The organism is Bacillus sp. Bvel1, from assembly GCF_014872755.1.
GTDB classification, from domain to species: Bacteria; Bacillota; Bacilli; order Bacillales; family Bacillaceae; genus Bacillus; species Bacillus velezensis.
This window is the reverse complement of sequence record NZ_JAAOBZ010000006.1, coordinates 568,903-626,573: the sequence shown is the minus strand read 5'-3', so window position 1 is coordinate 626,573 and position 57,671 is coordinate 568,903. Positions and strand designations below refer to the sequence as shown.

Genomic DNA, 57,671 nt, shown 5'->3' with positions numbered 1-57,671 from the left:
TTGCTGCCCTCTCCCACCCTTGTCAAAAGCGTTTTGACCTCATGCCTCGTCAGATTCTGAGCCTCATCAATAATAATAAACTGATCCGGAATGCTTCTTCCCCGAATGTATGTCAGCGCCTCCACCTGAATCGATCCGATTCCTGCCAAAATCGCTTCAAGTTCACCCGGCTTTTTCGCATTGAATAAAAATTCAAGATTATCAAAGATCGGCTGCATCCACGGCTTGAGCTTTTCCTCCTTTTCGCCCGGCAAATATCCGATATCCTTTCCCACCGGGACGATGGGACGCGCGACGATCAGCTTTTTATAAATACCGAGATCCTCCGTCTGCAGAAGCCCTGCCGCGAGAGCAAGCAAGGTTTTTCCCGTTCCCGCTTTTCCGATCAGGGTGACAAGCGGGATATCTTCCCTCAGCAGGAGTTCGAGCGCCATTGTCTGCTGGACGTTCTTCGGCCTGATCCCCCATACGTGCTCATCATCGAAAACGAGTCTTTTTACGGTCTCTCCTTTCTTATCCGCCATGCCGACCGCAGACGAAGATCCTCCTAATTCATCTTTCATCAGCACAAATTGATTCGGATAAACCTGATGCTGCTGAAGCTCCTTGACTGGAATTTGTTTGTTTTTATAAAACGAGGCAAACCGCTCTTTATTCATAAATATATCTTTGTACCCGCTATATATTTCATCATGATCAACGACTCTGTCGTTTAAAAAATCCTCCGCCAAAAGCCCGATGGCATCCGCCTTTACCCTGACAAGCACATCTTTGCTGACCAGGATGACGAGGCGGCCGTTTTCTTTCGTTTCCTCCTCAAGGCTTAAATTTTTTGCCACCGCCAAAATGCGGTTATCATTCGTTTTTTCGATAAATATTTCTTGGAGCTGATGAAATGACCGGTGGTTCAGTTCAATTCTGAGCGTTCCTCCGCTTTCAAGCGGAACTTTCTCGTGCAGCCTTCCTTTCTCCCTGAGCCCGTCTATCAGCTTAGATACGTGCCTCGCATTTCTCCCGACCTCGTCCATATACCGCTTTTTTGAATCGACCTCTTCCAGCACGACGGCGGGGATGACAACTTCGTTTTCTTCAAAGGAAAAAATGGCGTTAGGATCCTGCAAAAGTACATTCGTATCTAACACATAAATTTTACTCAAGTCTCAGCCTCCTGAAATAAGGATCAAAGCCCATCGTGTGCTTCTCTTTCCGCGAAAAACGGGGATGCCTGCTAAAATATATGATTTGGTGAATAAAGATAGAAGGTTAATTCAACAATAAAATAAATGAAAGCATTCAAGGAGGGAATCTGACGTGCGAATTCTTTTCATTATCATACAAGCCTTGTTTATCCTGACCGGCTGCACTGCTGTACAGGACGGCCGCGGCCGCAATATCCAGAACGAATCAACCGATCAGCGTGATGCAAAACCGATTCATGTGAAAAATACGGCTCCTGAGACAGCTGAAAATCCCGGCCGGACAGACATCGCTAAGCATCTCGTCGAGGTAACCGAAAAAATCCCCGGCATTTCAGATGCCACCGCGGTTGTACTCGGAAGATACTCCGTTGTCGGAATCGATGTGGATGACAATTTAGAAAGAAGCAAAGTGGAGAGCATTAAATACACGGTTGCCCAGGCGTTAAAAAACGATCCTTACGGCGCCAATGCCGTTGTCGTGGCTGATCCTGATACGGTTTCCCGTCTGAGAGGCATGGGCAGCGACATTAAAGCCGGCCGCCCCGTTTCAGGCATTTTGGACGAACTTGCCGCCATCGTCGGTCGTGTCATGCCGGAAGTCCCGAATGATGTGACCGACAATGAAAAAGAATCACCGACTCAATCGAATGATGATCAGCTGAACCAAAGAGACCAGAACAAGCTGCAGAACGAACAGAACGATCAATCGGATCATCATATGAAAAACCGCCAGTAAAAAGCAGCGCCCGCTCCAAAAGAAGGGCGCTGCTTTCTTTCCCTTTGGCAGGAGGGGCATCCATGATATAATGCTTGTCATAGTGAAAGAGGTGAAAATCAATGAGAGTAAAATGTTCCATTTGCGACAAAATCGAACAAATTGATGATGAAACACTGACAGCCAAACGCCTCCGCAATCGTCCGATTCATACATATATGTGCCGGGAATGCCATGACCGAATCAAAATCAAAACGGAGGCGCGGCTGAATACCGGACACTTTTCCTTTCATCCTGGACAAAAAGCGAAAAAAGATAAACTGAAAAAATAAACCGAATAAAAAATGACCCGCCGGAAGGCAAGGTCATTTTTTTATTGCGGTTTAGCTGACTGGCTTTTTTTGGACTGGTGCAGACGGATTTTGTAAATGATCAAAATCAAGGCGGCAACAACAAGCCCTTCTCCGACCGGCAGAAACACACCGAAAAAAGTCAGCACGGTGCAGCCGAGCACGAGAAAGAGATAAACTGCCGCAGCCTTCAAAACCGGCAGCCGTTTGGCAAAGCCGAGTTTAAATACAATCACCGAAAGCACGACGATCGTTCCGTATAACAGCCACATTCCCGCCAGCGGATGCTCATCCACTTGGTAAAGAGCCGCAAAGAACGACAGCCGTTCACTTACTTCATTCAAAAAGATCCCCCTCCCCTTTTCCGTTCGGGTTCTACCTTTTCAAATTCTGCAAGTGATTAAGACATTCCTGCTGTTTTTTTCTTTTTCGCCGCTTTTTCACGTTCGTTTTTATTCAGGATTTTCTTTCTTAAACGGATGGATTCCGGCGTTACTTCGCAGTATTCATCCTCGTTTAAGTACTCGAGTGATTCTTCAAGCGACATAATGCGCGCTTTCTTAATCGTAGTCGTTTGATCCTTCGTAGCGGAACGTACGTTTGTCTGCTGTTTCATTTTGCTGACATTGACAACAAGGTCATTGTCACGGTTATGTTCGCCGACAATCATGCCTTCATACACTTCTGTTCCGGGCTCAACGAAGATGACGCCGCGGTCTTCAATACCTTGAATTCCGTAAGATGTCGCTTTTCCGTTTTCCATGGAAACGAGCACACCCTGACGTCGGCCTCCGACTTGGCCTTTTTGCATCGGCTGATAGCTGTCAAACGTGTGGTTCAGGATACCGAAACCGCGTGTCAGTGACAGAAACTCAGTAGAATAGCCGATGAGTCCGCGTGAAGGTACGGTAAAGATCAGGCGGACCTGGCCGTTTCCGTTATTAATCATATCAAGCATTTCGCCTTTTCTCGCACCCATTGATTCCATAACAGAACCGGTATGCTCTTCAGGCACGTCAATCTGCACGCGCTCAACAGGCTCGCAGCTGACGCCGTCAATTTCCTTAATGATAACTTCAGGTTTAGACACTTGAAGCTCATAGCCTTCACGGCGCATGTTTTCAATTAAAATGGACAGGTGAAGCTCACCGCGTCCTGAAACAACCCATGCGTCTGGTGATGCAGTCGGTTCGACACGAAGACTGACGTCAGTTTGAAGCTGCGCGTTCAGACGCTCTTCAATTTTGCGGGCTGTGACATATTTGCCTTCACGGCCTGCAAACGGGCTGTTGTTTACGACAAATGTCATTTGAAGCGTAGGCTCATCAATGCGCAGAACCGGCAGCGGCTCATGGTGGTCAGCCGGACAAACCGTTTCACCGACGTTGATGTCTTCCATGCCCGAAACGGCAACAAGGTCTCCCGCTCTCGCTTCTTCAATTTCCACGCGTTTCAATCCTTGGAAACCGAAGATTTTCGTTACGCGGAATGATTTAACCGTTCCGTCAAGTTTCATCAATGAAACCTGCTGACCCACTTTCATCGTGCCGCGGAAAACGCGTCCGATACCGATACGGCCGACATAATCATTGTAATCAAGCAGCGCCACTTGGAATTGAAGAGGCTCTTCGGCGTTATCTACCGGGGCAGGGACATGTTCAAGAATCGTTTCATACAGTGATTCCATGTTTTCGTCCTGCTTTTTCGGATCCAGACTTGCCGTTCCGTTAATCGCAGAAGCGTAGACGACAGGGAACTCAAGCTGTTCTTCGTTTGCGTCAAGCTCGATGAACAAATCAAGCACTTCATCAATGACTTCTTCCGGGCGGGCGAAATCACGGTCGATTTTGTTTACGACGACAACCGGATTTAAGTTCTGCTCAAGGGCTTTTTTCAGTACGAAACGGGTTTGCGGCATGCAGCCTTCATAAGCGTCAACGACTAACAGAACGCCGTCAACCATTTTCATAATCCGTTCTACCTCTCCGCCGAAGTCGGCGTGTCCCGGAGTGTCCAAAATATTAATGCGTGTATCTTTATAGTTAATCGCAGTATTTTTCGCAAGAATTGTAATACCGCGTTCACGTTCAAGATCGTTTGAATCCATTGCGCGTTCGGCAATATTTTCGTTGGCACGGAATGTTCCGGCTTGGTGAAGCAATTGGTCTACCAAAGTCGTTTTCCCATGGTCAACGTGGGCAATAATCGCGATGTTGCGAAGATCGTTTCGAAGTTTCACATTTTCATCTCCTAAAAAAATTAGATAACTTTCATATTATACCACACATCCTCTTTAAAAGCGTTACGTTTTTCTGTAAACTGAAAGTATGACGTTAAAGGGGATGGAAATATGAAAAAATTGAATTGGCTCTTATTATTATTTGCATTCGCAGCAGTCTTCAGCATGATGCTGATCGGCGTATCAATCGCTGAGAAAAGCGCATGGGGTATCATCGGAAGCATTGTTCTCGTTATCGCCATGATGGGAAGCGGTTTCACCGTAAAGAAAAAAATGCGCGAACAGGGACTGCTTGATTAAAAGCATGACCCTTTGCAAAATTCCGTAAACATGGAAAGACAATATCTTATGAAGCCTGAATCAAAGATTCAGGCTTTTTTACCTCCTCAAAAACAGACTCCAGATGTAAGGCTTATCTCCCCCGCCGTCTAGTCAGGAAGCCGGGAATGACGGCCCCCATTCTAGTTACATCAGCAGATTCCCTCAGAATATACAGTCTGAAATAGTCCGGCATCGTTATGCAGAAAATACCATACCTCCTATATCAATTCCATCATTGTCTTTTTATACTTGTGACTGTAAGCAAATACACATGACAAGGAGAGAATGAAATGAAAACATCTTTTTTGAAGAAAACCGCTGTAACTGCCGCCGCAACCGCCTCAGCCGCCTTGCTTGCATTCAGTCCGCTTGATTCTGCCGGCGCAAAAACGATTCAGGCAAATGAACCGCATGCCCTGCAGGCTTCCGCAGAGAAAACACCGGAAGACACGGCAAAACTCATTGACATCATCAGCCAATCGATTTACGAAAAAGACGGCGTCTATTATTTTGACGGTGAAAAAGCGGTTGAATTGGGATTAGATAAAGAAGCCGCACAGACCATTCAAAAGCTGTGGGACAGTTCAACCGAATTTTTAACCGTTCTTTCTCAATGTATTGAGAAAACGGACGGCGAATATACATTTAATAAAGAAAAAGCGGTGGAGCTCGGATTTACGGAAAAAGAGGCCCTTATCGCTGATCAGCTGTTCACCGCTTTTTCCCAAAGTCTTCATATCCTTCAATCTGCGCTGATTGAAGAAGACGGTGTGTATACGTTTGATCAGGACCTTGCTGAAAAAGCAGGAGCAGGAAAAAAAGAAGCAAAGCTGTGTGCCGGATTCTTTAATTCACTGCCTCAGGACTTGCTTGAAGGCATTTATACAGCCTTTCATCCGGCTGAGTAAACGGATAAAACGCCCGGTCATGTCATGCAGCCGGGCGTTTTTTTAAATCAGCAGTTTAAAGATCAGCATGATAAAGAAAACAGCGCCGAACAAACAGGCTGCTTTTATCAGCAGCTTCCCGTAATACCGTTCCTTAAACCGCCTTTCTTCTTCTGCATAACAGGCGGGCTCCTTCATCTCGGGGCTGCCGAGGTCAAGCGGCTCCTTCATCATATGATATAAACTTTCGCACTTACCGCATGATTCAAAGTGGCGGGAAATAAACCGCTCCGTTTCTGTTTCACAATCGCCTTCAATATATAAAGGGAGTAAATCTCTCACTAAACAGCAAGTCATATCTGTCCGTCCTTCCTTTTTTCCGCCAAGTGCTGTTTCAGCTGCATTCTCGCCCTGTACAGAGTGCTCTTCACCTTCGAAAGACTCCAGTCCAAAACATCAGCAATCTCTTCGTAAGACAGCTCTTGAAATTCCCTCAAAATTAAAACGGTCTGCTGATCGCTTTTCAGACGCTGAATCTGCCCGGTCAGCGCATTCTGAGTGTCTGTCCGGGCGACGTAATTCTCCGGCAGTTCATATGTTGTTTGCTGAAGCCCTTCATTCAGAGTGATATCTGAAAATTGATATTTTCTATCACGTCTGTACCAATTGATGAAGGTATGATGGGCAATTGCATAGAGCCACGTTCTGATAGACGAGTGGCCCTTAAATGAATCAAGCCCGTTAAATGCTTTCATAAATGTATCCTGAGCGAGGTCTTTAGCGGTTTCAGCATGTTGTGTGCGTCTGTAAAGGTAATACATAATATCTTGATAATGTTCACGATACAGCTGTTCAATTGACATCTTGTTTTTCATTTAAAAGTAAAACCACACTGTCATCCAGATTGAGAGCACAATAAAGAATCCGTACAATCCATACGTCAGGCATTTCATGTATTTAATCTGGCGGATATCGCCGGACGGCGCATTCAAGCCATGTTCATTCTGCCGTTTTCTGTTTTCCGCCTCTGCTCCGAATAAATGCTCATGTTCTTTCATCCACTGGAGCGTGCCGCCTTCAAGTTCTCCTTCTTTATAAAGGTCGTATAAATCGAAGAAGACAGCCTTTTTTTCTTTATTGTTCATAAAGGTTCACCGCCTCGTAAGTATCCGCGTTCACTACATATACGTCATGACGGTTTGAACCGAACGGCTGAATAATGACGAGCCATGCGTTATATGTTACGCCGGCTTTCACCGCTATGACAGGCTTCACCCGCTTTTTGTAAATGATGCCGTTATATGCCCCCGCCACTCTTTTGAAGGCTGTTTCCCCGTCTCTGTATGTATGCGGGAATGTTTTGGCGCTTACCTGTCCGTAGAATGAGACCTCTTTCATGCCTTCTTCATTCCGGAGCGTAACGAATGTGCCTTCAGAGTTTTCAAAAACGAGAGTGCCTTCCGATTTGTCAATTTGTCTAAGTTTTGAAGTATCCGCGCCCAGCAGCAATGAAAAGAGCTTCTTCTGAAGTTCTGTTTTTGTTAAAACGGTGCTGTCAGGTGAGACTCTGATTTTCATAAGACGTCCGGATGCTGCATCAAATATCAGCTCTGTTCCGTTAGTCGCAGTTACGGTCAAACTGCTGCCGATCAGGCTGTTTATATCTGTATTTGTGATTTCAAATGTCTGATCAGGCATTTGCAGCGTACGAAAGGCGGCTTTTGATGCTTTCACTATGTCTTTTTCCGTCATATGCACCTGCGGCAGTGACTCAAGCTGATAAATAGACGGATCTTCTGAAAAACCCATAATGGTGTCTTTTTCCCAGTAAAATACTGTGCCTGAATTTTCGTGTTTCGTCCCTTGTCTTTTCGGCGCAATCTCCACGACAAACTGTCCGTCTTCTTTTTTCACTGTTGTCTGAATGCCTTGTGTTTTTATTTTTCGGCCGTGCGCCGACAAGAAATCCAGCGACTTTTTCCGGTATTCCTCTTCTGTAAAAGTGCGGCCTTCCGGTTTTTTAAGATATTGATAATTTGTAATCAATCGGGAAACCTCGTCCACTTCCGCTTCATAATCTTCCGTTTTAAAACGGTAAAAGTAATGGAGGTCCTGATTGGTCTCTGTTAAATAAATCGGATTCTCAGCCGGAAAAAATGACGTAAGGATCCGTTCCGCTTGGTCTGAAGTGATATGTTCACCCACATTATCAACAGAATCTTCAGCTATCGGCTTTGAAACCGCAAAAGCTGCATCGCCCGCATTGTATACCGGGTTCAAAAAGACAATAAAACCAGCGGCCGTTGCCGCCGCAAGAAAGCTTCTCGTCCGCTGTCTGATCCTGTCTGACCGATGAAATAAATGATGGGTCATCAGAAAACCGACCATCGTTAAATACACCGTAAATGGGAGAAGTCTGCCGTAATCTTTTGTTACACCTGCCGAGGGCGCAGCGAGCACCCACACCAACAGCCCGATGACCCCGGCATAAAACACGCCGATAAAAACGGGTCTCGGTTTCCAATACATTTTAAAGAATAAAACATTCATAGAAATCAGAAGTAGTAAAACAACCGTAATAAAACATAGCATCGAAACTATATCCTCCCCCGCCATCGCATCGGGACTGTTATTCCAGAAAGCGAAAAAACTGAAGATCAGCTGAATGACGGGCAGTGTCACCACAGTGAGATCAAAGGTATAAAATATGCCCTTTCCCCTCTGCTTCTGCGGCATGAGCATATAGTGAAACGCGGTGAGCAGCACATACCCATATATTAAGAGATGAACGATCGGAAGAAGCTCTCTTTCTTCCGATATCAAATAGTGCGCGCTAAAGCGAGTACTCTGCACCTGATGAACCAATTCAACTGTTATGCCCGCCAATAATACGGCCCTGAGCAGAATTCCTGAATAAAACCAAACTCTCTCACGACTGATTTTCGAATGAAAAGTCAGCGCGTATAAAACAGCAAGGCAGACGGCTGACCACTGAATGATCAACACGCTCTGTCTGCTTAAAATGAAATATCTGTCGAAATGCTGAATAAAATGACTGAAAATCTCTGACATCTGAAACAATCCTTTTCGTTTATTAAGGCCTCACCTGTTTAGACAAACGGCTATAAAAAAAGTTTTACAGATCGGAACATTTTTCCTCTATCATTTCTCCCGACTTCATTTGTCATTTTTTTCAGAATAAATCGCATCATTCGACTCATGTTTGATTCAACACGTGCCTCTCGGCTTATCCCCTGACGCTGCCCGCCTGAAGCCTTTACGGGACGATTCTATCAATTCATCAGCGAAGTCTAGTTTTATATTGCAGAATGAGAGAATGCTGGTTTATTATAACAATATAAGTTTTCATTATTTTCAAAAAGGGGGATTTATTGTGGGTTTAGGTAAGAAATTGTCTGTTGCTGTCGCCGCTTCCTTTATGAGTTTAACCATCAGTCTTCCGGGTGTTCAGGCAGCTGAGAATCCTCAGCTTAAAGAAAACCTGACGAACTTTGTGCCGAAGCATTCTTTGGTGCAATCTGAATTGCCTTCAGTCAGTGACAAAGCAATCAAGCAATACTTGAAACAAAACGGCAAAGTCTTCAAAGGCAACCCTTCTGAGAGACTGAAGCTGATTGACCACACGACCGATGATCTCGGCTACAAGCACTTCCGTTATGTGCCTGTCGTTAACGGTGTGCCTGTGAAAGACTCGCAAGTCATTATTCACGTCGATAAATCCAACAATGTCTATGCGATTAACGGTGAATTAAACAACGATGCTTCTGCCAAAACGGCAAACAGCAAAAAATTATCTGCAAATCAGGCGCTGGATCATGCTTTTAAAGCAATCGGCAAATCACCTGAAGCCGTCTCTAACGGCAACGTTGCAAACAAAAACAAAGCCGAGCTGAAAGCAGCGGCCACAAAAGACGGTAAATACCGACTCGCCTATGATGTAACCATCCGCTACATCGAACCGGAACCAGCTAACTGGGAAGTAACCGTTGATGCGGAAACAGGGAAAGTCCTGAAAAAGCAAAACAAAGTGGAGCATGCCGCTGCAACCGGAACAGGTACGACTCTTAAAGGAAAAACGGTCTCATTAAATATTTCTTCTGAAAACGGCAAATATGTAATGCGTGATCTTTCGAAGCCTACCGGAACACAAATTATTACGTACGATCTGCAAAACCGACAATATAACCTGCCGGGCACGCTCGTATCAAGCACTACAAACCAGTTCACAACTTCTTCTCAGCGCGCTGCGGTTGATGCGCATTACAATCTCGGCAAAGTGTATGATTATTTCTATCAGACGTTTAAACGCAACAGCTACGACAATAGAGGCGGCAAAATCGTATCTTCCGTTCATTACGGCAGCAGATACAATAACGCGGCCTGGATCGGCGACCAAATGATTTACGGTGACGGTGATGGCTCATTCTTCTCGCCTCTTTCCGGTTCAATGGACGTAACGGCCCATGAAATGACACACGGCGTTACACAGGAAACAGCCAACCTGAACTATGAAAATCAGCCGGGCGCTTTAAACGAATCCTTCTCCGATGTATTCGGGTACTTCACCGATACTGAGGACTGGGATATCGGTGAGGATATTACGGTCAGCCAGCCGGCTCTCCGCAGCTTATCCAATCCGACAAAATACGGACAGCCCGACCATTACAAAAATTATCAAAACCTTCCGAACACTGATGCCGGCGACTACGGCGGCGTGCATACAAACAGCGGAATTCCGAACAAAGCCGCTTACAACACGATTACAAAAATCGGAGTGAAAAAAGCGGAGCAGATTTACTATCGCGCACTGACGGTATATCTCACTCCGTCATCAAGCTTTAAAGATGCAAAAGCAGCTTTGATTCAATCAGCGCGGGACCTTTACGGCTCTCAAGACGCTGCAAGCGTAGAAGCGGCCTGGAATGCGGTCGGCTTGTAAACAAGAAAAGAGACCGGAGAAATCCGGTCTCTTTTTTATATCTGAACATTTCACAATGGCTTCACCATGATCATATATGTCTTTTCCCGATCGTCTTTTTCAAGCTTAAGCTGTTCAAAGCCGCATTGGCTTAAAAACAAAACCCATTCCTGCCTGTCCAGGGGAACGGCTGAAAACATCGCTTTATGCTCTCCTCTCAGCCGGCCCGCAATCTCTTCAATGACCGCGCGACCGATTCCTTTCTCTTTTGCCTCCGGAGCGACGGCCACGGTTCCGAGCCACGGTTTTCCGTTTGAAGGCGCCCATTCCAAATGAAAACTGACGGCGGCAGGAGCGCCGTCAATCTCCCATACGAGCCACGTTCCATTGTACATGGAGTATGCAAGCATAAACTCCGCCGCATTTTTTGTTCCGAACTCTTCGTTTTTCCACACCGGGTGTGATGCCGCCAGCTGCTCCAGAAACCCGAGATCTTCTTCTTCAAAATCTCTACCTGTCAGCATGTAAATAGTCGTCAAAGATAATTTTATGTATAGCCGGATTGCCCGCAAGCACGCTGTGGTTGTCTAAAAACGTGAACGGTTCGCCGTCTGTGGTCGTGTAAATGCCCCCGACTTCGTTCAGCAGCACGCAGCCGGCAGCGTAATCCCACGGCGCGAGCCTCATCGTAATGTATGCGTCAATGCGGCCGGCCGCAACACCGGCCAGCTCAAGTGCCGCCGAACCGTAGGAACGCGTTCCTCTGACCCGTTTTACAAGCGGCGCCAAAATACTCGGGTCAATCCTTCTGTTTTCCGTCACCCATGTGGCATTGATTGCAATAATGGCTTCTTCAATGGAAGCTTCTTTTAAAGGAGCAAGCGGCGTATCATTCAGATAAGCCCCTTTTCCGCTGAATGCGTGATACAGTTCGTCCTGCATCACATCATAAATTAAGCCGATTTTGCCTTTTCCGTCTTCAAAGATGCCGATGGAGATCGCGAAATGCCGCTTTTGATGGACAAAATTCATCGTCCCGTCAATCGGATCAATGATCCAGACGATTCCGTCAAGGGAGCGGAGTTTATCCCCCTGCCCTTCTTCTCCGAGAATCCGGTGTCCGGGAAAAGTTCCTTGTATACGGTCAATGAAAAAGCGCTCCGTCTCTTTATCAATATTTGTGACTAAATCATTCGGATTTGATTTTGTTTCAATCGTCAAGCTTTCCTGCATGGATTGTCTGATTCTCGTTCCGGCTTCTTTTACCCATTGTTTTGCGATATCATCAATTTCCGTCCAATTTGTCATACCGTGTACCTCTTTTCTATGTATAGCTTATTCTATAGCATACTGATAAAGGCGATGAAAAAGCAAGGAAAATGAAAAAAATGCCTTCTCACGTAAAAACGAACCATTTCCTGCGGTTCGTTTTTACTATTCTTTATCCGTTAAGCCGAATCCATTCTTTTCTGAGACGTTCCAGTTTTCTTTTGCTGAGATCGATTTGATCTTCATTCTCTTTTTGCATGGCCTCATACAGGGTTGCCAATTCATAATCAACCTCTAGTCTCCAGACAGCTACACGGTTATTTTTTTCCTCCCTGAATCCTTCCTTCACCACTTGCCTCATTGTCTTTCGCCCCTTCCAGAGATCATTTGTTAAAAAAGCATCCCATTTTTCCAATTCATTATTGATACTTCTTATATCGTATGGAAACTTATATTCGGCTGTAACAACATTCTTAAAATTGTGTGTTTACCTATTCGTTTTTTACCACCATTCCTCTCGGCTCAAACGTTCTCAATGTTTTTGCGGCCGGCGGCGGCTGTGGTAAAATATGAATACTTACGTTAAGGAGGAAAAAGATGACTCAGATGCGTTTTACAAAAGAAGACTTCGATACATTTACAATAGAAGGTTTAGATCCGCGCATGGAGGTGTTAAAAGAACAAGTCCGTCCGAAGCTGACCTTGTTAGGAGAGCATTTCGCACCGACATTGTCAGCATTGACAGGAGATGAAATGTTCCCGCATGTCGCCAAGCACGCGAGAAGATCTGTCAACCCGCCGGCTGACAGCTGGGTTGCCTTTGCCAACAGCAAACGCGGCTATAAGAAACTCCCTCACTTTCAGATCGGTTTATGGGACACCCATATGTTTGTATGGTTTGCCATCATTTATGAATCTCCGATAAAAGAGGAATACGGCAGATTGCTGGAAGCGAAGCAGGAGGAAATCACAAAACAGATTCCCGGTCATTTTGTATGGTCGCCGGATCATACGAAGCCAGGTGCGTACAAGCAGTCCGACATGGATCAGGAGCAGCTGAAAACATTATTTGAACGCCTGCAGACAGTGAAAAAAGCAGAGCTTTTATGCGGCATTCAGCTGCAAAAAGAAGACGTGATCAACATGAACAACAATGAATTCCTGCAAACCATTGAAGATGCTTTTAGGAAGCTTTCCTTTTTATACACACTGACTCAGAAAGTCTCATAACATAAAAAGCGGGCCGATTGCCGGCTCGCTTTTGTCTACATTTTGATAATCGCTTGATCTGATTGTTTCGCCTGTTTCACAGTCCGATACGGGGAATAGGTGCTGTCAGCTTCAAATCGGCTGCAGATTTTCTTTTCTTCCGCTTTCCCGGGAACGATTTCTTTAAAGCGGCGGTACGCATTCAGAAGTCTGTCTCGGTCAGCTCCTTTTTCATAGGCGTTTTCCACCTGCTGAAAAAAAGCAATGACATCCACGGCCTCCTCTGTCGTCCAGTCCTCATTCATCGGATATTGATATTCCAAATGTCTTCACTCCTTTATGATCATGCTCAAAAATAAGCATCTTCCATAGATCATAAATTGTTCTTTACTTTCTTTCAAGTTCATAATATAATTCATTTGTTTTACGTTTAAAAAACGGGTAATAAAACTGAATGTAATACAAACTAATCCGTAGGTATTATGATAAAGGTGGGAAAACAATTGCCGCAACATGAAACACCCCTGTACAGCGGACTGAAAAAGCACGCGGACAGACAGCCTGTCCAATTCCACATTCCGGGCCATAAAAAAGGCGCGGGAATGGATCCGGAATTCAGACAATTTATCGGAGAAAACGCGTTAAGTATAGATTTAATTAATATTGAACCCCTGGATGATTTACATGCGCCAAAGGGCATCATTAAAGAAGCCCAGGATCTGGCCGCGGAAGCATTCGGCGCAGACCATACCTTCTTTTCCGTACAAGGGACGAGCGGCGCCATTATGACGATGGTCATGGCCGTATGCGGACCCGGAGATAAAATCATCATTCCGAGAAATGTTCATAAATCCATTATGTCGGCCATTGTATTTTCCGGAGCGGTGCCGATTTTTATACACCCGGAAATTGACGATGAGCTCGGAATTTCTCACGGCATTACGCTTGAGTCCGCCGAGCGGGCTTTGACGGAACACCCTGACGCAAAAGGCCTGCTTGTCATCAATCCGACATACTTCGGTGTGGCAGCTGACTTGAGCAGCATTGTAAAGCTCGCGCATTCTTTCGATGTGCCTGTTCTTGTCGATGAAGCGCACGGCGTGCATATTCATTTTCATGATAAGCTTCCTCTGTCCGCCATGCAGGCGGGCGCTGATATGGCAGCCACAAGCGTGCACAAATTGGGAGGCTCCCTGACGCAGAGCTCCATTTTAAATGTGAGAGAAGGCCTTGTTTCCAAAGAAAGAGTACAGTCGATTTTAAGCATGCTGACGACAACGTCAACATCCTATCTGCTTCTCGCTTCACTGGATGTCGCAAGAAAACGCCTCGCTACAGAAGGCCGCGATCTTCTTGAAGATACGATTCTGCTGGCGGATCAGACACGGGAACGTCTCAATCAAATTGAAGGCATCCGCTGTGTCGGCGAAGAAATCACAGGGTCTAAAGCTGCCTTCAGTTATGATCCGACTAAATTAATCATTTCGGTCAAAAACCTCGGCCTGACGGGTCATGACGTTGAAAAATGGCTCCGCGAATCATTTAATATCGAAGTCGAGCTGTCCGATTTGTATAATATTTTATGTATTTTTACACCCGGAGACAGAGCAGGAGATGCCGACCGTCTTGTAAGCGCGCTTACAGACATTTCAAAGCAGGCTTCCGCAAATGACTATGCTCATCAGCAAGCGGAAGTTCTGCTTCCTGAGATTCCTCTGTTAGCGATGACGCCAAGAGACGCGTTTTACGCAAATACGGAAGTCATTCCGATAACAGAATCCGCGGGACGGATCATTGCAGAGTTTGTCATGGTGTACCCGCCGGGAATTCCGATCTTTATTCCGGGTGAGATCATTACTGAAGAAAATATCAGCTACATTTTTAAAAACTTGGACGCCGGCCTTCCTGTGCAGGGTCCCGAAGATGCCACGCTTGAAATGATCAGAGTCATCAAAGAGCAAAAAGCCATCCAATAAACATAAAGAAGCCCGAAACGAAATCGTTTCGGGCCTTTTTTACGCTTTTTACTCTTCTTCAAGATGACACTGGCATTGTCCGCAGCATGTTCCGTATAACGTCGTGACCTTCTCATCCTCAAAGTAATGAATCGCTTCGTTACAGTCTTGGCAAACAATTGTACCCATCTGTCATTCCCCATTTCTCAGAATTTGAAAACGCTTAATTTTCACTTGTTGTTATTATATTATTATGTCACATTTAATATGTCAACCGATAAATTGTATAACACATTTATTTTTTACGGTCTTTTTATAGCTCGAGGGTCAATCACGGTATATCCTTTATGACGCAATCCTTTTACAATGTCCGGCATGGCTTCAGCCGTCCATTTCCGGTCATGCATCAATATGTTGGCGCCGTCCCGCAGGTAAGGACTGCTCAGTGTGATATCGGTAAGCGCTTTTTTGGATTGATATTTCTGATCCCAATCATACCCGAAGGTCCAGTTCATTTTCACCATACCTTCTTTTTTTATAAGTCTGTCACTGTAGTCCGTATTGCTTCCGAAAGGCGCCCTGAAAAATGCGGGTTTCTCTCCTATTACCTTTTCAACCGCTTTATTGACGCCAATGATTTCTTCCCGTTGTTTTTGTTCGGAAAGATCTTTTAAGTTTTGATGAGTCATTGTATGATTTCCGATCATAAAGCCTAACTCATGAATATGCTTAAGCGCTTTCTTATTTTCATCTTTTTTCAAAAAATGTCCGTTTACAAAAAAGATCGCTGACGCATTGAGATCATGCAGTTTGTCCGCAATCTCAGCGGCATGCTGATCAGGCGCGTCATCGATCGTTACCAATGCGATCGGTTTTTTCTCTTTCTGTTCATCCATTTTTTCCACAGAAAAGGTTTTCGAATTGATATAGTAACGGGGCTCCGCCTTCTGTTTTTTCTCTTTTGTATGATGGTTTTCCCGTTTGGCATGATTGGCCGCGGCTTGAGAATGGGGTTTGTTTGTTTGCAGCTTTTCATTTGATTGGCAGCCGGCGAGTAAGCACATACATATGACGGCTGCAATGGCTTTATACATGCAATCCCTCCTGATATGGTTTTGCCCCCAGTATAACGAAAAAACAGCGCTCTCACGAAAAACAATGTGCCTTTTTTACACATCGGCTGTGCAAGTTGTCACACGTATTATTTCTTCATTAAAAACGGTTTCAATTATATAACAATTCAGTAACAAGCCTTAGGTTTTTCACCTCTCGTGATACACTTGATATAGTCCTTATAAATGGATGAACCAATATATTATATAAAACAGAGGAGTAAGATAGATGCGCTACCGTACGGTGATTCCCTTTTTTTTGATGCTGTTCGTTCTGTCAAGCTGTTCGGTTTCTACTGTCAGTCCATTCAAAAATAACCGGATCGACAGCATTCATCACACTCAAATCTTGTTTTTTTCCGATGAAAATCATATAGATAAAGAAGTTCCTTATTACGATGCGATTCTTGATTTAGAAAAGAAATATCCCCATCATGTCGATCAAATGAAGGTTTATGACAACAGAAAGGGATGGGAAGAGGAAATCAACACGTTCCCTGCGCTGATGGTGATCAATCATCGGCATGTGGTCATGAAGATTGAGGGATCCGTAAAGAAAAAAGAGGATATCATCAAACCTATGCAGCATGTGCTTGCACAATAAAAACAGCCCCCGCTTTTATAAACGGGGGCTGTTTCTTTGTTACATCATTATTTTACGATGTGGATCGGGCTTCCGATTGCTACTTCGGCAGCTTCCATAGTGATTTCGCCCAATGTCGGGTGAGCGTGAATTGTCATTGCGATATCTTCAGCAGTCATTCCGCCTTCGATCGCCAGGCTCAATTCAGAAATCATGTCAGAAGCGCTTGCGCCGGCAATTTGCGCACCGATTACAAGACCGTCTTCTTTACGGGTGATCAGCTTCATGAAGCCGTCAGTTTCGTTAAGAGACAGCGCACGTCCGTTTGCTGCAAACGGGAACTTAGCTGCAACGACTTCAATGCCTTCTTCTTTCGCCTGTGCTTCAGTGTAACCGACAGAAGCCAGTTCAGGCTCAGAGAATACAACCGCCGGAATACCGAGGTAATCGATTTCAGCCGGCTCTCCTGAAATAGCTTCCGCAGCGATTTTACCTTCGTAAGACGCTTTGTGAGCCAAAGGAGGTCCGTCAATGATGTCACCGATTGCGTAAATGTTCGGTACGTTTGTGCGGCACTGCTTGTCTGTTTTAATGACACCGCGGTCAGTCATTTCGATACCAACTTGCTCAAGGCCGAGCTCATCAGTGTTCGGACGGCGTCCGACAGTGATTAATACGTAATCAGCATCAACCGTTTTTTCTTCGCCTTTTACTTCGAATGTAACTGTTACGCCGTCAGGTCTTTCCTCAACGCCTTTAGCCATGGCGCCTGTATGGATTTCAACGTTGCCTTTTTTCTTCAGTCTGCGGGTAACGAGAGAACTCATTTGTTTTTCGAAGCCAGGAAGAATTTCATCTCCGCCTTCTAAAATAACCAATTCAGTTCCGAAGTTCGCATACGCTGTTCCAAGCTCAGTACCGATATACCCGCCGCCGATAACAACGAGCTTTTTCGGAATTTCTTTAAGCGCCAGTGCGCCTGTAGAGTTCAGAACGCGTTCGCTATATTTGAAGTTTGGCAATTCGATAGGACGAGAACCGGTAGCAATGATCGCGTTTTTAAATGTGTATGTTTGCGCAGAGTTCTCATCCATTACGCGGACAGAGTTGCTGTCTACGAAATAAGCTTCCCCGTTTACAACGTCCACTTTATTTCCTTTTAAAAGACCTGCAACACCGCCGGTAAGCTTATTTACAACAGAAGCTTTCCATTCTTGGACTTTTGTAAAGTCAACCGTTACGTTCTCAGCAGTGATTCCCATGTCATCTGAATGTTTTGCATTCTCGTAACGATGGCCTGCATTGATGAGCGCTTTTGAAGGAATACAGCCGACGTTCAGACAAACGCCTCCAAGAGTTGCTTTTTCAACGACTGTTACTTTTTGTCCAAGCTGAGCAGCGCGGATGGCAGCTACATAGCCGCCGGGTCCCGCACCAATCACAAGAGTATCTGTTTCAATAGGGAAATCTCCTACTACCATAACATTACGCCTCCATTAAAATAAGTTGTGGATCGTTCAGTAAACGCTTGATGTGGTTTAACGCATTTTGTGCAGTTGCTCCGTCAATCATACGGTGGTCAAAGCTGAGAGAAAGAGCTAAGACAGGAGCAGCTACAATTTCACCGTCACGGACGATCGCTTTTTCAGCAATACGGCCGATACCGAGAATCGCAACCTCTGGGTGGTTGATAACCGGTGTGAACCATTGGCCTCCGGCAGAACCGATATTTGTGATCGTGCAAGAAGCGCCTTTCATTTCCGCAGGTGCAAGCTTGCCTTCACGCGCTTTTGTAGCAAGGCTGTTGATTTCATCAGAGATTTCGAAAACGGCTTTACGGTCGGCATTTTTCACTACCGGCACAAGCAGGCCTTTTTCGGTATCCGCTGCAATTCCGATGTTGAAGTAATGTTTTTGGATCACTTCATCTGTTTTATCATCAATCGATGTGTTTAAAACAGGGAATTTTTTCAAAGCGGATGTTAATGCTTTGACGACGTAAGGCAGATAAGTCAGCTTGATGCCTTGATCAGCAGCAACTTGTTTGAACTGTTTGCGGTGAGCAACAAGATTTGTTACGTCAACTTCATCCATAAGAGTTACGTGCGGTGCAGTATGCTTAGAGTTCACCATTGCTTTCGCGATCGCTTTACGGATACCGCTCATTTTTTCGCGTGTTTCAGGGAATTCGCCTTCAGGAGCCTGAGCTGCTGCAGGTTTAGCTGTTTCCTGAGGTGCAGCTGTTTCTTGCGGTGCCGCTTCTTGAGCCGCTCCTCCATTTGCAAAGCTGTCGATATCTTCTTTTACAACACGTCCGTTATTGCCTGAACCTGTTACTTTACGGATATCCACGCCTTTTTCACGGGCATATTTGCGTACGGAAGGCATCGCGATCACGCGTTTGTTCGGATCAGCTTCCGCTTGGTCCTGCTGTCCTGCGCCGGTTTCTTTTGCAGGCTCTTTAGGAGTCTCTTCTTTAGAGATATCCTGCCCTGCTTCAGCAGACGACTGAACTTGAGCCTCAGTTTTCGCCTCTCCTGAATCATGGCTTCCTTTAAATTGAAGATCTTCGTAACCAGGTGCGTCAAACGTAATAATCGTTTGTCCAACAGTTGCAACTGTTCCCTCTTCAACTTTTAATTCTAATACTTTTCCTTTAACAGGTGAAGGAATTTCTACCACTGCTTTATCATTTTGCACTTCAGCCAGAACATCGTCTTCTTCTACCTCGTCGTTCGGCTTCACAAACCATTTTACGATTTCGCCTTCGTGGATACCTTCCCCGATATCCGGAAGTTTAAATTCAAATGCCACAGTTTTCGACCTCCTAGTTGATTAAGCAAATTTTAGTTATGCATACGCAAGCATTGAACCTAGTAAACAGACTCCTTCATCATAAGAGAAAAGGACTCTCTTTACCGTCTTTTAAGATGCCTGATTAAAATTCAAGAACTTTTTTCGCAGTTTCAAGAACGTCTTTATGGTTTGGAAGCCATACGCTCTCAGCAAGCGAGAAAGGAAATACTGTATCAGGCGCCGCAACACGCAGAACCGGAGCTTCCAGGCTCAGAATCGCGCGGTCATTGATTTCAGCTACAACGTTGGCAGCGATGCCGGCTTGTTTTTGAGCTTCCTGCACGACAATTGCGCGGCCTGTTTTTTCAACAGAAGCAATAATCGTATCAATATCAAGCGGACTTACAGTGCGAAGGTCGATAACTTCAGCAGAAACGCCTTCTTTTTCAAGCTCTTCAGCAGCCTTAAGCGACTCATGAACCATCGCGCCGTATGTGATGATAGAAAGGTCAGTACCTTCGCGTTTCACATCAGCTTTGCCAAGCTCGATTGTGTATTCCTCTTCAGGAACTTCCTGACGGAAAGAACGGTAAAGTTTCATATGCTCTAAGAAAACAACCGGATCATTGTCTCTGATAGAGGCAATCAGCAGTCCTTTTGCATCGTAAGGAGTGGAAGGGATAACAACTTTAATACCCGGCTGCTGAGCGATAAGGCCTTCCAAACTGTCAGCGTGAAGTTCAGGTGTATGAACCCCTCCGCCGAATGGAGAACGGATTGTCACCGGAGAAGTCCAGCGTCCGCCGGAACGGTAGCGGAGACGAGCCATTTGTCCTGAGATTGAATCCATTACTTCATATACGAATCCGAAGAACTGGATTTCCATAACAGGACGGTAATCTTGCAGGCCTAAACCGAGAGCGAGACCGCCGATACCGGATTCAGCAAGCGGCGTGTCAAATACGCGGTCCTCACCGAATTCTTTTTGAAGGCCTTCAGTTGCACGGAATACGCCTCCGGCAACGCCTACATCTTCCCCGAAAAGCAGAACGTTTTCATTGTTTTTCAGTTCTGTGCGTAACGCATCAGTGATCGCTTGAATCATTGTCATTTGCGCCATGGCTTACTTCGACTCCTTCGCTTTGTAAATTTCAAGTTGTTCTTTCAAGTTGAACGTCGGCTCTTCAAACATATTCTCAATCAGCTCTGTTACTTTCGGTTTTGATTCGCCGTCAGCCTTTTTGATAGCTTGTTTGATTTCTTCTTTGGCCTGTTCAATCACTTTGTTCTCTTCTTCTTCAGACCATAGTCCTTTGTTTTCCAAGAACTTGCGGAAACGTACGAGCGGGTCTTTTTGCTCCCATTCATTTTCTATTTCTTTCGTACGGTATTTAGTCGGATCGTCACCGGACATTGTATGAGGTCCGTAACGGAATGTAAGAGTTTCAATCAGAGTCGGACCTTCACCGTTAATTGCGCGCTGGCGTGCTTCTGCGGTTGCAGCGTAAACGGCTAGTGCGTCCATTCCGTCTACTTGAACACCTGTAATACCGACGGCAACTGCTTTTTGGGCAATTGTCTGTGCGGATGATTGCTTTTCTACAGGAGTTGAAATCGCATAGCGGTTATTCTGAACAACGAAGATCGCCGGCGCTTTAAATGCTCCGGCAAAGTTCATTCCTTCATAGAAGTCACCTTGAGAAGCTCCGCCGTCACCAGTGTAAGTAATAGCAACCGCTTTTTTACCGCGCTTTTTAAGACCTAAAGCTACACCTGCGGTTTGAATAATTTGAGCACCAATAATAATTTGAGGTGATAAAGCGTTTACTCCCTCAGGCATCTGATTACCTTTAAAATGGCCTCTTGAGAACAGGAATGCCTGATGTAAAGGAAGCCCGTGCCAAATCAGCTGAGGAACGTCACGATAACCCGGAAGGATAAAGTCGTCCTGTTCAAGCGCGAAGTGTGATGCAATTTGAGAAGCTTCCTGGCCCGCTGTCGGTGCATAGAAACCTAAACGTCCTTGACGGGAAAGAGAAATTGAACGCTGGTCTAAAATGCGGATATACACCATTCTTCTCATTAATTCCTTTAACTGATCATCTGAAAGATCAGGCATTGCGTCTTTATTTACGACTTCTCCTTCAGCATTTAAAATTTGGAACGTTTCAAACTGCTTATTAATAGCATCAAATTGTTTTTTGCTATCAACAATTGAAGTTTTTGTCTTTGCAGCCATTTTTTAAACCACCTCTTCTTTTGATTTAACAGGGTTAGGATACCGTTTAGCCATCCGTATTAAAAACAGTCTTATCATGCTCTGCAATTCTAAAATTAATCATTCAGAAATTCACATAGCGCTTAAGCAAAGATAATGACGTTTAAACTGTACTAATAAAAAAAGATTTTTTATTAGTACAATATGATCAACAACCATAGTTTACAGTAATTAAACAAAGCCGTCAATTATTTATAACCTTATTTTGAAACCGCTTATAAAACTTAAGATCATACTGCGTCAAACTGTACTATAAAAGACTTTAAACTGTATTATAAAAACGCTCTACTGTACTATAATTAAAAAAAATTACAAAGAGTAAATTAAGTTATTTAACTTCGAGGGCGGGCTTTGAGAAGGTGCCGCGGGATAAAAACGGGCAGTTAGCAATCGTCCCGCCTGCCGGACAGGCGGGACGATGCTTTTGTCTAATTATTCAATACCCGCCCACACGATATTCAGCGGCGTCAGTACGGCATGAGGATGAAACTCGGAAATCGGAGTGAAAAATACATACGTAAAATCTTCGGCTGGATCAGAAAACATGCCGCACCAACCCATTCCAAGATGTGAGAACGTGCCTTCTGTCATGAAATAATGGTCACCGGCCGGCCACAAATTAATGCCTAAACCAAAGCCGCCCTCCTCTCTTGGCGCTCCGAAGAAGTAAAAAGGAAGACCGGGCTTTATTTGATTTCTCAGCATGGCCTCGACTGTTTTTCTTCCAAGCAGCTTCTTATCTTTCAATCTGCCTTTATTTCTAAACATTTCAGCTAACTTCCAAATATCTTCCAATGAAGAGTACAGACCGCTTGTCGCTTTATTCGGAAAATACGGGTGATGACTTTTTTCCAGCTGTACGCACTCGTGCTCATTGATCACACAAACTTCTTCTTTTAAAGCATCAGGCACATAAAAAAACGTTCTTTCTAATCCGAGCGCTTCAATAATATGCTTTGTTACATACTGTTCGTAGGACATGCCTGTTACTTTGGAAATAATGATGCCAAGTATGACAAAGCCGGTTCTGGAATAGTTCCATGCTTCATCCACTCCGTACTCTAAAGGCGTACTGACCAGATAGCTTATCCATTCTTCCTCATTCGTTAAGTCAATGCCTTCAGCCTTTTGAATATCCAGCTCAAAACTTAATCCCGCTGTATGAGTCAAAAGGTGTAAAATTTTAATGTCTCCGAAACCCGGTTTATCAAATGCAGGCAAAATGAGCTTGACCGGCATTTTCAGATCGAGCAGACCTTTTTCGACGAGCTGCATGACCGCTGCAGCGGTAAACACTTTTGTCAAAGAACCGATTTCTCTGATTGTATCAAGCTGAAATGTTTGCTTTTCTTTTTGTCCGCCGGTAAATTCCCCTAACGACTCAGCCGCAAAAACCTCGCCTCCTCTTGATATCATATAACTCGCACATTGCAGATCTCCATTGTCTATCATCGTCTGATAATGGCTGTTAAGAGCGTTAATTTGTTTCATATCAAATGCCGGATTGCTTATTGTTTGTTTCATTGTTTTCTCCCCCTGTACTGTATGTATCGTTTTCATCCCTTACTTACTGATTTCTTGATGAATTCTGACACCGCTTTATTAAATTCTTCCGGGTGTGTGATGTTCGGAAGATGCCCCGCTCCCTTAATTTTCTTTAATTCTGCATTGCTCAGCAGTTTCTTCAGCCTTTTTGTTTCTTTCTGATCAACTACGCTTTCCTTCTCTCCCGTAAGGATAAGCGTTCTTGTATAAATGTCTTTTAAAAAGCCGATCGTAGAATAGCCTTCTTGTTGATGTATCTTCATAAAACGTTCAATAGAAGCATTTAAGAATTGATTCCTGTATAAACTTTCATATTCATGCGATTTTCCTATAGCTATAAAATCATTTTTCAGTTTTTCCTCAACACTGCTTTCAGGGTCTTCTTCGTATTCGGTGTAACTTCCGGAAAGAATGAGTGTTTTTACTTTTTCAGGGTATTCATAGGCTATCCTCTGTCCTATCATGCCTCCCCAAGAAGCTGCCGCAATGTGGATCGGCCAAGCAACCCCTATCTCGTTCAGCACTTCAATAAAAGTCTGAGCCAGCCCGCTCAGTGTAAAATCGGCGCTCCCCTCACTCAGCCCGTAACCCGGTGTGTGTATGACAATTACATTAAATTGGTCTGCCCACTCCTTCATTTGTTCTTTCCACATGTAAGCAGTGGTAGCAAAACCGCAAATCAGTAAAATTGTTTCACCCTTGCCGCTCATCAATATTTCCATATGCCGGGCATTTTCTGTGTTAGCCAGAAAATGAACGGTTTCCGTTTCTCCTGTCTGGTAAAAAGCGATGAGTTTTTTTGCGGCATCGCTTTGATCGTGCTGAAGGGCTCCTTTCTTCAGTCTGCTCCAATAATGCAAATAATCGTCGAGATGACGATTGGAAGCTGTGCCGAGTATTCGGAAAGGACTTTCAGCTTCTTCTTCCGTAACGATTGACGAAGCATCAAAATCGGCTGCAATCGCTGAATCTCTTACTAAAGGCGGTGCTGAACGGGCGGATAACGGATTGAAATCATTTTGTATTTTTTCTTTTTCTCCGTATAACACGATCAGCTGGTGGCCTTGGCCGAGAAGCGAGTGTTCAAAAGCTTTGATTCCGGCAGTATTTTCTAATGGGTGCAGTCCGTAATCGGTTTTCATAATGTCTTGAATGCCGGGATCAACTGACATGCCTCCGTCTTTCCAGAAAGGCCAATTTACAGCGATGGTTTTTCCTGATCTCCCCTCCTCCTTTCTCATACATTCCCTCCACTCGGCAAAATGCTCCAGAAAACGATTGGCGTAGGCGTAATCGGCTTGACCCAGACTTCCGATTTCTGAAGAGATGGAAGAAAACAAAACAAAAAAGTCTAAAGGCATATTTCTGAGCGCTTCATCCAAATGAATCACACCATTGACCTTTGATTGCAGCACCGCCTGAGCTTCCGCGTCTGTTTTATTCATAATGAAAGAGTCTTTTAACACGCCTGCACTGTAAATGACCCCGTTGATTTCGGAATAATCAGCATGAATTTTTTCCGCTAAATTGATGACCTGCTGTTTATCTGACATGTCAGCCTGGATGTAAGAAATGTTTGCCCCGTCATATCGGATGCTGTCTAATTTTTCTTCCATTTCTGCTGTCATTTTCGATCGTCCGGCAATGATAACGCTGGCTCCGTGATTTGCATAAATAAACGCTGAAATAATCCAGCCGATGCCGCTTAACCCTCCGATTATGAGATACACTCCGTTTTTTACAAACTTTGCGGCCTTTTGCCCTGGTTGCAGCGAAGCATCTTTGTATGCTGTCACCCGCCTTTTTTGATCGCCGTCATATTTCACAGCCTCATGATGTCCGGCACTTAATTCATTGAGAAGCAAAGATGCTTTTTCAATGGTTTGTCTTGAAGAAATCTCAACCGTTTTACACTTTATATTCGGCTGCTCCGCATTAAGCGTTTTAAAAAAGCCTCCAATCGCGGCGTAAATCGGATTTGTATATTGATCCTTGTCATGTACGTACAAAAGGTTGATGTTATCTTTTATTTTTTGACGGATCAACGCTTTGCTTAAATAAAGGATTGAATAAAAGCTGTGAGTCAAATCTAACGCTGCCTCAGTATAAGCTTGTTTTGACAGGTAATGAATGATTGACGCCGGAAACGCTCCGGACTTTTTCATATCATCTAACAGTCTGGTGTAATGAGCAGACTGCTCCGGATTAAATTTATAATGCTTTTCATTTACCATTTCATATTCAGCGGCGGCTTCCGCATAAATAACATTTTCACTGCCGATGTACTTTCGGATTTCATCACTCAATGAACTGCCGAAATCGAAAATCAATGTATTTTCCTTAGGCACTTCTCCGGACTTTAATGGCGATTCTATCCATTCTTTTTGTAAATATAAAGATTCAAGCATCGGCTTTTCAGACGGCTCTTTCGTTTGCGTTTTTTCTTTAAAAGCTGCGGCCGGCGTATTACGCACATCATATTTTTCTTCTAAATAAGCTGCTAAATCATGAATATTGTTATAATCAAAAAGCAATGTCGGATACAGTTGTGTATCTAATCTTTCCTCGAGCATTTTCGATATATGAAGCAGCTGTTTTGAGTCAAGACCCAGTTCGTAAAAAGATTGGTGTTTGTCCGCTTTATTTGGCGGCGTGTTTGTCACATCTCCAATAATGGATGACAGCTCATCTGTTAATGTTTTTTGACTGTCTTGGTGCTGAACTGTATCAGAGATAGAGTCTGTAACGCGAGCTCCGTATTTCTCCTGCAGATATTCCGTCAATTCACCGATTGTGGAGTAATCAAATAATAAAGTCGGGTACAGCTTTGAACCTAACAACAGTTCTAATTTTTTAGATAAGTCTAATAACTGTTTAGAATCCAAGCCCATCTCGTAAAAGGAAATATCATTCTTCACCGTTTCAGCAGGCTTTTCAATCATGCCGGCTATCTCTTGGATTAAATTATTTCTGATCATTTCTTTATTGTTCGTTACGCTGCCGACGTCTTTAGCTTTTTGGGAATGCTCCAGCCTTTGTATTGATTTTTCATTTCTGACTCTTTTCACACCGAATCGCTCATAATAAAAAGCAAGCTCTCCATCAGGCCTGTATACTTCTATGTCCGCATATAAAATGTCTTTAGAAGGCGGCTGCGTTATACTGTTTTTATCAATATACACAAAACAAGACCCGGTTGTTTTATGCAGTGCCCGGAATGTCTCAATATATATAGGGATAAACGCATTTGTTCCTTCATCCGGCAAGTCTGATGTAAGGACTCCCAACAGGCTGAGAGATCCATCCAAAAATGCGGGGTGCATGTAAAAGTCATCTGTATATTCTTTTGAAAGTCCGCTTAAACTGACCTCTCCCAGAATATAATTTTCACCTTCATATACCGTACCTTCCAATTTCATAAAATCTTTATGAATTAGGCCGCCCCTGCGCAAATTACGATAGGCGGCTTCAGCATTCGAAGTCCGGACGGCCCCTTTCTTTAATGCTTCGATTGAAATTGTCTTTTCGTCTATCGCATTTTTTCTTATGATTTCCGCCTGCAAGTTGACTGACGCTTCACCTTCCGCCTTTTCAGCGACCCATTTCCTGCTTGTTGTTTCAACAAGCCAGCCGTTTTCTTGTTCCGTAAACTGGAAGGTGACTTTTTTATCAAAATGGACTGACGTCGCAACAGGTTCACGGAATAAAACATGTTTGATTTCAAAACTTCGGGGTGATATCCCTTTCTCAGCTAAAAATCGTGTTATTAAATCCAGATACGTTACGCCGGGTATCGTACGCACTTGATGAAGGACATGGTCTGAAACAATATAATCGTCATGTTTGACTAATACGCTGAACCTCATGCAACTCGACAACCTTTCTTCTTTTACAAAGTAAAGAAACAGAGCAGGTGCTACTCTGTTTCATCAATAATTTCAAGAAGCCGTTTTTTATTCTGTTTGATTTGTTTTTTTCGATTTGAATCCGGCCAGTACTCTTTTCTGACAAACTCGGCAGGCGGCAGCGGAGTTCTGACGGAATGATATGAATCATCCAGGCCGCTTACCAAAAGGTGGGCGTTTGTTCCGCCGAAACCGAAAGCGCTGATGCCCGCCCTCCGTTTTCCATCCTTCCAGCTTCTCAGTTCTGTATTCGGATAAAAAGGCGACTTTTCAAATTCAAAGCGGGGATTTGGCGTTTCACAATTCAATGTAGGCGGAATTTCCTTATGCCATATTGATAAAATCACTTTAATGAAACTTGCCGCTCCGGCGGCGCTTAATAAGTGTCCGATATTGGTTTTTACACTTCCTACTCCGCAAAATTGCGTTTTGTTTGTGTCTCTTCGGAATACTTTTGTCAGAGCCTGAAGCTCAATCGGATCTCCAATCATCGTGCCTGTGCCGTGAGTTTCGACGTAGCTGACTGATCCGGGAGTGATATCGGCTTTTTCAAATGCATCTTGAATAACCTGCTCTTGAAGCTTAGGATTCGGAGTCGTAATTCCCATTGTCGCACCGTCGTTATTAATAGCTGATGCTTCAATGATACCGTATATCCGATCTCCGTCAGCTTTTGCTTTCTCCAGCGGTTTTAACAGAACAGCGCCAAAACCCTCTCCGGGTACAAAGCCGTTTGCCCTTTCATCAAAAGTAAAACACTGACCGTCCGGCGAAAGAGCTCCTCCTTCTGTTAACATCAGGTAAGGAATTTCATCCAAAAGCAGATCCGCCCCTCCTGCCAGCGCCATTTCTGAATCACCGTTTTTTATGCTTTGGCAGGCTAAATGAATGCTGACTAATGAAGAAGAACAAGCGGTATCAGATACCATGCTTGGACCGTGAAAATTAAAGAAATGCGACACATGTGAAGCAATAAAGTTTTGACTAAGCCCGACGATGTGGCTGCTGCTTTCTTTCGGCAGTTTGTGACCGTAGCCGCCCATTCTGGAACCGACAAATACGCCGACTTTTTTTCCCGATAATTCTGTTTCTTCATAACCGGCATCACGTACAGTCTGTACACTCGTTTCTAAGAAATGTCTTATCAGCGGATCCGTTTGGATGGCTTTCTCCTCTTCCATACGGAAATACTCCGGATCGAAGCTGCCGATTCCATTAATAAATCCTCCCCATTTGCTGATGCTTTTTCCCTTTTGCTGCACCGGAGAGTAATTTTCTTCTATATTCCACCGGGAATCAGGTACTTCTTTAATATGATTCTTCCCTTTTCTCAGATTGTCCCAAAATTCCTCTTTATCAGCCGCGCCCGGAAACTTACATCCGATTCCGATAACAGCTATCTTTGCAGAGGAAGCCGTCTGCGGTTCTGTATTTCGGCTCGTCACAGACTGCATATCATGCTGATTGCTGCTTTGAGAATCAGTCTGTTCGATTTGTTTTTTCAACGGCGGCGCCGTCTTACCGATATATTCCGCGAGACCATGAATCGTGTTGTGTTCAAGAAGCACAGTAGGGTCGATTTTTTTCTGAATCATTGCTTCTATACGATGTATAATGCTGACAAGAAGTATAGAATCCACACCGTATTCCTGAAAATCCGTATTTGGGTTAAGCTTTTCAAGGGGTATGCTCAATTCCTCGGCAAATACGGCAGAAAGTTCACTGACAAGCCCTTCTGAATGATCAAAAGTGCCGGGAGTCTCCTGTCTTCGAGCTGGAAATGAAGCCTTGCCGGTTTTATTGATGTTCAGGAGACTGTCTGCATGAAACACTGTTCCTTTTTTCACGATAGGAATGATATTGGCCGATTTTTTCTCCAGTGCATGATACAAAATCGCCAGTCCTTCCCGCGTGGATAGAGAGTCCAATCCCAATTCATCATATAAAGGACTCGTCACAGTACCCATTCCGACTTCTTTCCAGCTCGGCCAATTGATGGACGTGAAATACGTTCTCCCCTTTTGAAAATGATAAGCCGCGAAATAGTCCATATATGCATTTGCAGACGCGTAATCAGTCATTCCTTTCGACAGTTTGGGTGACTGTGCTGCAATTGATGAAAACAGAATAAAGAAATCCAGCGGCCTATTATTAAAAATCCGCTCCAAATTCTGAAGTCCAGTGACTTTCGGCCCGTACACCGTCTTAAATTCACTCATTCTTTTATGAATAAAGGCCGGATTTCCGCCGCTGTGCAGTCCGGCACAGTGTATGACACCGCTAATATCTTTAAATTCAAGGCTTACTTGGTGAAAGAATGATCGAAGCTTCTCTTCATTTGTGAGAGAACCGCTGTAATACAGATAGTCGACACCTTTTTCTTCAAAACTTTGAAACAGTTTTATATTGCTGACTGTCTTTTCGTCCTGTCTGCCCTCTTTCAGCAAATGATCCCATTCACTTCGCAAAGGTAATGGACGTGTACCCGTCAGCACGAGTTTTTTCACTCCCCGTTTCACCAAATCTTCAGCTATTGCTCTGCCAATGCCCCCTGTCCCGCCGGTAATGACGATGGCTTTATCCGCAGGAAATGAAACAGGACCGCCGCCGGTATGGATTCTTTCTTCTTCAAAATACGGAACATACCTGACGCCGCTGCGGTAGCATACTTCATTCTCTCCGGTACATTGCGCCCTTTCAATCTCAAAGATTTGTTTCAGCTTATGCGTTTCTTTCATGCTGTCTATATCTATTGTTTTCACATGAACAAAGCCGTATTCCGCAGAAAGGGCTTTCAGAAAAGCCGCTGATTCTGCACCCGTCAGCTTTGGTTTTTCCGCTTTAAATACCTGCAAGCCATTGGTTAGTTGTAAAATGGATAATGGTGTTTCCTTTTTACTCCGCTTAATTATTTCTTGTATAAATAAGAATTTACCATATGGGATGCCGTTCTGATTTTCACTCTGGTTTCCGATATCTGAGAAATCAAATATATTTTCGACCTGCCGCTCACCGCCCGAGAAGATCTCACAGATAACGTCGTATGCGTGGGTTTCATCTAATAAAGAACACTCAAACATTTGATCAGAGTGTTTTATAAATGAAGAGTGATGTTTTATGACAATCAGATTCTCCTGATCTATATCCGGACAAATGGTGCGGGCAATTGATTCTGTGTCTTGATTCACAAATGCGACTGTCAGTCCGTACTCTTTTGTTTCGGATGGATTTACAAACGGATTCTCCCTCCATTTTTTTTGCAAGTGATGTTGAGAAGAATGCTGAGGGATCTCTGTCCTCTCAGTCCTGGACGGAACCCAATAACGTTCTTTTGCAAACGGATAAGTCGGAATTGAGATCCGTTTACCCGGCTGCTGTAAATGTTGATGAACGGATTTCCAGTCGATATCCGCCCCCCAAACCCATAATTGAGCCAGCTTTTCCGCTTCACCGTTCTCAATAATGGTCTTTACAAACAATTCGCCTGCTCTGCCTTCCGTTAACGCCTTCATTTTTTCAGCAAATGCATCTGATTGCTGATTAACATATACGCCTGGAACTTGCTTGTCACCGCGGCAAAACTGAGATAATTTATCTTTCATTTCTTTAAGAGAGGTACCGGTAATCGCCGCTCTGGCCTCCATCGCTTCTCTGCCCGATTGTGTAGTGTATGCCAGATCCCGTAAAACGACGCTTTCCGATTGGCCGCCTTCCATCACTTCATTCGGGAACATGTCTCTTATCGCTCCGGCATATTCCTTCAGTAAGTATTCAGTAACCGCTTGAATGGAGGGGCAATCCGTTAATTCATACATCGTGAGTTCAATATGAAACATTTCGTTAATAAAATCCGCCATCCGGCTTAATTCCAAAGGACCTACGCCAAATTCACTCAGGTGATCAGAAATATTAATTTCTTCCGGATGAATATGAAGCAATTCCGAAACAAACGGTTTGAGTACTTCATTCACCTTTTCTTTCATATCAGGCTGTTTATCCTTTACTTCAGGACTTAGTGAACGCTGAATAAAATCTTTCATGTTTTCGGCATACTCAAGAAGACGTTCATTGTCTTTGGCAGATAACAGGACAATATGCGGTTCGTTCTCAACATGTTCTGTTGAGACGTTTGTTTCTTCATATTCTTCTATAATGATATGAACATTCGTTCCTCCTGCTCCGAATGAGCTGATTCCCGCTCTTCTCGGAACAGTTACTGTTTTTCCGTTTTCCTGCAGTTTCGGTTTCTTCCAGTCTTGCAATGACCGCTGTACATAAAAGGGAGATGCTTTAAAATCAATATTTGGATTCAACGTCTCTGCATGTATGGAAGGAAACAGTTTTTTCAGTTTCATTTGCAAAAGAACCTTTGTCAAACCGGCAATTCCAGCTGCGGCCTCAAGATGACCGATATTTGATTTGACAGAACCGATTGAACAATATTGAGTATGCTCCGTAAATTCCCGAAACGCTTTTGTTAATCCGGTGATCTCAATCGGGTCTCCCAGAGAAGTTCCCGTTCCGTGAGCTTCAATATAACTAATTGTACGAGGGTCAATACAAGCTTTCTGAAGCGCGTCCTGTATCAGTTCAGACTGACCATTTGGATTAGGAACCGTAAAACCGTTTGTTCTCCCTCCGTGATTGACCGCTGTCGCTTTAATCAGCGCATAAATATGATCTCCGTCCCTTACCGCTTCCGCCGCCGGCTTTAAAAGTACGGAGCCCACTCCTTCTCCCGGTACATAACCGTCACCGCCCTCGCCGAATGTACGGCATCGGCCATCACTTGCAAAGAAGCGGCTTTGATTTAATAATGTATATTTATTCGGATGAAGCGTAAGATTGACCCCGCCCGCAACAGCAAGTGTGCTTTCTCCTCTTCGTATACTTTCACAGGCTAAGTGAATGGCGTTAAGAGAGGATGAACACATTGTATCCACCGCCATACTCGGCCCCTTAAAATTAAAGAAATACGATATTCTGTTTGCTATTGCAGAAAATGGAGACCCGACGGCCAGTTCATTTCCTTTAAGTGATTCTTCAACGCCGAAAAATTGATAGCTTCCATATGTGACGCCTGCAAATACTCCGACCTTTTTGCGTGTCAGATCTGAAGGTTTATAACCCGCATCCTCTATGGTATTGTACACTGTCTCTAAAAAGAGACGTTCCTGAGGATCAAGAAAAGCAGCTTCTTTCGGTGATATCCGGAAAAATAAAGGATCAAACCGGTCTGGATTTTTCAGAAAACCTCCCCACTTATAGCAGCTTCCCTCGAGCATTTCCTTCCGGTCATCAGGAATTTCGCTTACGCAATCCCGTCCATTCATCAGCACATTCTGGAACTCTCTGATGTTTTCCGCACCCGGATATCTGCCGCTGACACCGATAATGGCTATATCAGCAGAAAGGGGATCGGCCGCAATGTGCTCTTTTGAACCTTCTCCTTCAGAGCGTGCCGGCGCTTTTGTTTCCACTGGTTTTCTTTTTTGCTTTTTTTGATATGAAACAAGTTCAGATTTGCCGGCCGGGTCCAGCAGTTTCATCATTCGTTCGCTGTGATGACTCAGGAAATATTCGGCTAACTGCGATATGGAATGATATTCAAAAAATAATGTTTTCGACAATCTGCCGATACTTTGCTCCAGCTTTTTGGTCAGACGCATGATCATCACTGAATCAATGCCGTATTTCTCCAGGTATTGTTTTTCATCTATGAGTGAGGCCGGTAATTTCAATTCCTCTGACATTATATTTTTTAGATAGCTGATGATATTTTGTCTTAATTCATCGCTTTGCAAATCGGCATCTTCCTGCTGGTCTGAATGTAAGCTGATTGTGCCGGCACGCTTCAGCACATCCTCAATCTTTTCTTTTCGGCCTTTCAGGGCGATCAGCTGTTCAGATGATTGACACAAGCTGTTCTCCAGAGCCTGTATTCCGTCACCGTCATCTAACGGGTCAAGGCCGAGTTCCTGTTTCATGTAGGATATTCCTTCATCGTCAATATTCATCCCGCCGGAAGTCCATAGCGGCCAATTGACTGACACTACCCTTTCGGCAGACTCTTTTGCGGTCATAACTGCTGCATACTGATCCAAAAAGGCATTGGCGAAAGCATAGTCACATTGGCCGGCTGAGCCGAAGACTGCCGATGTGGATGAAAACAAGACAAGTAATTCAACTTTCATTTTTTTGATTTCTTCCGCCAGCCAGAGCGTGCCATAAACTTTCGAACTTGTGACTTGATCGATTTCTTCTTTTGTCTTTCTTAAGATAAAAGAGTCACGGAGTACGCCGGCACTGTGAAATACTCCATGCAAGGTGCCGAACTGCTCTTTTGCAAAAGCAAACATCCGTTCAGCATCACTTTGTTTTGAAACATCAGATCGGATATATTCAACTGTTGAACCTGAACTTCTTAAATATTCGATCTTTTTTTTCTGCTCTTCAGTTAAATCAGAGCGCCCTGTCAATATGAGATTCGCTTTCCATTTTTCCGACAGATGTTTTGCCAGTATATAACCGAGACCGCCCAGGCCTCCTGTAATCAGATAATTCCCATGATGTTTCAGCGGCTGGGTTAAATCGAATGAGCCGGCTTTATTATAGCTTTTCGTAAAACGTCTGCCGTTTTCATAGCGCACTTCAAAATGGATATCCCGTTTTTCGTCACACTCTCTCTGATATATATCAGCTATTGCTGGAAGAGCGGCTCCCGCACCCTCTGATTGAGTGATATTGATAATCTGATAGTGAAAATTGGGGTGTTCCTGGTGAACGGTTTTCACCAATCCGCCGAGAGCATGATGCAGCGGCAGTTGTTCTTTATTCTGAGTTTGAAAAATATGCGTCAGTTTTATTATCTTTTTCCATTTTAATTCAATCAGCGCCTGTGTAATATACAGAAGAGAAAACAATCCGTTTTCCAATTGTTTCTGTATACCTCCCTTACTCATGTCAGCCTGAGAATCAGACCACAAGTGAAAAATCTTTTCGGGCGGCTGATAATGATCATGAATGTATCGGAACAGCTTTAGATAATCGTCTTTTTTCACGTGGTTCATACAAATCGTATCATCATGTAAAACAGCAAATTCTTCTCCGCGGATGACAAACAAGAGAGTGCAGTCCTTAAACAAACCGCTCAATTCTTGTATTTGCCGTTCATTTTCTGCAAAAATCAGGAGCAATCCCGTCAAGGGTACGCTCTTCGTACTCGGAATGAACGATTCTGTCCATTCCGGCTTGTAATATAAAAGAGGATGGTTCGATGCCCGTGATTTTTGATTCTGAATGGATGTCACACGGGCATAGCCTTCGTCAGCCGACATTTGTCCTGTTTGAATCAGATCAAGAATATCGCTGATTTGTTCACGTTTTCCGTTCATCATTCTTCCCCCATTAATTGTTTCAATACAGCCTTCTGATCAATATCATTGGTTTCCAATTGACGCAGGAGACGAATGAGTTCATCGTCCGTCTGAACAGTGTCTTTTTCATGACCATATCTGAATCTCACATCTCTGCACTCCGCCAGAATGCTTCCGTTTCCATCTGTAAATGTCATATGACACGTTACATCACGGCTGTTCTGCCGGTTCACTTTTTGAGTATAAACATAAAAATTTTGAGCGAGAGGCTGATAGACATCCGCCGCTCCCATTCCGATCAATTCCGGGAAGGTTTCTCCGCTGACAAAAAATGCACTGGCTTGAATCGCGGACTCAAGCGCTTCAGGAGAAATCGTAAAATTTTCTCTTTTTGCATAAAGCTCATCCGGCATTGAATGAAGCGACAGCATTCCGTAACTGTTTTTCGCTGATTCAATGACAAAAGGCGCTTCAGCCGGATGTTCAGTCATTTCTGATTTGACTTCAGCAATATCAAGCGCTTCAGGAAGCATACCGCTTTCAGGCTTAACCATATGCGCATTTCCGCTGGCAAGTCGTACTTTATTCTCATTTTTTGTGTTTGCATATATGTCAAACCGCGCAAAGTCACGCTCAGGCGTCAGCGTAATCATCAGTTCCCGTATATCTGTCATTCCGTTCATGCTTTCGTTCCACAATAAATCGGTCAATGTTTGAACTGGTTGTCCAAATGCCGCCGCTGCATTGACGATAGCCATTTCAGCCAAAGATGCATAAGGGAAAAAGGACACGTTTCCTTCAGACAGACTTAGTGCGAACGGATGATTACGGCTGATTTTTTTCGTGAAACTGAACTGATGAAAATCGGACGTGTTACTCCCCAAGAAAGGGTGACCCGTCTTACTCACATCCGCTGAAACAAGTGCTTCCCCTTTTTCCGCTATCCAATACCGCTGTTTGATCAGCGGTTGTCCCGGAATAGAAATCCTGCGGGCATTCCGATTCACCTCAAAAGTCTCCCAATCTATCTTTCTTCCATTTACCCATTTGGATGCTGCTTCGGCGTAATCTGAACAAACGTGAGGCATTTCATTGTGAACTTCTGATTCGAATGTATTACCGGTATGGCTCAAGCTGCTTTTTTCACCCCTGATATAAGCTGAAAGCTCTTCAGCAATGACCTGCCCGGAATCTGCCACTATCGCCAGCCGTTCTTCCATATGATCGCGTCCCGTCTGAAGTGTATAGGCAATATCCTGAAGACGCAGTTTATGATTGTTATCCTTCGATTCATTTTCTGATAGAAAATCAGCCATAACCTTTGCATATTTTATCAGCCGTTGTTTGTCTTGAGCCGATAAAACAAAGATCACTCGGCCGCTTTGATGATCAAAAGCTTTTGGCGGTTCATACGCTTCCAATATAAGATGCGCGTTTGTTCCTCCTGCCCCAAAAGCGCTTACCCCGGCTCTCAAAGGATGAACAGCATGGCTGTTTTGCGGAATATTCCATTCAGCCGCTTTCCGCTGCACTTGAAAAGGAACCTGATCAAAATCTATAAACGGATTAACAATATCGGAATGCAGAGAAGGAACAAGCTGCTTATTCTTCATTTGGAGAAGCACTTTCGTTACCGCAGCGATTCCTGCCGCAGATTCTAAATGTCCGATATTGGATTTCACCGAACCGATGGCGCAAGGATGGTTCAATTGATAGGAATCTTTGAGTCCTTGAATTTCAATCGGATCGCCTAATGATGTCCCTGTTCCATGCGCTTCAATATAATTGACGGTGTTCGGATCAATGTCAGCTTTACGAAGCGCTTCTGAAATGACCTCCGCCTGCGCATCCGGATTCGGTATGGAATACCCGCTCGTCTTTCCTCCATGGTTAACGGCGCTTCCCTTAATCACACCGTATATTTGATCTTGATCTTCTATTGCTTTTTTCAATGGTTTTAACAATACGGCTCCGACTCCCTCACCGGGAACGTAACCGCTTCCGTCTTTTCCAAAACTCCGGCATCTGCCGTCACTTGATAGAAACTGTCCCATGCTGAGGAACTTATATTTATTCGGATGTATTGACAAATTCACTCCGCCGGCTAATGCCATATCGCTCTCTCCGCAATGTATGCTTTGGCATGCGTAATGAATAGAGGTCAATGATGAAGAGCACATTGTATCCAGAGCCAAACTCGGACCTTTTAAATGAAAATAATAAGACACCCGATTGGCAATTGAAGAATAGACGGAAGCCGGCGAGAAAGCCGCTCCGTTTTCTTCTCCTTCAAATAGTTGATATTGGCCCCACATTGCACCGACAAATACACCGACTTTCATCTTTTCCAGCATGTTTCTCGGGTACCCTGAGTCTTCAAAACAATTTTTGGCCGTTTCTAAAAAGAGCCTTTCCTGGGGATCCATAAGTTCTGCTTCCCGTGGGGAAATATGAAAGAAAAGCGGATCAAATTGATCGGCTCCGCTGATAAAACCTCCCCACTTGCTGTAAGACTTCCCTTTCATATCTCTGTCTTCGCTGAAGAAATCATCTATATTCCAGCGGTCAGGCGGGATTTCTGTAATACAATCTTTTCCGCTCTTTAAATTCTCCCAAAATTCAGGTAAGTCTTCAGCCATCGGATACTTTCCGCTTAAACCGATAATGGCAATGTCTTGATGCCTTGTATCAGCTGTTTCATTTATTTGGATCTCACGGCTTTCATCCTCCTTGAAGGTATCTTGAAGTGCAGATTCCAATTTTTCTTTGTCACCTTCAAACACGATCAGCTGTGATGCGTTCATAGAGAGTGAATCTTGAAAAGCTTTGATCCCATTGGTTTTACTAAGGGGAACCATACCGATTTTTTGTTTCATCCATTTTTCAGTTTGTTTATCCACTTTCATGCCGCCGTCTTCCCATAGGGGCCAGCCGATGGCTACTGAGACGCCGGAGCGTTCTTTTTTCCGCCTCATTCCTTCACGCCACTCAGCAAAAAGATCGATGAACCGGTTAGCCAATGCATAATCCGTCTGTCCGATATTCCCGTACATCGAGCTGCTTGATGAAAACATCACAAAGAAGTCCAAAGGTTCGGTTTGCAGCAAGCTGTCCAATAAGACCGTCCCATTTATTTTCGGAGCGATCACTTCCTGAATTTCATCTTTTGATTTTTGAATCAATAAAGCGTCGTGCGTCACACCGGCACTGTGTATCACACCGTTGATTTCTCCGAATTTCCTTTTAATAGTTTTTATGATTCGCTCTGCATCGCGGCTATCTGAAAAATCTCCTCTTATATATTGAACGGAAGAACCGCCTGCTTTCATTCGGCTGATTTTGTTCTTTTTGTCTTCCGTCAGTTCAGAACGGCCCGCTAAAATAATATTGGCTTTCGTTTGCGCTGCGATATGTTCTGCAAATATAAGGCCTAAGCCGCCGGCCCCTCCTGTAATCATGTATACTCCGTTTTCTTTAAAGGAGAAATCTGAGTTTTGAGCCGGTTCTGCTTCCCGTAAGGCACGGACCCAGCGCACATTTCCTTCATAATAAAGATCGGTTTCTCCCGGATGCGCTTCAGTTGATTCGCATCTGATGATTTCAGCTGTAAGAGCCGGCAACGATGTCTTGTCTGAAACTGATATCCCGATTGTCTTAAGGGCCAGTTTCGGGTTCTCAAGCAAAATAGACTGCCCTGCGCCATGGACTGAAGCGTAAAGCGGCTGATCATTTTTATGGTCCGCCGGATAAAGGAAAAGCGATACAACCTTTTTTTCCGCCTTGCTGCGCATCAATGCCCGGCTGAAAAAGAATAGCGGGTAAGCCCCTTTAGAAAGCTGTTCACTTATTTTTTCCGGGCCGGCAAATGATCCTTCCGGCCACCCGTACACCACGGTGTCGGGCATTTGCCCCCTTTTTTTCAGATCAGCTGCAAGCCTGTCAAAGTGGGCTTCCTCCCTGTGATCTATCTCATAAATTCCGTCTCCGTGATAGGAGAAACGATTCCCTGATAAAACGAGAATGATCTGTGTATTTTCGAATCCATTTTCAGCATTTTCCCGCATAAAATGAAAAAGCTCTCTGTCATATTGAAACAGCAGACATGTTCTTTTCTTTTTATTTCCGCAATGCGGGTCCCAAGCGGCAGCCTTTTGTCTCCAATACGGCGTTAAATAGGTCAGAGCCGTATGATTCTCTCCATGATGTAGAGGGAGGTCTTTGTCAACGGAAGTCTTTTCCCCGCTCTCCACAAAATAATTTGCAAGTTTTTGAATCGTCGGATACTCAAACAATAAAGTAGGATACAGTTCCCTGCCTGTTTTCTCCTCCAATGCCTTTACGGCTTGCATAAGTGTGACGGAATCCAGGCCTTGTTCATAAAAACCTTTTACCACAGAGAGTGTTTCAGGGGCAGTCCCTTTGATGTCTGCGATCAGCTGCTGAATGTCTCCTTCTGTTATAAGAGCGGAAAGATTTTCGTTCTTACTTTCTTTCATGTCAGGCTTTTCAGCCGGTTGATTTTGCGTTAAGAAATAACTGGACATTTTTTGATTTTCTTTAATATACGCGGCGAGTTCCCGGATCGTTTTCTGCTCAAACAGGAGTGTAGGATACAGCTGTTCCCCTGTTTTGTTTTCAAGTTCTTTGACAATGGCAAGCAAAGAAGCGGAATCCAGGCCTTGTTCATAAAAACCAATGTCTGTCCTTATGTCACGCAGATCTATATTTGAAACCCCGGATATTAATTCTTTAAGGTGTGTCTCAATGCTTTCGCTTCGATCTATGATTGAATCTTTTCTCATCAGGCCGTCTTTTGGCTGAGAAGCCGCTTCAGTTTCTAAACGAGTCTGCTTCAGATTTTCAATTAAATCTTTTGAGCGAATATGTTTCACAGACAGCCGGGTAAAATAAGCGATCATCTCCCCGTGTGCATCGTACAAACCGTAACTGACTTGGATGACATCCCCTGAATCATGATTTTGGTCTTGCTTCTCTATGTACACATAACACCTGTCTTCCAGGCGCTTCGTCATACGGAAAGATTCAATATGAATGGGAATATACGTTTTCATCCGGCTTGCCGGAGATCCTTGTGTAAAATATTCGGGACATGCCTGATAAAGGATCGATATGATGGTAGACGCATCAAGAAAAGTGGGATGCAATTGAAAATAGCCGGTATATTGTTTGGCAATTTGGCTGAGCGACAACTCTGCAAGTACAGAATGATCAGACGCATAAACCTTCCCCAGACTCTTCATAAATTCAAAATGCTCTATATCAACCTTTTTTAAATAGTCATAACATATCTCCATATCGGCTTCACGGACGGAGGCATGTTTGATTTCATCGATATGAATTGAACTCATGCTTTCTGGGAATTTCTGCATGAGCCTGCAGTTCATATTCTCATCCCAGCTTTCATCCAGAATCCGGTCATCTTTTACCTTTCTGCTCTTCGCCTGGATTTCCCATCCCTGTTCCAATCCCTGAAAACGGATGCGGATTTCTCTGTCAAAGGTATCCGATGTTGCTACAGGTTCCAAATACAAAATATTCTGACACTCGAGTTCTTCAATAGGCAAACCTTTACTCAGCGCCATACGGTATATCATATCTAAAAATGTGACACCGGGTATAATCCGGGTGCCATGCACCCGGTGATCCCTGACAATATAGTCCGTATGTTTAATTGTTAATGTGAACTGATAGTTTTGATTACTGGCCACCTGTCTCATTCCTTTTCTTTTCTTTATAATTCTTTGAAATCAAGTAAAGGAATCAGCAATTCTGACTCTTCCTTTTCTGGAGCTTCTCCATTGTCGATCCAGCATTGTTCCTTATTAAATATAACCGGAGAAAGCGGGTGTCTTTTTGTCTCTCCATATCCTAATGTGAGATGGCTGTCGCTCAATATCATATGTGCGTTCGTGCCCCCGAATCCAAAAGAACTGATTCCGGCTCTCAAAACCCCTTTTCTGGGACGCCATTCTTTTAAAGACGTGTTCGGAAAGAAAGGCGACTGATCAAATTTAAAACGCGGATTTGGCGTTTTACAATGTAGTGTCGGCGGGAGCATCTGATTTTTTATGGATAAGGCAACCTTTATAATACTCGCTATCCCCGCTGCGCTCATTAAATGTCCGAAATTCGTTTTTACGCTGCCTACTCCGCAAAATTGCGTTTCTTCCGTAACCTCCCGGAACACTTCAGTCAGCGCTTTTAATTCAATCGGATCTCCTATCATCGTACCGGTGCCATGCGTTTCGACATAACTGAGAGTATCTGCATCAATTCCGCCTTTTTTCAGGGCTTTTTTTATCACTGCGCTTTGCGCTTTCGGATTAGGTGTTGTCATCCCCATTGTCTGTCCGTCATTATTAACCGCGGAGGAGTCAATTACCGCGTAAATTCTGTCACCTTCGGCAAGGGCGTCATCAAGTCTTTTCAAAAGGACTGCGCCGCATCCTTCTCCCGGTACAAATCCATCTGCCTTCTCATCAAATGTATGACATTTTCCTTCAGGTGAAAGCGCCCGAGCCTCACTCAGCATGACGTAAGGCTTTTGATCCAGCAAAATGTCAACCCCGCCCGCAATCGCCATATCTGACTCTTTTGACATCAGGCTTTGACAAGCGAGATGGACGCTGACCAATGAAGAAGAACAAGCCGTGTCTACAACCAGATTCGGTCCTTTCAGATTAAAAAAGTGTGAGATATGCGCGCCTATGAAATTTTGTCCTATACCCACGATTGTATTTTTTGAAGGGGAACCTATTTTGGACATAAACGTCCCGGTGCGCGAACCGATGAAAACGCCGACTTCTTTGTTTGATACTTCTTCCTTTGTATAGCCGCCGTCTCTCAATGTCTGGACGCTGACCTCAAGGCATTTTTTGATTAACGGATCAAGCTCTGATGCCTCACTTTTGTTCATATTAAAAAACGCGGGATCGAAAGACTCAATATCTTGAAGAAATCCGCCCCACTTACTGATACTTTTTCCTTTTTCATAGGTGTCAGAGTAGTATGAAGAAATATCCCATCGCGACGCCGGGACTTCACGGACACTATTTTGTCCTTTCTTCAAATTTCTCCAGAACGTTTCTGTGTCCGGAGCATCCGGAAACTCACAGCCCATTCCGATAATAGCGATTTGATTCAGACTGGTTTGTTGCATTTGAGATCCGCTGTCCCGTACTTCGGAAGCATTTTGATTTATATGTTGCTCTTTATTCCGAACCTCAATGTTTTCTGAATTAATTTGAGGACTGATCCCCTCACTTGCAAATAACTCGTTCAAATAGACGCCCAGTTGTGAAAAACTCGGATACTCCAGAAAAGCTGAAGGTTCAATTTTTATTTGAAATGCATCTTCCGCTTTTTTGACAAGCTGAACCAGTAAGATTGAATCAACTCCGTAATCCGCAAAAGACGTATCCTGATCTAAATTCCCGTAAGGTATTTTCAGCTCCGCGGAAAAAATCTCCATTAACTTCCTGATCATAGCTTCATTGTCTCCATGACCAGAGACCACTTTTTCCTCAGCATCCAGGTTATTTTTAGCCGCTTGAATTCTTGTCTGAAGCAGCTGCTGCAGCTTGAATTTCTCCGGATGTGTCTTTGCCGGTATAAGGCATGGATATCCGTTTATCGTCATCATTTCATCCAGCATGGAAATACCTGTTTCTGTTGAGTGTGAAAGTAAACCGAGTGCCTGATATGATGGACTTGTCACCTCGCCCATCCCAATGTCCTTCCAGCTCGGCCAGTTAATTGATTGATAATATGTTCTGCCGGCTGCATGCTGATACGCCGCAAAGTAATCCATAAAAGCGTTAGCCGCGGCATAGTCACTTGTTCCGGCGCCTAATAAAGGAAAAGCGCTCGCAACAGATGAAAACAAAATGAAGAAATCAAGTTCGTCATCAATAAAAACGTCATGAAGTACTTGCATCCCCTGTACCTTTGGCTCAAATACTTCTTTTATTTCTTGATCAGATTTATGAATAAAAGCCGGATTCGAATGATTGGCTGCACCAGCGCAATGAATCACCCCGCCGATTTTGCCGAACTTCATTCGCACCTCTGAAAAGAAGCGATGTAATTTTTCTTTTTCCGTGAGCGGCCCGGAATACACTTCCACCTGAACTCCCTTTTGATCCAACTCATGCAGCAGTTGTAATTTCGAATAAAGAGGTGACTTTTCATCGGTGTCTTCTAACATGCCGGCTATTTTATCAGATTCCGGAAGGTCGGTTACTCCCATCAGCACAAGTTTTTTGACTCCCTTGCCGGCATAATGTCTGGCAAGTTCTGCTCCGATCCCTCTTGTTCCCCCTGTAATAACCAAGGTTTGATCCGTACGGCAGACCGGCAGACCGGATAGGTTCCGGTTTATTTCCGCTGCATGTAATTTCTCAACGTATGGAATATAACGTTCACCGTTCCGGTAGCAGATTTCACTATACAGCCCGTCAGCGCAAGCTTCATCTGTGATTACCTGTCTCAGTTCCGCCGCAGTCCCGACATGCCCGTCTACATCTATTGTTTTTGATTTTATCTTTTGATACTCCGCGCTCAGCATTTTATATAGTCCGGCTGTTTCGGCTCCGGCTAATGACGGCTTGTCATTCAGAAATGTCTGGAGCCCTCTTGTCACATGTAAAACGAAAAGCTGTTTACGTGTCTTTATGATTTCCTGCAGCAGTATCAGCTTCCCGATTGTGCCGGTGCGTGCCCCGTTTTGATTACTCCGCAAATCTGACAGGTCAATCATGCCGATGATTTCCGGATTTTCTTCTATGACTGCTAGAGCCGTTTTTTTGGCTTCTCCATCCGAATGATCCCAGTTATCTGCGCAAATGACAGCGGGTTCAATCAGAGGATCTGAATCAAACAATTCGAATGCGAGCCGCTCACTTTCACTATTAGCCAGGATCACCACCTGTCCTTTCGTAAAAGCGGAAAGCGCAGCCTTTTGTTTTTTCCACGATTTTTTTAATACATCAAATGATAAGTCAGTCGGTGCATGGGGCAGACTCTGCGGTACACCTGTTTTCTGTTTCTGTGCTGCTTTTGCGGCAGGCGCCCAATATCTGTTCCGTTCAAAAGGGTATGCAGGAAGAGAAATAAGCTTCGGTAATTCCGCAGTGTACATCTCTTCCCATTCAACGTCTCCTCCGTTCACCCAGTGAATGGCCATATCTCTTGCATTTTCAAAGTGAGCGGCTGACAGGGCATTCTTTTGACCGGCGCCTCGGCGGGCGTTTCCCCTATATAAACCGTTTAACTTATGATCTGACCGCAAATACATCGTCAGCTTATCGCGAAGATCGTCAAGGCTGCTAACCTCAACAGCGAGCCGCTCTTCCATAGCGTTTCTCCCGGTCTGCGAAGTGTACGCGGCATCAGCTAGTGACGTTTTTGGCTCCAGTTCTTTTATATATGCATCAATCAAGAGTCTGAGCCGTTCTTCATTTTTGGCAGAAAGCAGAATAATTTGCGTCTTGTTGCTCTGTACCGTTTCCATCTTTTCTTCATTCTTGTACTCTTCGATGATAATGTGGGCATTAGATCCTCCAGCGCCGAAAGAACTGATACCCGACCTTCTGGCTTGATTTTGCGGCGTCTCCCAATCGGTCAATTCAGACTGCACGTAAAACGGTGTTTCCTCAAAATCAATATTAGGATTTAAGTTATCGGAATGAAGGGAAGGAGCAAGCTGTTTATACTTCATTTGCATCAGCACTTTTGTGATAGAAGCAATTCCCGCCGCGGCCTCTAGGTGTCCGATATTTGACTTAACCGAACCAATTGCACAACGATAATCGCTTTTCGAGCTGTGCAAAGCTTTGGTTAAACCTGAAATTTCAATCGGGTCTCCCAAAGATGTCCCTGTGCCATGCGCTTCAATATAACTTATGCTGTCTGCATCAATCCCCGCCTTATCAAGAGTTTCACTGATGACGTTTGCCTGCTCGCCCGGATTTGGCACAGTGTATCCATTTGTTTTTCCGCCGTGATTTACAGATGTTCCCTTAATCACACCGTAAATCCTGTCCCCGTCAGCCTTTGCGGCAGAAAGCGATTTCAAAAGAACGGCCCCGACTCCTTCTCCCGGCACATATCCGTCTCCTCCCGCTCCAAAGCTTCTGCAGCGCCCGTCGCTTGAAACAAAATGATTTTGTGAAAGTAAAGTATATTTATCCGGGTGTAAGGATAAATTCACTCCTCCGGCTATGGCGAGGGTAGATTCTCCCCTTTTTAAACTTTCACATGCAAAATGAACAGCAGAAAGTGAAGAAGAACACATTGTATCAATTGCAAGGCTGGGTCCGTGCAGGTCAAAGAAATATGACACCCGGTTTGCGATAGACGAATAAGAAGACAAGAGCGCCTGACGTCCCTCATCATCTGAAGCACCGGCTGCAAATAACTGATAGTGGCTGTAGGTGACGCCGACAAATACCCCTGTCTTATGCCGTTTCAACTTTTTCTTTGTGTAACCCGCATCTTCAAACGTGTGCCATGCTGTCTCTAAAAATAACCGTTCCTGAGGATCAATTAACTCGGCATCACGAGGCGAAATTGAGAAGAACAGCGGATCGAATTTATCAGCGTCTTTTATAAAACCTCCCCATTTGCTGTCATGACGGGCATTGTCACCTGTGTGATAATATTTCCGAAAATCCCAGCGCTCTTTCGGTATTTCCGTTATACAATCTTTTCCGGAAGAAATATTTTCCCAAAACTGTTCCACATCCTTCGCCATCGGGTAGCGGCCGGCTATACCGATAATTGCAATATCTTCCTCGGAAGGTGCGGATGGTATGCGGGAAACGGAAAGCTTCTCCCGTTTCGCCGGCGCCGAATGATCAATTCGCTGTTCGGCTGCCGGTAAAAACGCCTTCTTCAACTCATGTTGATAGTGTTCAAGAAAATACTCTGACAGCTCTTCAACACTGCTGTATTCAAAGAAAAGAGTCTTAGACACTCTTCCAAAATACTTTTCCAGACGGGAGTTAAGACCTAAAATCGTTAGAGAATCAATTCCGTAACGGTCAAATGTATCCTCGGGTAAAATGCTGTCCGCCGGTCTTCCCGTTTCCGCACCGACGATCTCTGTCAAAAGACGGATCGTTTGCTTTTTCAGATCTTTTTCATTTAATTGCGGCAGACTGTTGTTTTCAGGCACATTCTCTATCTTTTTATGGTCAGTTGAGAGTAATTCACTTATTCTATCTTTGTCTCCGCTGATAACAGCCAGCTGAGAAGCAGAACGGCTCATACTGTCCTGAAAAGCGGCAAGCCCTGCTTGGGCAGATAAAAGTTCCAGCCCCGTGTGTCTTAAAGCCTGCAGCTCTGCCGGACCAACTGTCATATTACCCGCACCCCATAAAGGCCAATTAATAGAAAGTGTTTTCCCGGGACGTCCTTTCATGCTTCGATACTGGGTGAATCCGTCCATACATCCGTTAGCGAAGGCGTAGTCGCTCTGACCCGCATTAGGCAGAACGGCCGAAAGGGATGAAAACATAACGAAGAAATCAAGAGGCTCTTCTTCAGCTGCTTTATCCAGCCAAACGGTTCCGAATACTTTAGGCGCTATAACTTCTTCTATGCTTTCTTTCGCTTTTTTTATGATAAATGCATCCTTAACAAGTCCGGCACTGTGCAAAATTCCGTTTAATTCCCCGAATGTCTGCTTAATGTGCTTAATTAACGCGTCCGCCTCTTTTTCCTTTGAAATATCTGCCGGGACATATAAGGCTTCAGCGCCGAGATTTTCAAGCGCGCTCAATTTTTGCGCCGTTTCACGGGATGCCGGAGAACGCCCGGTTAATACCAGCTTGACTTCCGCCTGTTTCGCCAGATATTCCGCAAACAGATACCCGAGGCCTCCGGCTCCTCCCGTAATTAAATACACACCGTTCTTTTTTACACTGAAACTATGTTTCTCCCCATCTTCTTGTTTTACTCTTTTAAGCTGCCTTTTATAATAATGCCTCGGCTCATAACAGGTAAAGTGGTCCGTCTTGCATTGATTGTTCCATTCAAAAGAGATGACATCTGCAATATGCTGCTTTGTAAACGGCTCGTCAAACATTGATTTCAGCTCTGCAGCCTTACATGTGAAATTCGGATTTTCGGCCTGTACGGTCTTAAGAAAACTTTCAACCGCATTATAAATGGGCTGAACCTCGCCCTCGGCATTTTCATACAGATACAAAACTTCTGCTTTCGGACAAAGTTTGTTCGCCATGAAAGCCTGAAACATTTGAAACAAGGAAAACAGACTTTTATTGAGCTGCTTTCTTATTGCATCTTCTGTATTTTTGAAGAGCCCGGCAGCTAAAAAATGAATAATATGGCGGGGTCTTATATTTTGAGAACGCAGAACCCCGCATAGCGCATCATAATCCTCATCATTTGCAAAGTTCATTTTAAAACGACCGTTCCGGCAATCTTCGAAACGCTCGCCGGAAGTCACGTAAATGAAAGGCGCCTCATAGCCTTCAAGCTGCCTCTTCATTACGGTATACATGCTGTCGTCTTTGCAAAAAAATAAAATTGGCTCTTTCGTATTCGGGAATTTTTCACTGCCTTTAAATTCATGTCTATCCCATACCATTTCATATAGATGGGTTTTCCCCAAACTCTTAATTAATTCCAGCCCTTCTTCACGCGTCAGGCTGCCTTCTTTCACCTTTTTCACGATTTGCTCAATTTGCATCGTTTTTTCATTCATGGAAAAGCAACTCCTCTATCAGCTCTGACGTCTCTTTCGTATTCATCTCACCTGTTTGTGCTTTTTCAAGAAGCGACATGATTTCTCCATCTGCTGTATCTTTATTTGAATTGTGAAGCTCAGTGTTCGAGAAAGCCTCAATCTTCTGCGCTTCATCTTTATTTAAATGAATCCAATGTCTGTTCTTACTGAAAGGATAAAGAGGAAGAGGCCGTTTAACCGGTTTGAGTTCCTCCTCATACAAGTCTTCCCAGCTGATTTCACAACCGATCGTCCACAACTGAGCCAGTTTGGCCGGCTTGTTTTGCTGAATCAGTGATTGAACATATGCATGACCTTCGGGGCCGCCGAATAAAGGAGCGTACAGACTATCAAAATCCGTTACATTTCCTTCATAAACACCTTGCAGTCTGCTCCCCTGAATGTAACCGTTTAATTTTTCAAGAAGATCTCCGGTATTCGAGCAAGTGATCGCAAGGCGGCATTCAAATGGTTCCCTTCCGGTTTGCAGCGTATATGCTATTTCTTCAAGACCGATTCCGGACTTTTCTCTAAAATTGCCGTTATACGGTTTATCAGCTGATCGATTCCGGACGCTGCTGATATAGCGGCACAGCTCACTCAGGGTCATTAATTCCTGAAATATATCTAGTGATATTTCTGTGCCGTACATTTGGTTTATATAAGAGATTAATTCGGAATAAGCCAACGGATCAAATCCGAATTCTGAAAGAGGTGTCTTTGCATCTATATTTGCGGTATCTAAACGCAGGATACCCGCTGCCGCTTCCCGAACCGCCTCTTGCACATCACGTTCCTGCACCTCTTGATGACTGAATTGAACTGATAGTTCTTCATGTAAAAACGCTGTTAACTCTTTGGCTTTAACCATCAGCCTTTCCTTTGTTTTGGCCGATAGAACAATGATTTGATCCCGCTCGGCAGTTACTGCTTTATCTTGTCCGTATTCAAATTCTTCCACGATGACATGAGCATTTGCCCCGCCGAATCCAAAGGAACTGACTCCGGCGCGGCGCGGAATTTCATTTCCTTTTCGATCTTTTAATCTGGCCCACTTCATAGTTTTATTGACAATATGAAACGGTGTTCCGCTTAATTGAATGTAAGGGTTCAGCTCCTTGACATGAAGTGTGGCAGGCAATGTTTTATACTTCATGGATAGTAATACTTTAATCAGCCCCGGCATTCCAGAGGCGGGCTCTAAATGACCGATATTCGTTTTTACTGAACCGATGCCGCAATATTGGTCATGATTCTTTCCTGGATGCGGCTCAAAAGATCCAAACGCTTTTTTCAAGCCTTCAATCTCAATCGGATCTCCCAGTTCTGTTCCGGTTCCGTGTGCTTCAATATAAGATATCGTATCAACAGGAATATCGGCATTTTTGTAAACAGACGTTATTAGTTCTGCCTGAGCTTCCGGGTTCGGAGCGGTCAATGAAGCAGATCTTCCTCCGTGATTTTCTCCGGTTCCTCTCAGGACTCCGTAAATATTGTCTCTGTCATTCATTGCCGCTTGCAATGGTTTCAATAACAGAACAGCTGCACCTTCACCGCGGACATAACCGTCGGCAAGTTTATCAAACGTCTTACACCGGCCGTCCCTAGACAAAATACCGAGTTTATCGGTATACATATGCGTGACTGGATCTAAGAGCAGCGAAACCCCGCCTGCTACCGCCAGCTCACTTTCGCCATTTTGAATCGAGCGCACAGCTCTGTGGATTGCTACAAGACTGCTTGAGCAGGCTGTATCAATGGACTCACTCGGACCTCTGAAATTAAAATAGTGGGATACACGATTGCTGATGAGCGCCTGGCTGTTTCCGGTTCCCGCAAACGCATGCGCCCCGTCCGAATGCCTCATCAGCAGCTGGCGGTAATCATTAAATTGAATGCCCGTAAACACCCCGATATGTTTGCCGGACAGCTTTGAAGCTTTGTAACCCGCATCTTCTATCGCTTTCCAGGTTTCCTGCAAATAAATTCTGTGCTGAGGATCCATGAGTTCTGCTTCCCGCGGATTAATATTGAAAAACGCCTCATCAAATTTATCGGCATCTGTGATAAATCCGCCCCATTTCGAATGTACTTCGCTGCTTCCTTTGCCTTCGGCGTATTTTTTCCAATCCCATCGATCCGGGGGAATTTCCTGAATCGAATCTTTTTCATTGATTAAATTGATCCAAAACTCATCTGCATTTTTTGCTCCCGGAAAAACACAACTCATCCCGATAATGGCAACCGGCTGCTTCTCCGGATGATGGTCAGCCTGTCTTGCTGTCTTTTTTTCAAACGGAAAACTTCGCGGCGGCTTCACGGTTTTCCCTGCGGTTTTCCCGGCGTGCACTTTCCTTTTTTCAGAAATGTTTTTTTCTGCATCTGTATTCCCTTTTGCAACAGTACGCAGTTCACTGCTTAGAAATTCTGAAAGAGACTTTATATGGCTGTAAGTAAAGAAAACGGCAGGTGTCAGCTTAAGCTTGTATTTTTTATTCAGTCGGACAGCTAATGTTTTCAAACTGATAGAATCAAAGCCGAGATTTCCGAAATTCTCTGCCGTATCCAGCTGTTCAATGTTAATTTTCAATAATTCCGATACCATTTGCTTCAGTTCTTCAAGGACATTGTCTGCAGAATCCGGTCCTGTATAAGAACTTTCCTCTTGACGAACCGGAAGCGTATTTACTTTTTGATGCGGCAGATCTTTTTTTGCTGGTGTTGTTCCGGCATCCCCGGTAACAACCGAAATTTGCGGACAGTCACTTGCCAAAATCGCCTCAAAAGCCGCTATCCCTTCTTCCGTTTCCAAATAATCAAACCCGGATGCGGAAAGATATGCGTCTTCAGCTTCTTTGTTTAAATGCATTCCGCCTTTACGCCACAACGGCCAGTTAATCGAAATGCTCTTGCCTTGTCTCTCTTGCCGGCTGCTCTGTTCGGATCTCCAATTTATATATTGATCTTGAAAATAATTGCCCATCGCATAGTTAACCTGTCCAAAATCTCCGAAGACCGAAGAAATAGAAGAAAATACGATAAAGAAATCAAGCGGCTCATCTTTCGTTAATTCATCTAAGCATACCGTTCCTTCAATTTTAGCAGTCATGCCTTCCGTAAAATCAGTCAGATTCATCTCTGTAAATAACCGATCATCGGCATGACCAGCTGAATGAATAACACCTTGAAGGGAGCCCCAAGTCCGTTTCGTTTCTTCTATGACCCGTCCCATCGTCTTTTGATCTGCGGCATCAGCTTGATAATATACCGCGTCTCCTCCAAGCGCCTGCAGCCGGTCAATGTTATGTCGTTTATCAGCTGTTAACGGTGATCTTCCCGTCAATACTAATTTTGCTTGATACTGAGAGGCTAAATATTTTGCAAAAATCAGGCCCAGACCGCCCAAACCGCCCGTTATGAGGTAAATCCCTTTCTGTTTCAGCTGATGAGAGTGCTCTGTATGATTGAATACATACTCCTTTAATGTCTTAACATACCTCTTGTCATTTATATATTTAACTTCTTCCGCCTGCCGTTCCACGCCTGAAACCATTTCGTTAAGACAAAATTCAGCCATTTTTTCAATTGATATACGTTCTGAAAAACCGATTGACTTCACATTCTCTGCGGATGGCACCAACATATTTGCCGTTTTTAAACAGCCTGCAAGAGCGCCCGTATACGGGTCATTCATGCCTTCTTTAAAAGAGTGAACAAGAAGCAGAGAATGAAGATAAAGAGAGGCGTCACTGCGGGCACTCAGGGCTTTTAATAAATAAAAAATTGATTCCAGGCCGCTGAGAAGGCGGTCACCCGCGTAAAATGTTTCTCCCGTGTGCAAGATGACATCAGGAGAAAACCCCTTTTTCTCCAATTCTTCGAATAAACGAATATAATCTGACGTCACTTCCGGGTTTATACAGAATGTCAGCAGATTTTGATCGGTCTGCCGCTGATCCGCCGTGACGAGAATGACACGGCTGTCTGATTGATTTTTCAGAGCTCCAGCCAATGCTTCATCTTTTGCAAAAACCAGAATTGTTTTTGGCTCCCTATCTTTCTTTTCAATCAGAGGGTTTTTTTGATCCCACTCATGCTCATAAAAACGTACATTTTTATTAGGCTTTTCGCCAAAAACCAGCCCGCTCAGTTCCATCAAAATCCCGCCGGCATTGTCTAATACATACACATCATAAGCCGAATCGCTTTCTTCAGTTTGTTCTGCATATACATAAACGGGTTCAGTCTCATGATCAAAAATCGTACATTCTTTAATATTTTCCGGGGTCTCTCCGGCATTTTCCCCCGCAAGGTATACGACGGCTTGATATGCGCTCTCAATCACTTCCGGTTTGATTATGCACCCTTTCGGCCCGGCCTTTGCTTTTATCTTTAAAAGCACCTGTCCGTTCCTGCTGACGCAGTGCTCTGCGGCTTTCAGACTGTCACTGCAGCTGTATCCGAATTCGGCAAGCCGCTGATAAAACGCTTCGTACGGTATACGGTCTGCGCCCTGAGACAGGAACGGCTCAAGATGAATATTTCCGTTCTCGTACGCCCCGCCTTCTAATTTGAGCCGCCCTGAGGAATAAATGGATGAGTCGCTCTGTTTTTCTATAGAATACGATGCACCCTGATTATCCGGGGTTAATACAATCCGGATCTGCTCATTGCTTCCGCTTTGTAACATCGGTTCTCTAAAGGAGAGCTCAGTTAATTTAATAATCGGATTCCCTGAAGCCATCGCTCCGGCAGCTCTCGCCATTTCAATCTGGCTGAGAAACGGAAACATTTCCTTGTCTTGATACTTTGTTTTTATATACAAATCGGTATCGCTTACATTGATAAGAAACTTCTGGGCTTTAAAATCAGATATATTGCATGAAATGTAAGGATGCAGATCGTTATTTACGTTCATCCGGCGGCTTCCCGTATTTTGCGCATCTATTCTGCATAGCTCTTTGGCAAATGGATATCCCGGTGCTGATACCCGTCTCAAAGTGACATCTTTATAAAGTGACGGCCAATCTACTCCGTTACCGCCAACCCAGTATTCAGCAATCTTCACAAGATCCCTGTTTGCGGCTGCTTCTTCAATTTCAGCTTTGTTCATCCTTTGAGCTTCTGTTGTGTCTTTACCGCTTGTAAAAATATGATCCCTCGCATTTCCGAGAGTATAGTCTGTCAGCCCTTTAAGCAATTCATCTCTTGTGGAGGCGATAACAGCCAATCTGTGCGGCATTTCTTCTCTCCCGGTTTGTAAAGTAAATGCTGTATTTCTAAGTGTTTCTAATGAATAATCTCTGGCTGCTATTTGTTCTTTTGCGCGTTTTGCATATTCTGCCAGCCTGTCGGTATTTTTTGCAGAAAAAACAAATAAAAGCTGTTCAGGTTCTTCAGCCGCCGCGAGAGGAGAGATAGCTTCATCCGCAAATTCTTCTAAAATAACATGGGCATTAGCTCCTCCTGCCCCGAAAGAACTGATTCCGGCACGCCTGGGAACGGATGACTCCCATTTTTCGGCTCTGTCCGGTACATAAAAAGGTGTTTTTTGAAACGGTATATTCTCATTCAATTCAGCAGAATGAGTCAGTGACGGAACAATCGTTTTATGTTTCATTTGAAGAATAACTTTCGTAATGCCCGCTATGCCTGCAGCAGCCTCAAGATGTCCGATATTTGATTTAACCGACCCGATCGCGCATGTCTTCTTATCGCGTTCGGCACCTGAAAATGCTTTGGTCAGGCCGGTGATTTCAATCGGATCTCCTAACGCGGTGCCTGTTCCGTGAGCTTCTATATAGCTGATGCTTTTTGGATCAATACATCCTTTTTTTAAGGCTCTCGTAATGACCTCACTTTGAGCTTTTGGATTCGGCACGGTATATCCATTCGTCTTAGCACCATGGTTGATCGCTGTTGCCTTAATAACTGAATAAATCTGATCACCGTCGGCAATAGCCTTTTTTACCGGTTTCAGCAGCACGGCACCTGTCCCTTCTCCCGGCACATAGCCGTCTCCTCCTGAACCGAAGCTTCTGCACCGGCCATCACTGGATAAAAATCCGCCTTGAGTCAGGAGTTCATATTTATGAGGATGAATGGATAAATTGACGCCTCCTGCAATTGCAATTTCACATTCATTCCTGATTAAACTTTCACAGGCAAAATGAACAGCCGTTAATGATGAGGAACACATCGTGTCCAAAGCAATACTTGGCCCGCTGAAATTAAAGAAGTAGGATACCCGGTTTGCGATTGATGCATATGAGGAAGAAACGGCCGCTTCGTGACCAACGCTGTACAGCTGATATTGGCCGTACATAACCCCTGCAAAAACACCGACGTTTTTTCTTTCAAGCGTTTTCTTTGCGTACCCGGCATCTTCTATGGTGTGCCAAACCGTCTCTAAAAACAGTCTTTCCTGCGGATCAATTAATTCAGCTTCGGCAGGAGAAATATTAAAGAACAACGGATCAAAATGATACACATCGTCAATAAATCCACCCCATTTGCTTTGGTTTTTTACTTCGTCGCCCGCCGCAGGCTGATAGTGCAGCCTCGAATCCCACCGATCCTCAGGTATCTCAGTTATACAGTCTTTACCGTTCAATAAGTTTTCCCACAGAGTATCAAGATCATTTGCCATCGGGTAACGTCCGCTGATACCGATAATAGCGATATCATTGTCATGATACTTCTCCTGCTGCACCTGATTTTTCATCTGCATTTTCTGTTTCCCGTTAACATCGGCTGTCTGTTTATTATCTTTTTTCTTCTGAGATGGGGTGCCGCTCCCGTTTTCTCCTAACCGGAGTTTATGAAGAAGAGTATCCCTGTGCTCCTCAACGAAATACTGTGACAATTCTGCCGCAGTCTGATATTCGAATAACAGCGTTTTTGAGAGCGCGCCGAAATGTTTTTCAAGCTCATTCGTCATATTGATAATCATAACGGAATCAAGTCCGTATTTTTCCAATGCCTCTTCTGCATCTATTTTGTCCGCAGGCATCCTGAATTCTGCAGCAATTATTTTTATGATAAAATCGGATGTTTCAGCTGTCAGTTTCTCTGAATCAAATGATTCGATATTTCTCCCTGTTCCTTCATCTGCCTGAATATTGTCTTTTCGTTCATATAATTGATGAACATGATTGTCAATTTGCTCATCTCCGTAAAATACAGTAAATTGCGAAAAACCGGAGGACAATGCGACGGCAAACGCTTTTTTACCTTCTTCTTTTTCTAAAGGATAAAAACCCGCCTTTTTCATTGTCTCTACCGTTCGCTCATCCACTTGCATGCCGACTTCTTTCCACAGCGGCCAGTTCAGAGAGAGAGAAATCGTATCAGAATGCTGGGCAGAACGCATATTCATGAAATGATCCATATAACTGTTTCCGAACGCGTAATCAGATTGCCCGACATTTCCCAACACTGCGGAAGTAGAGGAGAAGCAAATGAAAAAGTCAGGATTTTCTTTCTCAACAGCATCATTCAGCCACATCGTACCCAATACTTTCGGTCTGATTACCTGATCGAATTCCTCTCGTGACTTGTTAAGAAGGAAAGAATCCCGGATGATTCCCGCGCCCTGAATGACCCCGTTTACTTTTCCATAAGAAGTTTTGGCTTTTTTGACTACATATTCGGCTTCTTCCTTATTGGTAATATCAGCCTGAACATAAACAGCTGAAGAACCGGCATCCTCCAATCGCCTCAGCTGTTTTCTTATATGATCTGAAAGCGGAGATCTACCTGTTAAAACAAGGCAGCATTTTGTTTGAAAAGCCAAATATTCTGCAAAGGTAAATCCTAATCCGCCCGCGCCGCCCGCGATAATATATACTCCATTTTCTCTCAGCGGCACATCTCCGCTTCCGGAATTTTTTTCGGGTTCATACGTTTTGAGCTGTTTGACATAACGCTGCATGTCTTTATAACGGATCTCTACATCTGAAGGCTGGAAATCACTCAGCTCATTGCGTATGATATCAGCTGCGTGAACGGCTGCTATTGACTGCTCCATTTCAATGCTTTTTGCTGAAATTAACGGATTTTCCAGCTGTAATGTCCGCAAAAATCCGCTTGCCGCCGCGTAAAGAGGCTGTTCTCCGGAAAGGTGCGAAAAATATCCATATAACAGCTTGATCGGTTTGCGGCAGTTATTTTTGAAGAGCGCCTGTTGTAATAAAAACAAAGAATAGACTCCGCTGTCGCATTGTTCACGAATTGCTCTCTCTGTTTTTTCAAACGGCATGTCTGACCATAAATGCACCGCTTCCCGTATATCTGACTTCTCTTCTTCTATAAGCCATCCTAACAGGTTTATGTAATCTTTTTCAGAGCGGGGGTCGATTTCAAATACACCGTCCCCGGTTTTTCGAAACTCTTTCCCCGGCTTAACCAAAATAACCCTTGTATCATGCAATGCAGCAAGTTCTTTACTCACATCTTCATTTTTATCAAATAATAAAAGGCTGCCCTCACGCCGGCCGCCTTTTACATGAATGCTGAGATCTGTCCGCTGCCAGACCGTCTGATAATATATCGCCTGTCCGTTAACCCCTGCGGAATGAAAACCAAGCTGCTGTATCCGCTTTACTCCTTCTTCCAAAGAAATGTTGCCGCTTTCTATGTCAGAAAGTACTTTTTTTCTAATATGACGGGCTTCTTTCATAAAAATCTTCATCCCCTTTACAAATGGCACTTCCGCAAAATGATAAACTAATCCTGCATACGCTCCAGCGCATAATCTGCTTCTTCGGCAGTCAGTTCGCCCGCTTTTAATTGTCTGAGAAGCTCTTTTACTCTCTCGTTCTTTCCATTGGAATCCACTGTTGCACGAGTCTGTGCCTCCGCGGAAAACGTTTCTTTTTTACGAATGGTTACATCCTTCAAACCTGCAAGTCTTTCTCCTTGTTCATTAAGCAGCTGAATATCGTAAATAAGCTCGGATTGACCTTTTTGGCCTGTTTTACGCGCATAAGCCCAGCATTCTGCTGAAACTTTTTTCCGAATCGTAATCTCTCCTATTGAAAAAGGAACATAAACAGATGCCTCTTCTCTTCCGTCCGTAATCCCGAACAAAGATTGCAGAGCCCCATCAATTAAAGACGGATGCAATGTATAATTTTCAAGAGCATATGCGGCTTCTTTTGGCAGCAATAAGTGTGCAACCGCTTCTGTTTTTCCGCCCCATAAACGTTGAATCGGCTGAAAAGCGCGCCCATACAGGAACCCGTTTTCCCGAAAATACTTGTAACATTCATCTTGTTCACGGACAAAAGCACTTCTGTTTATCATCTCTTGTCTGTCGATATTCTCTATATCATCATCACCGTAATGATGATCATAATCTAATTCCCCCGTCACAAATCCATTCCTTACAGCAGCATCCTCGTCAGATGACATATTAAATAATATTTTGCCGTCTTTTACGGAAACGTGAGTGTAAATGGTCAGGCTCTCTTGCAAAAGCATGGCCGGTCTTGCAAATATCACGTTTTTTAAACGAGTGACCTCTTTCTTTCGATATGACCGCGTTCCCGCTGCGCATGCCATTTCAAGAAAAGCAGCTGCCGGGAGAATGCTCTTGTTTTTTACGATGTGGTCTTTTAACCAAATCTCTTTTTCTCTTAATGTCGTTTTAAAAAACTGCTGTTCCAGAGTAGATTCATTCGAATCCAGAAGCGGGTGCAGTGAAGACTGCTGCGGCAATATTTCCGGAAATATTGCGCTTTGATTTCGAGGCACCCAGTAAGACTCCTCAGCAAATGGATATAAAGGAAGCTTGACCTTTTGCGGGGTATACTCTTCATATAACTCTCTCCATTGAATATCAGCCCCGAAAGACCATAATTTTGCTAGAAGATTCAAGTCCTTTGTCTCCATCATCGCTTCGAGGAATTTATCTTTCATCTTTTGATCATGAAAGATAAAGACTTTATCAAAATCTTTTGTAACATTGCCTTTGTATACGCCCTCTCCAATTGTTCCTTCAGTACAGAAAGTTCTCAGCTTCTCCTTAAGTTCCGGCAAATCGGAAGCTACAACAGCAAGTCTGTCTTCCATAGGCTCCCTGCATGTCTGCAATGTAAAAGCGATATCAGCTGCCGAGGCTGTTGTCTCCCGCTCTGTGAATTGCAGAAGGCGCCGGGCGTATTCTTTCAGTCTGTCTTCATTTTTGGCAGAAAGAACTGCGGCAAACGGACCGCTTAT

The 57,671-nt window shown here is 44.1% G+C and carries 32 protein-coding genes (2 of these 32 only partly in view); 8 read left to right on the top strand and 24 right to left on the bottom strand.

What is annotated here, in order from left to right; genetic code table 11:
* Positions 1 to 1,157, bottom strand: partial view of a PhoH family protein gene (locus HAP68_RS07160; RefSeq protein ID WP_003154497.1) — the 5' portion only. It extends 172 nt beyond the left edge of the window; the window shows 1,157 of its 1,329 coding nt (coding positions 1-1,157); its start codon is at positions 1,155 to 1,157; its stop codon lies beyond the left edge, outside the window.
* Between the two features lie 154 nt (positions 1,158 to 1,311).
* Between HAP68_RS07160 and HAP68_RS07155 the strand changes: the two genes are divergently transcribed.
* Both HAP68_RS07155 and HAP68_RS07150 read left to right on the top strand, forming a co-directional pair.
* A complete protein-coding gene (locus HAP68_RS07155) occupies positions 1,312 to 1,935 on the top strand; it encodes a YhcN/YlaJ family sporulation lipoprotein (RefSeq protein ID WP_003154498.1) in 624 nt (207 codons plus the stop codon).
* Between the two features lie 101 nt (positions 1,936 to 2,036).
* Positions 2,037 to 2,246: a YlaI family protein gene (locus HAP68_RS07150; RefSeq protein ID WP_003154499.1), complete on the top strand. Its 210-nt coding sequence runs from the start codon at positions 2,037 to 2,039 to the stop codon at positions 2,244 to 2,246.
* Positions 2,247 to 2,287: 41 nt separating this feature from the next.
* Here the strand turns inward: HAP68_RS07150 and HAP68_RS07145 are convergent, their stop codons facing one another.
* The gene (locus HAP68_RS07145; protein WP_014304952.1) at positions 2,288 to 2,608 is read right to left on the bottom strand and encodes a YlaH-like family protein; all 321 of its coding nucleotides are present in this window, start codon (positions 2,606 to 2,608) and stop codon (positions 2,288 to 2,290) included.
* 56 nt (positions 2,609 to 2,664) lie between these two features.
* Positions 2,665 to 4,503 carry a translational GTPase TypA gene (gene typA / locus HAP68_RS07140; protein ID WP_003154502.1) on the bottom strand — a complete coding sequence of 613 codons (1,839 nt, stop codon included), beginning with the start codon at positions 4,501 to 4,503 and terminating at the stop codon, positions 2,665 to 2,667.
* A 111-nt stretch (positions 4,504 to 4,614) separates the two neighbouring features.
* Between typA and HAP68_RS07135 the strand changes: the two genes are divergently transcribed.
* Together HAP68_RS07135 and HAP68_RS07130 are read left to right on the top strand one after the other, a co-directional pair.
* Positions 4,615 to 4,803 carry a YlaF family protein gene (locus tag HAP68_RS07135; RefSeq protein ID WP_003154504.1) on the top strand — a complete coding sequence of 63 codons (189 nt, stop codon included), beginning with the start codon at positions 4,615 to 4,617 and terminating at the stop codon, positions 4,801 to 4,803.
* A gap of 311 nt (positions 4,804 to 5,114) precedes the next feature.
* Entirely contained in the window at positions 5,115 to 5,732 is a 618-nt protein-coding gene (locus tag HAP68_RS07130) for a hypothetical protein (RefSeq protein WP_024085269.1), read from the top strand.
* A gap of 42 nt (positions 5,733 to 5,774) precedes the next feature.
* Here the strand turns inward: HAP68_RS07130 and HAP68_RS07125 are convergent, their stop codons facing one another.
* From HAP68_RS07125 to HAP68_RS07110, 4 genes are read right to left on the bottom strand one after another with little or no spacing between them, the layout of a single operon-like run.
* Entirely contained in the window at positions 5,775 to 6,068 is a 294-nt protein-coding gene (locus HAP68_RS07125) for a zf-HC2 domain-containing protein (RefSeq protein WP_024085268.1), read from the bottom strand.
* Entirely contained in the window at positions 6,065 to 6,586 is a 522-nt protein-coding gene (locus tag HAP68_RS07120; protein ID WP_024085267.1) for a sigma-70 family RNA polymerase sigma factor, read from the bottom strand. The genes HAP68_RS07125 and HAP68_RS07120 overlap by 4 nt, the downstream gene beginning before the upstream one ends.
* Positions 6,587 to 6,856, bottom strand: a complete 270-nt coding sequence (locus tag HAP68_RS07115; RefSeq protein WP_024085266.1) for a hypothetical protein — start codon at positions 6,854 to 6,856, stop codon at positions 6,587 to 6,589.
* The gene (locus HAP68_RS07110) at positions 6,846 to 8,783 is read right to left on the bottom strand and encodes a hypothetical protein (RefSeq protein WP_024085265.1); all 1,938 of its coding nucleotides are present in this window, start codon (positions 8,781 to 8,783) and stop codon (positions 6,846 to 6,848) included. Before HAP68_RS07110 ends, HAP68_RS07115 begins: the two co-directional genes overlap by 11 nt.
* A gap of 322 nt (positions 8,784 to 9,105) precedes the next feature.
* Between HAP68_RS07110 and HAP68_RS07105 the strand changes: the two genes are divergently transcribed.
* Complete coding sequence (locus tag HAP68_RS07105) at positions 9,106 to 10,671, top strand: M4 family metallopeptidase (RefSeq protein ID WP_003154510.1); 1,566 nt, start codon at positions 9,106 to 9,108, stop codon at positions 10,669 to 10,671.
* Positions 10,672 to 10,721: 50 nt separating this feature from the next.
* Here the strand turns inward: HAP68_RS07105 and HAP68_RS07100 are convergent, their stop codons facing one another.
* The 3 genes from HAP68_RS07100 to HAP68_RS07090 all read right to left on the bottom strand — a co-directional run bounded on the left by HAP68_RS07100 (position 10,722) and on the right by HAP68_RS07090 (position 12,280).
* A complete protein-coding gene (locus HAP68_RS07100) occupies positions 10,722 to 11,174 on the bottom strand; it encodes a GNAT family N-acetyltransferase (protein WP_003154511.1) in 453 nt (150 codons plus the stop codon).
* Complete coding sequence (gene suhB, locus HAP68_RS07095) at positions 11,161 to 11,958, bottom strand: inositol-1-monophosphatase (protein ID WP_003154512.1); 798 nt, start codon at positions 11,956 to 11,958, stop codon at positions 11,161 to 11,163. The genes HAP68_RS07100 and suhB overlap by 14 nt, the downstream gene beginning before the upstream one ends.
* Before the next feature lie 133 nt (positions 11,959 to 12,091).
* The gene (locus HAP68_RS07090) at positions 12,092 to 12,280 is read right to left on the bottom strand and encodes a hypothetical protein (protein ID WP_003154513.1); all 189 of its coding nucleotides are present in this window, start codon (positions 12,278 to 12,280) and stop codon (positions 12,092 to 12,094) included.
* Between the two features lie 236 nt (positions 12,281 to 12,516).
* On the opposite strand from HAP68_RS07090, the gene HAP68_RS07085 reads away from it, so the two are divergent.
* On the top strand, positions 12,517 to 13,149 hold the full coding sequence (locus HAP68_RS07085; RefSeq protein WP_014470447.1) for a DUF1054 domain-containing protein: 633 nt from the start codon (positions 12,517 to 12,519) through the stop codon (positions 13,147 to 13,149).
* Positions 13,150 to 13,184: 35 nt separating this feature from the next.
* Here HAP68_RS07085 and HAP68_RS07080 read toward each other — a convergent pair whose 3' ends face one another.
* A complete protein-coding gene (locus tag HAP68_RS07080) occupies positions 13,185 to 13,451 on the bottom strand; it encodes a UPF0223 family protein (protein WP_003154515.1) in 267 nt (88 codons plus the stop codon).
* 180 nt (positions 13,452 to 13,631) lie between these two features.
* Between HAP68_RS07080 and HAP68_RS07075 the strand changes: the two genes are divergently transcribed.
* A complete protein-coding gene (locus HAP68_RS07075) occupies positions 13,632 to 15,104 on the top strand; it encodes an aminotransferase class I/II-fold pyridoxal phosphate-dependent enzyme (protein ID WP_024085263.1) in 1,473 nt (490 codons plus the stop codon).
* 48 nt (positions 15,105 to 15,152) lie between these two features.
* On the opposite strand, the gene HAP68_RS07070 is transcribed toward HAP68_RS07075, so the two are convergent.
* Positions 15,153 to 15,272, bottom strand: coding sequence for a GapA-binding peptide SR1P (locus tag HAP68_RS07070; protein WP_003154518.1), 120 nt, complete (start codon positions 15,270 to 15,272; stop codon positions 15,153 to 15,155).
* A 113-nt stretch (positions 15,273 to 15,385) separates the two neighbouring features.
* Positions 15,386 to 16,177 (bottom strand): polysaccharide deacetylase family protein, encoded by a 792-nt coding sequence (locus HAP68_RS07065; RefSeq protein WP_024085262.1) that lies wholly within the window; start codon positions 16,175 to 16,177, stop codon positions 15,386 to 15,388.
* Positions 16,178 to 16,424: 247 nt separating this feature from the next.
* Here HAP68_RS07065 and HAP68_RS07060 point away from each other — a divergent pair, with 247 nt between their 5' ends.
* The gene (locus tag HAP68_RS07060) at positions 16,425 to 16,799 is read left to right on the top strand and encodes a hypothetical protein (protein ID WP_003154522.1); all 375 of its coding nucleotides are present in this window, start codon (positions 16,425 to 16,427) and stop codon (positions 16,797 to 16,799) included.
* Between the two features lie 47 nt (positions 16,800 to 16,846).
* On the opposite strand, the gene lpdA is transcribed toward HAP68_RS07060, so the two are convergent.
* The 11 genes from lpdA to HAP68_RS07005 form a co-directional block, all read right to left on the bottom strand.
* Positions 16,847 to 18,259, bottom strand: coding sequence for a dihydrolipoyl dehydrogenase (gene lpdA / locus HAP68_RS07055; protein ID WP_003154524.1), 1,413 nt, complete (start codon positions 18,257 to 18,259; stop codon positions 16,847 to 16,849).
* Between the two features lie 4 nt (positions 18,260 to 18,263).
* Positions 18,264 to 19,592 carry a pyruvate dehydrogenase complex dihydrolipoyllysine-residue acetyltransferase gene (pdhC, locus tag HAP68_RS07050; RefSeq protein ID WP_003154526.1) on the bottom strand — a complete coding sequence of 443 codons (1,329 nt, stop codon included), beginning with the start codon at positions 19,590 to 19,592 and terminating at the stop codon, positions 18,264 to 18,266.
* Positions 19,593 to 19,716: 124 nt separating this feature from the next.
* The gene (gene pdhB / locus HAP68_RS07045; RefSeq protein WP_003154528.1) at positions 19,717 to 20,694 is read right to left on the bottom strand and encodes a pyruvate dehydrogenase complex E1 component subunit beta; all 978 of its coding nucleotides are present in this window, start codon (positions 20,692 to 20,694) and stop codon (positions 19,717 to 19,719) included.
* Between the two features lie 3 nt (positions 20,695 to 20,697).
* Entirely contained in the window at positions 20,698 to 21,813 is a 1,116-nt protein-coding gene (pdhA, locus tag HAP68_RS07040; protein ID WP_003154530.1) for a pyruvate dehydrogenase (acetyl-transferring) E1 component subunit alpha, read from the bottom strand.
* Between the two features lie 471 nt (positions 21,814 to 22,284).
* A complete protein-coding gene (locus tag HAP68_RS07035; RefSeq protein WP_024085261.1) occupies positions 22,285 to 23,376 on the bottom strand; it encodes a serine hydrolase domain-containing protein in 1,092 nt (363 codons plus the stop codon).
* A gap of 32 nt (positions 23,377 to 23,408) precedes the next feature.
* Positions 23,409 to 27,263 carry an alpha/beta fold hydrolase gene (locus HAP68_RS07030; protein WP_024085260.1) on the bottom strand — a complete coding sequence of 1,285 codons (3,855 nt, stop codon included), beginning with the start codon at positions 27,261 to 27,263 and terminating at the stop codon, positions 23,409 to 23,411.
* A gap of 50 nt (positions 27,264 to 27,313) precedes the next feature.
* On the bottom strand, positions 27,314 to 34,696 hold the full coding sequence (locus HAP68_RS07025) for an SDR family NAD(P)-dependent oxidoreductase (protein WP_024085259.1): 7,383 nt from the start codon (positions 34,694 to 34,696) through the stop codon (positions 27,314 to 27,316).
* The gene (locus HAP68_RS07020) at positions 34,696 to 40,407 is read right to left on the bottom strand and encodes a type I polyketide synthase (protein WP_041482362.1); all 5,712 of its coding nucleotides are present in this window, start codon (positions 40,405 to 40,407) and stop codon (positions 34,696 to 34,698) included. Before HAP68_RS07020 ends, HAP68_RS07025 begins: the two co-directional genes overlap by 1 nt.
* 23 nt (positions 40,408 to 40,430) lie before the next feature.
* A complete protein-coding gene (locus HAP68_RS07015) occupies positions 40,431 to 47,429 on the bottom strand; it encodes an SDR family NAD(P)-dependent oxidoreductase (protein WP_024085257.1) in 6,999 nt (2,332 codons plus the stop codon).
* Complete coding sequence (locus HAP68_RS07010) at positions 47,422 to 56,130, bottom strand: type I polyketide synthase (RefSeq protein ID WP_024085256.1); 8,709 nt, start codon at positions 56,128 to 56,130, stop codon at positions 47,422 to 47,424. Before HAP68_RS07010 ends, HAP68_RS07015 begins: the two co-directional genes overlap by 8 nt.
* A gap of 47 nt (positions 56,131 to 56,177) precedes the next feature.
* Positions 56,178 to 57,671, bottom strand: the final stretch of a protein-coding gene (locus tag HAP68_RS07005; protein WP_024085255.1) for a type I polyketide synthase. Its footprint extends 3,279 nt past the window's final position; only the last 1,494 of its 4,773 coding nucleotides appear in the window; the start codon falls outside the window, past its right edge; its stop codon occupies positions 56,178 to 56,180.

Bases quoted from the DNA above. Each gene is read 5' to 3' on its own strand.
- HAP68_RS07085 (WP_014470447.1), top strand. From the start codon at position 12,517: ATGACTCAGATGCGTTTTACAAAAGAAGACTTCGATACATTTACAATA.
- HAP68_RS07065 (WP_024085262.1), bottom strand. From the start codon at position 16,177: ATGTATAAAGCCATTGCAGCCGTCATATGTATGTGCTTACTCGCCGGC.
- HAP68_RS07030 (WP_024085260.1), bottom strand. From the start codon at position 27,263: ATGAGGTTCAGCGTATTAGTCAAACATGACGATTATATTGTTTCAGAC.
- lpdA (WP_003154524.1), bottom strand. From the start codon at position 18,259: ATGGTAGTAGGAGATTTCCCTATTGAAACAGATACTCTTGTGATTGGT.
- HAP68_RS07070 (WP_003154518.1), bottom strand. From the start codon at position 15,272: ATGGGTACAATTGTTTGCCAAGACTGTAACGAAGCGATTCATTACTTT.
- HAP68_RS07015 (WP_024085257.1), bottom strand. From the start codon at position 47,429: ATGAATGAAAAAACGATGCAAATTGAGCAAATCGTGAAAAAGGTGAAA.
- HAP68_RS07010 (WP_024085256.1), bottom strand. From the start codon at position 56,130: ATGAAAGAAGCCCGTCATATTAGAAAAAAAGTACTTTCTGACATAGAA.
- HAP68_RS07090 (WP_003154513.1), bottom strand. From the start codon at position 12,280: ATGAGGCAAGTGGTGAAGGAAGGATTCAGGGAGGAAAAAAATAACCGT.
- pdhA (WP_003154530.1), bottom strand. From the start codon at position 21,813: ATGGCTGCAAAGACAAAAACTTCAATTGTTGATAGCAAAAAACAATTT.
- pdhB (WP_003154528.1), bottom strand. From the start codon at position 20,694: ATGGCGCAAATGACAATGATTCAAGCGATCACTGATGCGTTACGCACA.
- HAP68_RS07125 (WP_024085268.1), bottom strand. From the start codon at position 6,068: ATGACTTGCTGTTTAGTGAGAGATTTACTCCCTTTATATATTGAAGGC.
- HAP68_RS07035 (WP_024085261.1), bottom strand. From the start codon at position 23,376: ATGAAACAAACAATAAGCAATCCGGCATTTGATATGAAACAAATTAAC.
- HAP68_RS07135 (WP_003154504.1), top strand. From the start codon at position 4,615: ATGAAAAAATTGAATTGGCTCTTATTATTATTTGCATTCGCAGCAGTC.
- HAP68_RS07060 (WP_003154522.1), top strand. From the start codon at position 16,425: ATGCGCTACCGTACGGTGATTCCCTTTTTTTTGATGCTGTTCGTTCTG.
- HAP68_RS07025 (WP_024085259.1), bottom strand. From the start codon at position 34,696: ATGAACGGAAAACGTGAACAAATCAGCGATATTCTTGATCTGATTCAA.
- suhB (WP_003154512.1), bottom strand. From the start codon at position 11,958: ATGACAAATTGGACGGAAATTGATGATATCGCAAAACAATGGGTAAAA.
- HAP68_RS07130 (WP_024085269.1), top strand. From the start codon at position 5,115: ATGAAAACATCTTTTTTGAAGAAAACCGCTGTAACTGCCGCCGCAACC.
- HAP68_RS07115 (WP_024085266.1), bottom strand. From the start codon at position 6,856: ATGAACAATAAAGAAAAAAAGGCTGTCTTCTTCGATTTATACGACCTT.
- HAP68_RS07100 (WP_003154511.1), bottom strand. From the start codon at position 11,174: ATGCTGACAGGTAGAGATTTTGAAGAAGAAGATCTCGGGTTTCTGGAG.
- HAP68_RS07110 (WP_024085265.1), bottom strand. From the start codon at position 8,783: ATGTCAGAGATTTTCAGTCATTTTATTCAGCATTTCGACAGATATTTC.
- HAP68_RS07150 (WP_003154499.1), top strand. From the start codon at position 2,037: ATGAGAGTAAAATGTTCCATTTGCGACAAAATCGAACAAATTGATGAT.
- HAP68_RS07120 (WP_024085267.1), bottom strand. From the start codon at position 6,586: ATGAAAAACAAGATGTCAATTGAACAGCTGTATCGTGAACATTATCAA.